Annotated in this window: 48 protein-coding genes (1 of these 48 cut by a window edge); 23 read left to right on the top strand and 25 right to left on the bottom strand. The window is 46.3% G+C overall.

All coding sequences use genetic code 11. The features are described from left to right. Positions 1-170: 170 nt before the first annotated feature. From KOD92_RS24190 to KOD92_RS24180, 3 genes are all read left to right on the top strand, one after another. On the top strand, positions 171-740 hold the full coding sequence (locus tag KOD92_RS24190) for an RNA polymerase sigma factor (RefSeq protein WP_215236195.1): 570 nt from the start codon (positions 171-173) through the stop codon (positions 738-740). Then, complete coding sequence (locus KOD92_RS24185) at positions 712-2,229, top strand: outer membrane beta-barrel protein (RefSeq protein ID WP_215236194.1); 1,518 nt, start codon at positions 712-714, stop codon at positions 2,227-2,229. Before KOD92_RS24190 ends, KOD92_RS24185 begins: the two co-directional genes overlap by 29 nt. A 118-nt stretch (positions 2,230-2,347) precedes the next feature. Continuing rightward, positions 2,348-3,580, top strand: coding sequence for a serpin family protein (locus tag KOD92_RS24180; protein ID WP_215236193.1), 1,233 nt, complete (start codon positions 2,348-2,350; stop codon positions 3,578-3,580). 79 nt (positions 3,581-3,659) lie between these two features. On the opposite strand, the gene KOD92_RS24175 is transcribed toward KOD92_RS24180, so the two are convergent. Beyond that, a complete protein-coding gene (locus KOD92_RS24175) occupies positions 3,660-4,808 on the bottom strand; it encodes a glycosyltransferase family protein (protein ID WP_215236192.1) in 1,149 nt (382 codons plus the stop codon). Between the two features lies 1 nt (position 4,809). Further along, entirely contained in the window at positions 4,810-5,667 is an 858-nt protein-coding gene (locus KOD92_RS24170) for a UDP-2,3-diacylglucosamine diphosphatase (protein ID WP_215236191.1), read from the bottom strand. A 173-nt stretch (positions 5,668-5,840) separates the two neighbouring features. On the opposite strand from KOD92_RS24170, the gene KOD92_RS24165 reads away from it, so the two are divergent. The 4 genes from KOD92_RS24165 to KOD92_RS24150 all read left to right on the top strand — a co-directional run bounded on the left by KOD92_RS24165 (position 5,841) and on the right by KOD92_RS24150 (position 10,694). Beyond that, positions 5,841-7,283 carry an energy transducer TonB gene (locus KOD92_RS24165; protein WP_215236190.1) on the top strand — a complete coding sequence of 481 codons (1,443 nt, stop codon included), beginning with the start codon at positions 5,841-5,843 and terminating at the stop codon, positions 7,281-7,283. A 129-nt stretch (positions 7,284-7,412) separates the two neighbouring features. Further along, on the top strand, positions 7,413-8,276 hold the full coding sequence (locus KOD92_RS24160) for an SPFH domain-containing protein (protein WP_215236189.1): 864 nt from the start codon (positions 7,413-7,415) through the stop codon (positions 8,274-8,276). A gap of 1 nt (position 8,277) precedes the next feature. After that, complete coding sequence (locus KOD92_RS24155) at positions 8,278-8,460, top strand: Arc family DNA-binding protein (RefSeq protein WP_215236188.1); 183 nt, start codon at positions 8,278-8,280, stop codon at positions 8,458-8,460. Positions 8,461-8,513: 53 nt separating this feature from the next. Beyond that, positions 8,514-10,694: a S9 family peptidase gene (locus KOD92_RS24150; RefSeq protein ID WP_215236187.1), complete on the top strand. Its 2,181-nt coding sequence runs from the start codon at positions 8,514-8,516 to the stop codon at positions 10,692-10,694. 67 nt (positions 10,695-10,761) lie between these two features. Here KOD92_RS24150 and KOD92_RS24145 read toward each other — a convergent pair whose 3' ends face one another. The 4 genes from KOD92_RS24145 to KOD92_RS24130 all read right to left on the bottom strand — a co-directional run bounded on the left by KOD92_RS24145 (position 10,762) and on the right by KOD92_RS24130 (position 14,924). After that, positions 10,762-12,294 (bottom strand): M28 family peptidase, encoded by a 1,533-nt coding sequence (locus KOD92_RS24145; RefSeq protein WP_215236186.1) that lies wholly within the window; start codon positions 12,292-12,294, stop codon positions 10,762-10,764. A 28-nt stretch (positions 12,295-12,322) separates the two neighbouring features. Next, a complete protein-coding gene (locus KOD92_RS27760; RefSeq protein ID WP_406566176.1) occupies positions 12,323-12,709 on the bottom strand; it encodes a type II toxin-antitoxin system VapC family toxin in 387 nt (128 codons plus the stop codon). A gap of 340 nt (positions 12,710-13,049) precedes the next feature. Further along, positions 13,050-14,030 (bottom strand): porphobilinogen synthase, encoded by a 981-nt coding sequence (hemB, locus tag KOD92_RS24135; RefSeq protein WP_215236184.1) that lies wholly within the window; start codon positions 14,028-14,030, stop codon positions 13,050-13,052. 207 nt (positions 14,031-14,237) lie between these two features. Continuing rightward, complete coding sequence (locus KOD92_RS24130; protein WP_215236183.1) at positions 14,238-14,924, bottom strand: response regulator transcription factor; 687 nt, start codon at positions 14,922-14,924, stop codon at positions 14,238-14,240. 61 nt (positions 14,925-14,985) lie between these two features. Between KOD92_RS24130 and KOD92_RS24125 the strand changes: the two genes are divergently transcribed. The 3 genes from KOD92_RS24125 to KOD92_RS24115 all read left to right on the top strand — a co-directional run bounded on the left by KOD92_RS24125 (position 14,986) and on the right by KOD92_RS24115 (position 17,870). Continuing rightward, a complete protein-coding gene (locus KOD92_RS24125) occupies positions 14,986-16,026 on the top strand; it encodes an alpha/beta hydrolase (protein WP_215236182.1) in 1,041 nt (346 codons plus the stop codon). Between the two features lie 80 nt (positions 16,027-16,106). Then, the gene (locus KOD92_RS24120) at positions 16,107-16,928 is read left to right on the top strand and encodes an enoyl-ACP reductase FabI (protein ID WP_215236181.1); all 822 of its coding nucleotides are present in this window, start codon (positions 16,107-16,109) and stop codon (positions 16,926-16,928) included. Positions 16,929-17,081: 153 nt separating this feature from the next. Next, positions 17,082-17,870 (top strand): hypothetical protein, encoded by a 789-nt coding sequence (locus KOD92_RS24115; protein ID WP_215236180.1) that lies wholly within the window; start codon positions 17,082-17,084, stop codon positions 17,868-17,870. On the opposite strand, the gene KOD92_RS24110 is transcribed toward KOD92_RS24115, so the two are convergent. From KOD92_RS24110 to KOD92_RS24095, 4 genes are all read right to left on the bottom strand, one after another. Further along, positions 17,834-18,523 carry a Uma2 family endonuclease gene (locus tag KOD92_RS24110; RefSeq protein ID WP_215236179.1) on the bottom strand — a complete coding sequence of 230 codons (690 nt, stop codon included), beginning with the start codon at positions 18,521-18,523 and terminating at the stop codon, positions 17,834-17,836. The genes KOD92_RS24115 and KOD92_RS24110 overlap by 37 nt on opposite strands. Positions 18,524-18,569: 46 nt before the next feature. Beyond that, positions 18,570-20,111, bottom strand: a complete 1,542-nt coding sequence (locus KOD92_RS24105; protein WP_215236178.1) for a YifB family Mg chelatase-like AAA ATPase — start codon at positions 20,109-20,111, stop codon at positions 18,570-18,572. 174 nt (positions 20,112-20,285) lie between these two features. Further along, complete coding sequence (locus KOD92_RS24100; protein WP_215236177.1) at positions 20,286-21,134, bottom strand: TIGR01459 family HAD-type hydrolase; 849 nt, start codon at positions 21,132-21,134, stop codon at positions 20,286-20,288. Positions 21,135-21,168: 34 nt separating this feature from the next. Continuing rightward, the gene (locus KOD92_RS24095; protein WP_215236176.1) at positions 21,169-22,209 is read right to left on the bottom strand and encodes an aminoglycoside phosphotransferase/kinase family protein; all 1,041 of its coding nucleotides are present in this window, start codon (positions 22,207-22,209) and stop codon (positions 21,169-21,171) included. A 158-nt stretch (positions 22,210-22,367) separates the two neighbouring features. Here KOD92_RS24095 and KOD92_RS24090 point away from each other — a divergent pair, with 158 nt between their 5' ends. Further along, positions 22,368-23,348: a 1-acyl-sn-glycerol-3-phosphate acyltransferase gene (locus KOD92_RS24090; protein WP_215236175.1), complete on the top strand. Its 981-nt coding sequence runs from the start codon at positions 22,368-22,370 to the stop codon at positions 23,346-23,348. 4 nt (positions 23,349-23,352) lie between these two features. On the opposite strand, the gene KOD92_RS24085 is transcribed toward KOD92_RS24090, so the two are convergent. Beyond that, entirely contained in the window at positions 23,353-24,408 is a 1,056-nt protein-coding gene (locus KOD92_RS24085; RefSeq protein ID WP_215236174.1) for a VOC family protein, read from the bottom strand. Positions 24,409-24,684: 276 nt separating this feature from the next. Here KOD92_RS24085 and aroB point away from each other — a divergent pair, with 276 nt between their 5' ends. Beyond that, positions 24,685-25,719 carry a 3-dehydroquinate synthase gene (aroB, locus tag KOD92_RS24080; protein WP_215236173.1) on the top strand — a complete coding sequence of 345 codons (1,035 nt, stop codon included), beginning with the start codon at positions 24,685-24,687 and terminating at the stop codon, positions 25,717-25,719. 89 nt (positions 25,720-25,808) lie between these two features. Continuing rightward, the gene (locus KOD92_RS24075; RefSeq protein ID WP_215236226.1) at positions 25,809-26,384 is read left to right on the top strand and encodes a DUF4136 domain-containing protein; all 576 of its coding nucleotides are present in this window, start codon (positions 25,809-25,811) and stop codon (positions 26,382-26,384) included. A gap of 227 nt (positions 26,385-26,611) precedes the next feature. Here the strand turns inward: KOD92_RS24075 and mraY are convergent, their stop codons facing one another. The 5 genes from mraY to rsmH all read right to left on the bottom strand — a co-directional run bounded on the left by mraY (position 26,612) and on the right by rsmH (position 32,953). After that, a complete protein-coding gene (mraY, locus tag KOD92_RS24070; protein ID WP_215236172.1) occupies positions 26,612-27,826 on the bottom strand; it encodes a phospho-N-acetylmuramoyl-pentapeptide-transferase in 1,215 nt (404 codons plus the stop codon). Between the two features lie 71 nt (positions 27,827-27,897). Continuing rightward, positions 27,898-29,379 carry a UDP-N-acetylmuramoyl-L-alanyl-D-glutamate--2,6-diaminopimelate ligase gene (locus tag KOD92_RS24065; RefSeq protein WP_215236171.1) on the bottom strand — a complete coding sequence of 494 codons (1,482 nt, stop codon included), beginning with the start codon at positions 29,377-29,379 and terminating at the stop codon, positions 27,898-27,900. Positions 29,380-29,387: 8 nt separating this feature from the next. After that, entirely contained in the window at positions 29,388-31,532 is a 2,145-nt protein-coding gene (locus KOD92_RS24060; protein WP_215236170.1) for a penicillin-binding protein, read from the bottom strand. Between the two features lie 51 nt (positions 31,533-31,583). After that, the gene (locus KOD92_RS24055) at positions 31,584-31,997 is read right to left on the bottom strand and encodes an FtsL-like putative cell division protein (protein ID WP_215236169.1); all 414 of its coding nucleotides are present in this window, start codon (positions 31,995-31,997) and stop codon (positions 31,584-31,586) included. Positions 31,998-32,032: 35 nt separating this feature from the next. Continuing rightward, complete coding sequence (gene rsmH, locus KOD92_RS24050; RefSeq protein WP_215236168.1) at positions 32,033-32,953, bottom strand: 16S rRNA (cytosine(1402)-N(4))-methyltransferase RsmH; 921 nt, start codon at positions 32,951-32,953, stop codon at positions 32,033-32,035. Positions 32,954-33,093: 140 nt separating this feature from the next. Between rsmH and KOD92_RS24045 the strand changes: the two genes are divergently transcribed. The 4 genes from KOD92_RS24045 to KOD92_RS24030 all read left to right on the top strand — a co-directional run bounded on the left by KOD92_RS24045 (position 33,094) and on the right by KOD92_RS24030 (position 38,024). Continuing rightward, a complete protein-coding gene (locus tag KOD92_RS24045) occupies positions 33,094-34,338 on the top strand; it encodes a peroxiredoxin family protein (RefSeq protein WP_215236167.1) in 1,245 nt (414 codons plus the stop codon). Positions 34,339-34,477: 139 nt separating this feature from the next. After that, positions 34,478-34,945, top strand: coding sequence for a MarR family winged helix-turn-helix transcriptional regulator (locus KOD92_RS24040; RefSeq protein ID WP_215236166.1), 468 nt, complete (start codon positions 34,478-34,480; stop codon positions 34,943-34,945). Positions 34,946-34,983: 38 nt separating this feature from the next. Then, positions 34,984-37,389: a 3-hydroxyacyl-CoA dehydrogenase/enoyl-CoA hydratase family protein gene (locus KOD92_RS24035; RefSeq protein ID WP_215236165.1), complete on the top strand. Its 2,406-nt coding sequence runs from the start codon at positions 34,984-34,986 to the stop codon at positions 37,387-37,389. 167 nt (positions 37,390-37,556) lie between these two features. Continuing rightward, positions 37,557-38,024 carry an RrF2 family transcriptional regulator gene (locus tag KOD92_RS24030; RefSeq protein ID WP_215236164.1) on the top strand — a complete coding sequence of 156 codons (468 nt, stop codon included), beginning with the start codon at positions 37,557-37,559 and terminating at the stop codon, positions 38,022-38,024. Here the strand turns inward: KOD92_RS24030 and KOD92_RS24025 are convergent. The 7 genes from KOD92_RS24025 to KOD92_RS23995 all read right to left on the bottom strand — a co-directional run bounded on the left by KOD92_RS24025 (position 37,989) and on the right by KOD92_RS23995 (position 45,562). Beyond that, a complete protein-coding gene (locus KOD92_RS24025; protein ID WP_215236163.1) occupies positions 37,989-39,602 on the bottom strand; it encodes a hypothetical protein in 1,614 nt (537 codons plus the stop codon). The two genes, KOD92_RS24030 and KOD92_RS24025, sit on opposite strands and share 36 nt — an antisense overlap. A gap of 3 nt (positions 39,603-39,605) precedes the next feature. Further along, positions 39,606-40,553, bottom strand: coding sequence for a glycosyltransferase (locus KOD92_RS24020; protein WP_215236162.1), 948 nt, complete (start codon positions 40,551-40,553; stop codon positions 39,606-39,608). Positions 40,554-40,604: 51 nt separating this feature from the next. Next, positions 40,605-41,681, bottom strand: a complete 1,077-nt coding sequence (locus KOD92_RS24015) for an NAD-dependent epimerase/dehydratase family protein (protein WP_215236161.1) — start codon at positions 41,679-41,681, stop codon at positions 40,605-40,607. A 226-nt stretch (positions 41,682-41,907) separates the two neighbouring features. Beyond that, positions 41,908-42,159 (bottom strand): hypothetical protein, encoded by a 252-nt coding sequence (locus KOD92_RS24010; RefSeq protein ID WP_215236160.1) that lies wholly within the window; start codon positions 42,157-42,159, stop codon positions 41,908-41,910. Between the two features lie 80 nt (positions 42,160-42,239). Then, the gene (locus KOD92_RS24005) at positions 42,240-43,973 is read right to left on the bottom strand and encodes a M3 family oligoendopeptidase (protein WP_215236159.1); all 1,734 of its coding nucleotides are present in this window, start codon (positions 43,971-43,973) and stop codon (positions 42,240-42,242) included. A 42-nt stretch (positions 43,974-44,015) separates the two neighbouring features. Continuing rightward, positions 44,016-44,243 (bottom strand): DUF433 domain-containing protein, encoded by a 228-nt coding sequence (locus tag KOD92_RS24000; protein WP_215236158.1) that lies wholly within the window; start codon positions 44,241-44,243, stop codon positions 44,016-44,018. Positions 44,244-44,290: 47 nt separating this feature from the next. Next, positions 44,291-45,562 (bottom strand): cation:dicarboxylate symporter family transporter, encoded by a 1,272-nt coding sequence (locus KOD92_RS23995; protein WP_215236157.1) that lies wholly within the window; start codon positions 45,560-45,562, stop codon positions 44,291-44,293. 191 nt (positions 45,563-45,753) lie between these two features. Here KOD92_RS23995 and KOD92_RS23990 point away from each other — a divergent pair, with 191 nt between their 5' ends. From KOD92_RS23990 to KOD92_RS23970, 5 genes are all read left to right on the top strand, one after another. Further along, entirely contained in the window at positions 45,754-46,584 is an 831-nt protein-coding gene (locus KOD92_RS23990) for a heme/hemin ABC transporter substrate-binding protein (protein ID WP_215236156.1), read from the top strand. A gap of 5 nt (positions 46,585-46,589) precedes the next feature. After that, positions 46,590-47,696, top strand: coding sequence for a FecCD family ABC transporter permease (locus KOD92_RS23985; protein WP_215236155.1), 1,107 nt, complete (start codon positions 46,590-46,592; stop codon positions 47,694-47,696). Beyond that, the gene (locus tag KOD92_RS23980; RefSeq protein ID WP_215236154.1) at positions 47,693-48,496 is read left to right on the top strand and encodes a heme ABC transporter ATP-binding protein; all 804 of its coding nucleotides are present in this window, start codon (positions 47,693-47,695) and stop codon (positions 48,494-48,496) included. The genes KOD92_RS23985 and KOD92_RS23980 overlap by 4 nt, the downstream gene beginning before the upstream one ends. A 24-nt stretch (positions 48,497-48,520) precedes the next feature. Next, positions 48,521-49,570 carry a hemin-degrading factor gene (locus KOD92_RS23975; protein WP_215236153.1) on the top strand — a complete coding sequence of 350 codons (1,050 nt, stop codon included), beginning with the start codon at positions 48,521-48,523 and terminating at the stop codon, positions 49,568-49,570. A 272-nt stretch (positions 49,571-49,842) separates the two neighbouring features. Next, positions 49,843-52,392 carry an adenosylcobalamin-dependent ribonucleoside-diphosphate reductase gene (locus KOD92_RS23970; protein ID WP_215236152.1) on the top strand — a complete coding sequence of 850 codons (2,550 nt, stop codon included), beginning with the start codon at positions 49,843-49,845 and terminating at the stop codon, positions 52,390-52,392. Positions 52,393-52,471: 79 nt separating this feature from the next. Here KOD92_RS23970 and purB read toward each other — a convergent pair whose 3' ends face one another. Further along, complete coding sequence (gene purB, locus KOD92_RS23965; protein ID WP_215236151.1) at positions 52,472-53,830, bottom strand: adenylosuccinate lyase; 1,359 nt, start codon at positions 53,828-53,830, stop codon at positions 52,472-52,474. A 156-nt stretch (positions 53,831-53,986) separates the two neighbouring features. Between purB and KOD92_RS23960 the strand changes: the two genes are divergently transcribed. After that, positions 53,987-54,727, top strand: a complete 741-nt coding sequence (locus KOD92_RS23960) for an MIP/aquaporin family protein (protein ID WP_215236150.1) — start codon at positions 53,987-53,989, stop codon at positions 54,725-54,727. 3 nt (positions 54,728-54,730) lie between these two features. Here KOD92_RS23960 and KOD92_RS23955 read toward each other — a convergent pair whose 3' ends face one another. Beyond that, positions 54,731-57,671, bottom strand: partial view of an alpha-2-macroglobulin family protein gene (locus KOD92_RS23955; protein ID WP_215236149.1) — the 3' portion only. 2,519 nt of this gene lie beyond the right edge of the window; only the last 2,941 of its 5,460 coding nucleotides appear in the window; its start codon lies beyond the right edge, outside the window — the gene reads right to left on this strand; the stop codon is at positions 54,731-54,733.

Raw genomic sequence — 57,671 nt, 5'->3', positions numbered from 1 at the left:
AAAAGCTTCCAGAACTTTTCCAACCATCTCATACTTCCCAGTGTCGTAGAATTCACGGATTGCGGTTTTCAGTATTTCAAACGCGACCAAAGCAAAACAGTATTCAACTATCTTTGGGTAGGCGTGCTGATTTTATTATATAAACCGAACGAAGCACCCCTAAACTTCGGATGACCTTTAACGAACAGGAATTGGTGAAAGGCTGCAAGCAGCGCAACCGGATCGCCCAAAAACAGCTATATGATGTTTTTGGGGGGAAGCTGTTCGCTATTTGTCTCCGGTACACCAAAAACCGTGCTGATGCAGAAGATGTTTTGCAGGATGCTTTTATTAAAATATACGAGAATATAGATTCTTACAGAGGCGATAGTCCTTTGGAGTACTGGTTGCGTTCTGTGGTAGTAAATACAGCGCTCAATCATTTGCGGCAGCAGAAATACGTGAAAGAGCTGGATGATATTGATTACCACCTGAATGGTATCGCAGACAGGGAGTTTACGCTGGCGAATTTCCAGTTGCAGCAACTGCTGGAACTGGTAAGAGAATTACCTCAGGGCTGTCAGACCATCTTTAATCTGTACGCTATTGAGGGTTATCAACACAACGAAATCGCTCAAAAACTGGGCATTTCAGAAGGAACTTCCAAATCGCAATATGCGAGGGCAAGAGCACTCCTTCAACTAAAATTGAACAAGGAAACAAGATTTGACGATGGATCCGTCCGGAATAAACAACTTTGAAGAACAGTGGCGAAAGGCATTGAGCGAAGCTTCCGAAACTCCCCCGAAGTCTATTTGGGAGAATATCGAAGCACGTCTTGATGAGAACAGTGAGAAAGGAGCAGTTCTTCCACTTTGGTGGCAGTCTAAAAAACTTTGGCTTGCAGCAGCTTCTGTTGCGGCATTGTTGGTCGTAGGCGCTGGATTCTGGTTTTCTGACTCTTCCAAAAATGGTCAGAACCGCATCGAAGTAGCTGGTAAAGCCGCTCAGTCGCCCGCGACTGAAAAAACTAACATGCCCGAAGCTGGTCATGCAGCTGCTCAGGAAAATACAGAAGCAGTTGCATCAAATGCGCCTGATAACATCGAATCAACTGATAGTAAGTCTGTTAAAGAAAATAATCAGACTCTGGCCTCTGCAACTACTCCCCGGAGGAATGTTGAAAATAGCTCCGGAAGATCGTCCGCGAGTCGCGTTAATAGCCAGAACTCAATAGGAGCTGCGGGAAAGTCTGATATTGCGTCTGTTGAAAATAGTGTATTGGAGCGAAATCAGGATTTTGCGCAAAGTAATAATCTAGCCAGTACAAGCATTTCTTCAAACGAAATACAAAACGATATTCTCGCAAAAACTGAAAGTTCAGAAAAGGCGATTGCCGTGGATATGCTGGCTACCCCAGCTTACAATGAACTGGATATTCACGTGCAAAAGCGGTACGTTTTCTTCAAGCCGGATGCAATTGCAAAAGAGGATATTAAGCCTAAAAAACATACAGAATACTGGGCGGGAATCGGGTTGATGCCGGCTTCATTCAACCCCGACGTTCAACTCAAAAACGCACCTCAGGATTTTTCATACCAGGCTCTTTCCCGCACTAAGGCAGTTACGGCTTCCAGTGAAGCGGGTATTTCTTACGCTTTGCAGACCCACGGCGGAGTGCGGATTTCTAAACATTGGTCAGTGGAACTGGGGTTGAGCTATTTACAGGGAAATTCATCCTATGAAGGCGGTGGATACCTTATTAATTCGAAAAGCCAATCCACCAATGTACTTGAAAATGCCTTAGCAGATGCTTCGAAGGGATCGTCTTATTCTGGTGGCACCGATAAGTTCAACAACGGTGCGCTGTATGTAGACATTACCAATAAAGTGGCCAACAACTATCAATACCTGCAAATGCCGGTTCAGGCGGGCTTTACATTGAATCCTGACAAAAAATTGAGCTATTCTTTGCTGGGTGGAATGATGGCCAATTTCTTCCTCAGTAACCAAATTGAAGCCGCTTCGGGAGATATTATCACAACCAGAGCAAGCGATGAAATTTACCGCAGCATGAACTGGGCGGCAACTACCGGCTTGCGGTTTAATTACAGATTATCAAGCAGATGGAAGGCAAATCTGACAGGTTCGTACCAGAAAGCAATTTCTTCCGGATTCAGATCAAACCAAACGCTGGATGCGCACCCGTATCTGTACGGAGTGGCGTGGGGAGTAAGATATTCCTTCTAAAATAGTTTGTAACCGTTCCAACCTTCGAAAGGATTTTTGAATCTAAAAAGTGTTGAAGCATTGAAAGGACACTGAAATTACTACCAGTATTCTGCAACTACCTTAACATTTATTAGCCATGAAAATTTTTAAACAGGTGCTTCTCGCTCCGCTTGTAACTGCTTTGTTCACGCTGGGCTGCACAAACGACGAAAACTTACCCCCTTCCAACGAGGTCAATCCGGTAGAGATCCCGGCAGCTATTGCCGACGGATCCAGCAGGTTTGCTTTCAATTTTTTACACAACCTGCAAAAAAACCAGCCGGCCGAAGACAACTTCTTTGTATCACCACTCAGCCTGCACATGGCGCTGGGAATGCTCCTCAATGGCGCTGAAAATGAATCGGCTGCCGAGATTCACAAAGTTTTGGAAATGCAGGGCGTTTCGCTTGAAGATCTGAACAAAGCTTACAACACGCTGATCAAGGATTTGCCGGTGGCTGATTCAAGAGTTTCGCTCGGACTTGCCAATTCTATCTGGTACAAAAACGGGCTGAATGTCGAGACCAGTTTCCAGAATGTGCTGAAAGAATCTTTCCAGGCTGAGATCACAGGATTACCATTTGATGATTCTTCCAAGGAGAGGATTAACAAGTGGGCCAGCGACAAAACGAACGGGAAGATCAAGACTGTGATCCAGACCATAGAGCGCGATCACCTGATGTTCCTGCTGAATGCACTTTACTTCAAGGCAGACTGGAAAGCGCGTTTTGACCCAAAAGAAACCATTGATATGCCATTCAAGCTGGAAAACGGATCCAGCAAAACGGTGAAAATGATGCGCATTAAATCTGCATTCAAAGTAGCAGGCGGCACAACTTTCGGCGCAGTGAGACTTCCTTACGGAAACGGGCAGTTCACAATGACACTCCTGCTTCCGACCGCAGGCAATACGATCGACGCCGTGTTATCTGAACTCGATGCTGAAAAATGGAAAACGATTATCAGCGGTAATGCCGAAAATAATGTAAAGGTAGGCTTGCCCAGATTTACGCTCGATTACTCAAAAAAATTGAATGAAACTTTGTACCAAATGGGTATTATAAAGGCATTTTCAAATGGGGCCCAGTTTGGTAAAATATCGAGATCTACCCCTATGAAAGTCGACTTTGTGAAACAGGATGCTTACCTGGCTATTGATGAAAAAGGTACGGAAGCCGCCGCCGTCACGTCCATCGGAATGGTACCGACATCCACAGTTCCGCAGGAGCCGACATTCATCTGCGACCGGCCTTTTGGATTGATTATCAGTGAAAATACATCCAATACCATTCTGTTCATGGGAAGAATTAAAAACCCGGACAGCAAATAAGTCACTTAACCCGTCAAGACTGAGGTTTCAAAATATCAAAGATAAAAAATGCCGGCTCTGCTGGTATTTTCGGGGTGCGTTATCGTCCGAGGGCTTTGCTGTCGGACGATTTTGTTTTTGGATAACCCACTTTACCTACCAGCTTGCCCGCAAACGATTCAATTTCCTCCAGAAACAATGCATTACCCCGGTGATACCAGGAGCGGAATCGGGCAGATTGATTCAGGTGTTTTGGTAAATATTCCAGAAGAACTGAGAGATCAAAGGTTCTTGAAGTAACACCTGCACCCGAAATCACGCCGTCGATCGCATTGCACTCCTGCTCAAAATGGTTGGGTACCGGCACCATCATCACCGGCTTACCGAGGTACATCGCCTCGCAAACCGATTCAAACCCGGCTGTCGTGACCAATCCCCGGCAGCCCGCCAGCATATTCAGGTACTTTTCGCTATTGATCCGGTGGAAAGTCAGCGTTTCATCGTAGGCAAATTCCTCAGCAGCATCCAGGTTGTCCCAAAAACAATGCAGCTTCACTTCGGGGTGCTGCAAATGCCACGCTATGATCTGCTCACTCAGACTGTGGTGGGTCATATATACGAGCAGATAATCTCCATTCCGAGGAACGAGCCGGGCTATTTCCTCACGTAATAGCGGCGGTACGACGGTCAGTTTCAGGTCAGTTCGTGAAGGAATTTCGCGGAATGATAATGCCAGGCGTTTGCTGGCAAGCCACGACGTTGATCTGGAATTAAGGTTGATAAGAAACCGGTTCAGCCTGCTTTTTTCAGGAAAAACAAATCTGGGATGAAGCAAAAGATACTGGTGCGCAATGCAAACCATCGGAATGCCAGAGCGGTAGATCAGGTTGTACAAACCTCCAAAAGTATCATAAAAGCTGACAATAAGATCGGGCTTGATCTGTGTTACAGCCTCGTTGATCTGGCGGAGGCTTTTCAGGTATTTGGGTAAATTGGTAAGGTGTGTGTAAATCGTGCGTTGCAGATTCATGCCGCCGCCCTGCGCATTGTAAATGATATTCGGAGCATCGAAATGCAGGACATTTGTACAGATCGCTTCATTAAAAAAGGCCGGTATCTGCCGCCCGGGAGAAGTACCGACCATCGCACCGACAATTTCGTGGCCCGCCTGCCGCAAGAGCTGCCCCAAAGAAATCGCCTGGGTCAAATGCCCGCGGCCTTCTCCCTGGACCATGAAAAGGATCTTCATATTATAGATAGCGTTGATTTCTTCCTGTCAAAAACCCGGTAAATGCTACCTGTTTTTCGACTACAGAAAAATTGTCTGCAACCTTCGCCGCTTTAACCGGCTTCTGAGCAATCGCCTGCTGATCATAATACAACAGACTCCAGTTACCATCGAAATCTTCTACCAAAGCGCTCAGCGTTTCCACCCAATCGCCTGAATTCATGTACATAATGCCGTCGATCTCGCGGATTGCCGGGTGGTGGATATGCCCGCAAATCACGCCGTCGCAGCTTCTGGAACGAGCCAGTTCTGTTAATTTTTCTTCAAAATCGGTCATATAATTCACGGCCAACTTTACAGATTGCTTTATTTTTTGAGACAAAGAATAGTAAGAAAGCCCACGCCACTCCCGGTATCTGTTGTAAAATTTATTTACCCAAAGCAAAAAAGTATAGCCCATATCGCCCAGATATGCCAGCCATTTCAAATGTGTAGTAATAGAGTCGAAAACGTCCCCGTGCGTGACGTAAAAGCGTTGGGTACCCGAATTGAGAATATAATCCTTACGAATCTGGAAGTGCTTTCCCAGCCTGAGCGGAATGATCTGATCGAGGAAATCGTCGTGGTTTCCCCTAATATAAATCACCTTCGTTTTGTGTTCTTCGATCATTTTGAGCACCCGTTTGAAAAACATCGTGTGCTTCTTTTTCCAGACCCCATATTTTTTGAGCTGCCAGGCGTCGATGATGTCGCCATTCAGGATAAGCTTTTTGCAGGTATAGCTTTTCAAAAAGCTGGTTACCTCTTCCGCTTTGGATCCGCCCGCGCCCAAATGCAGGTCCGAAATGATGATAGTCCGAAAGTGAGTTGTATCTCCCATGATACAAATTTTCACATTTTATATTACCTGGATATTACTGTCAGGTTATCAGTAAGTTAACTTTGAATAAAAAATTACTTCTACAAAAACACTTAAAACTTTTCTTATCGTCACCATGGGTTAATTAATAAAAAAGAGCGCATATTTATATTCCAGGAATCACTTATCAGGCTATGAAATCAATATTTACCCTTCTTTTCCTCTGCTCGCTTCAAGCTTTCGGGCAAAAGATCCACCTGCCGCACGAAGTAGAAAAAGGCGCTGAACCTGCCGGCGGAGTAGCGTATTTCAATCAATTTATCGACGCGAATCTTCAACTTCCCTTTCAAAGTGCTGCGAAAGGTTTGAATAAGCGCATATTTATAAAAGGCATAGTAGAGCCCGACGGCACGATGACAAATCTGGAATTAGTCCGCGGCATCGATTCGCTTTGTGATCAGGAAGCACTTCGGGTTGCGAAATTGTTTCGCGCGTGGAAACCCGCGTTGGTCAAAGGCGAGCCGGTAAGACAATCGGTTTCCTACCCAATTCAGTTCAAGTCCCCTCCGAGAAGTAACTATGATAGTACCAGCGGCGCCGTTGTGGAGTATTATGATCACAAATATGTGCCGTTAAAGGATCCCGCAAAAGCTGAATACCGCACCACGCTGCCTATTGACCGAAACGGCTATGTGGCAGGTGATGTGAAATACGAGGAAAAAAAAGGTAATAACTGGAAACCGGTGGGTACGGTTGCATTTGCGAAAAATAACGTCTGGTTCAAATCCGACTACCTGGGCGTGGATTCGGTACAGGCTTATTCACTGTCGGCTCGGGACAAGAATATGACGAGCCACGCATCAGAAGCTACTTTTCAACAAAACGGTCGCCTGCTGGAATACACCGAATATGGGGCAAATAATAAAACCGCCATGCAAAAACTCTATGACCTGAACGGAATGGTACGTGAAATGAAGCTCTATTCCGACAGCCTGAAAACCGAGATCCGGTGGTACGACAATGGGCAGATCAGATCAGTTGTTGAAACTATTGCAGGCAAACAGAACGAATCCGAACAGATCTTTTACGTAAATGCATGGAATACAGACGGTAAGCAGGTCGTAAAGGATGGCGACGGATATTGGAAAGCGACCAGCAAATCTCATGATGGAAACTGGTTGACAGAAGAAGGAAAGGTGATCTCAGGCGTTAAAAATGGGAAATGGACGGGCAAATTGGCCGACAGCACTTTGCATTATACAGAAGAATATGAAGTAGGAGTACTGCAAAACGGCACTTCATTTTACAATGGAGAAAAGAAAGAGTACACACAGGCGCAGGTCAATCCGCAGTTCAAAGGCGGGCTCAATGAAATGTATCGTTTTCTTGCCAGCAACATCAGATATCCCGTCGAAGCTTCCCGCCGGGGAGCGAGTGGAAGAGTGCAGCTTTCGTTTGTAGTGTGCGAGGATGGAAGTCTTTGTGAATATAAGGTAGAGAAAAGTGCCGGATCCGGGCTGGATGAAGAAGCGCTTCGGGTGGTTAAAAAAATGAATGGAAGCTGGGAGCCGGGTGTGCTGCGCGGCAAGCCCGTGCGTGTGCGGTATAATATGCCGATCAACTTCCAGACCATGTAAAGACAAAAACCACTTATCCTATCCCAAAGCCTTTCAAGGGCTTTGGGATTTTTTTATACCAAAAAGACAAGAAGAATAAAAATTTTTTGATGATATTGTGATATCATTTTAATATCAACCTCAATCCTTATGAATGAAAAACCACTAGCTTCCAATTCAGGCGCAGGAATGCTTGGTCTGGGTCTATTGCTGATATTTATCGGCGTTGGCCTGTCCAGCTCTTTCGACAATCCGATACCGGGCGCCATATTCTTCATTCCCGGCTTTTTCCTGCTGGTAGGCTTCACTGTTGTTAATCCGAACGAAGCGGTTGTAGCCACTTTTTTCGGAGATTATCAGGGAACTGTCAAGCAAAACGGCCTCCGTTGGATTAATCCATTATTTAAAAAGAAAAAGATCAGTCTGCGCGCACGTAACCTTAACGGTCAGAAATTGAAGGTAAATGACAAGCTCGGAAACCCTATTGAAATTGCAGCCGTTGTAGTTTGGCGGATCAGCGACACGGTAAAAGCTTGCTTCGAGGTCGATGATTATGTGAAATATGTGGAAATCCAATCGGAGGCGGCAGTGCGGCACCTGGCTGGTATTTATGCTTATGATAGTATGGAAGACGACGATATCGCCGTGCACGAAGTGACGCTCCGTGATGGAAGCGGGAAGATCAACGAAATGCTGGAAGGCGAACTGACGGAGCGTTTGAGCCGCGCCGGAGTTGAAGTATTGGAAGCACGGATCAGCCACCTGGCTTATGCGCCAGAAATTGCCGGCGCAATGTTGCAAAGACAGCAGGCTTCTGCGGTGGTAGCCGCCCGTCGCCAGATCGTGAACGGAGCAGTGGGAATGGTGGATATGGCACTGGCAATGCTTTCAGAAAAAAACATCGTGGAGCTGGATGAAGAGCGTAAAGCGGCGATGGTAAGCAATTTATTGGTAGTATTATGTGGTGAAAAAGCAGCCACTCCCATTTTGAACGCTGGTACCCTGTATCCCTGATATGTCAGAAAAAAAGGCATTTGTACTACGAATAAATCCTGATATGCTCAAAGAACTTGAAGTTTGGGCACAGCAGGATTTTCGTAGTTTAAACGGACAGATCGAATACCTGCTCAGCGAAGCGCTGAAAAAACAAAGGCGGGTGAAGAAACTCAGCGACAACGGTACGGAAGGAAAAGATTAAAGAAAATGTTAACATTGCATTACAATAGTTGTCGTACCAATTTTAAGTAAAATATGAAGAACGCTATCCGGATTTTGGCGCTGACCATTATCTCCCTACAAGTCTTTGCACAAATCCCCGATACTTTTCAGTGGCTTCCGGATGGAAGCGGTTACCGCGATGTGAGCGATGATGAAATCGTGGAGGTTGCCTTGCCTGCCAATACGCCAAAAGTCCTCGTATCACGTGCACAGCTAACTCCGCAGGGAAGTAATGCATTGGCAATCAAGAGCTACACGGTCAGCAAAGCCGGCGACAAGTTTTTGATTTATACCAACTCCAAAAGGGTGTGGAGATACGAAACCCGCGGAGATTACTGGGTTTTTGACACAAATACCAAGACTTTGAAACAGCTTGGAAAAGGTTTGCCGGCCTCTTCGCTGATGTTCGCTAAATTTTCTCCTGACGGAAAGCAGGTAGGTTATGTCAGCAAGCATAATGTGTACGCCGAAGACCTGCAAAGCGGCGAAGTAAAGCAGCTGACCAAAGACGGTACGGATCGCGTGATCAATGGTACTTTTGACTGGGTTTACGAAGAAGAATTCGATTGCCGCGATGGATTCCGGTGGAGTGACGATAGCAAATCGATCGCTTACTGGCAGCTCGACGCGCGCAAGATCCGCAACTTTTTAATGATCAATACGACGGATTCTATCTATTCATTTAATGTTCCTGTCGAATACCCAAAAGTAGGCGAAACGCCCTCTCCTTATAAAATCGGCGTAGTCGCGATTGCCAGTGCAGAAACGAAATGGATGAATATCCCCGGCGACCCGCAAAATACCTATGTGCCAAGAATGGAATGGTCGGGCATGCCTAACGAGTTGGTGATTCAACAGCTGAACCGCAAACAGAACGAGAGCACATTGATGTATATCAATACAACTGACGGCAGCGCAAAACCATTTTATACTGAAAAAGACGAAGCCTGGATCGATATCAAAAGCCGGTGGGAAAATGATCCGATGGGCTGGGACTGGCTGAATGGAGGTAAAGAATTTTTGTGGGTAAGTGAAAAAGACGGCTGGCGACACACTTACCGCGTGAGCCGCGATGGTAAGAAAGAAACGCTGATCACCACCGGAAACTTCGATATGATCAATCCTGTGCGTATCGATGAGAAAAGCAATGCCTATTATTTCATGGCTTCTCCCGACAATGCGACGCAGAGTTATTTGTATAAAACCACACTCGATGGAAAAGGCAAACCAGTGCGGGTGACGCCGGCTGATCAGGTAGGATCGCATAATTACGAAATTTCCCCTGCGGCCAAATTCGCAATGCACCGTTTTTCAAATGCCAAAACTGCACCAATTACAGAGTGGATATCGCTTCCAAAACATACTGCGATTGATCCTAACAATTCCATAGCGCAGTCTGCGAGCAAGATCAATGCTGCAAAACTGGATATTGAATTCTTCAAGGTAACTACGGAAGAAGGTGTTGAAATTGATGCGTGGCTTGTGAAGCCGACCAATTTTGACGCTTCGAAAAAGTATCCGATCGTCTTCACAGTTTACGGTGAACCTGCGGGAAGTACCGTGAAAGATTCGTACGGAACGGGTAGAAACCGCCTTTATAATGGCAGTATGGCCGACGACGGGTACATTTATGCGTCTATGGACAACCGGGGTACCCCTTCGCCAAAAGGCGCAAAATGGAGAAAGGCGATTTACAAGAATATAGGCAGGATCAACATTAAGGATATGGACGGTGCCGCGACTGCTATGTTCAAAAAATATCCTTTTATCGATACTTCGCGAGTTGCTGTTCACGGATGGAGCGGCGGCGGTTCTTCCACTTTAAACCTGCTTTTCCAATATCCGGATCATTTCAAAACTGGTATTTCGGTCGCTGCGGTGGGTAACCAGCTTACTTACGACAATATTTACCAGGAACGTTACATGGGCCTTCCACAGGAAAACCGGGATGATTTTATAAAAGGATCGCCGATCACACACGCGAAAAATCTTCGTGGTAACCTTCTGTACATTCACGGAACCGGCGACGATAATGTGCATTATCAGAATGCAGAAATGCTTGTTAATGAGTTGATTAAAGCAAATAAGGTTTTCCAATTCATGCCTTACCCGAACCGCTCGCACAGCATTAGCGAAGGCGCTGGAACTTCGGCACATTTGAGAACTTTGTTTACTGATTACCTGAGGAAGAACTGTCCTCCGGGAGCGAAGTAATACTTTGTTACACTGAGCGCAGCCGAAGTGCATGCACTTCGGCTGCGCTCAGTGTAACAAAAAGCCTTTATTTACCGTAAAGCTTTTTGGCAGCCGGCTCATATTTATCACCCGCAGTCCATTGTGGAGCCACTTTCCTATCCGCGATCAGCCGCGCGGTATAAGTATAAGCCTGACTGAATTTCAGAAGATAATTGAAATTGATCGTTTCCGGATTATCCGAAACCTGGTGGTAGTTTTTCATAATATCGCCATTGAATTCCCTGAAACCGGGTGTGAATGTCGGCGCAGGAATACCTTCTTTGGCAAAGCTTACATTGTCTGATCTGTCAAAAAGCCCCTGTTCCGGCGAAGGGTCCGCGAAAACACCGAGTCCGAAAGCCTTACTGGCCGTTTCAATTTCAGCGCGTGCGCCTGTCCGGTCGAGGCCCATTACCGCAACGATGGTGGTATCATTATAACCAGCCCCATCGGAATTGAGATTGAAAATGCATTTGTTCAAAGGCAGCAGCGGGTGCGCAGCGTAATACTTGCTACCCAGCAAACCTACTTCTTCTCCCGTCAATGCGACGATCAGTACCGAACGTTTCGGAGGATTTTTGGACAAAGCCTCGGCAGCAGTAAGCAGCGCCACTGTACCAAATGCATTATCTCTCGCCCCGTTAAAAATGCTGTCCTCGGCGGTATAAGGCTGCCCGCCCTGCTTGCCCACGCCTACGTGATCGTAATGCGCGGTCAGCAATATGTATTCATCTTTCAGTTTTGGGTCGGAGCCTTGTATCAATCCAGCCACATTATAGCTATTGATCGATTTTGCTTTTCTGCCGCTCGTTTTAAACTCAACTTCCTTTACAGCACGTAAAGCGCGTGCATAATTTGCCTCTTTTCCATTTACCCAGGCGTGCGGAATGCTGGGTGACGCTGCATTGCCGCTTTCTGCGAGTGATATTTTTTCTCCGCCAAAAGATCGCAACACGATATTCCAGGGTACAGGCGCATTGAATAACTCAATTACTCCGATCGCCCCTTTTGCGGCAGCCAGTTTGCGCTTTTCAATTGAGGTCGCAATAATTTCAGAGGGTGTCTGCGGATCTGGTGTGCCACTTTCGATGAGCACGATCTTACCTTTTACATCGAGCCCCTTGTAATCGTCCCAGCTTTTTGCAGCATCTTCCAAACCAAAACTCGCATATACAATGGGGGCTTTCAGGTTCGTCTCGCCTCCATTCATAAGCAGCCACGCCTCACCTGCTTTCATGATTTCAGCGTCGGCAATAATTTCCCCCGCAGCAGACGCTCCCATTTTCTCAAAAGGGACCCGTTGGAAATAAGAAGTTGTATTTAAACCTGCAGAATCGGTAACCGGGCTCAATCCCAGCTTTCTGAACTGCTCAGCCACATACCGCGCAGCCACGAAGTTCCCCATCTCCCCAGTCCGCCGCCCCATCAATTCATCCGCCGCCAAAAACCGCATATGCGCTTCTGTTTCTGTTTTTTTTGTCTGAAACTCGGGCAGTTGCTGGGGTTTCTTTTGGGCGTAAACATACGCTCCCGACAACAGTAGAAGCAATTGTATCTGCAAGTAAATGGTTTTCTTCATCTTAAATATTGAGTATTGGATTGATAAACTACAAGATAATAATTTCAAGATCAGTTAACTTCTGTATCCTCTTGAAATCCGACTTGTTATAAGTGTAAAGTGATTCGCAGTTGAGGTTTTCGGCAACTGCGGTATGGATACAATCATTAATATGTTTGAAACCGATTGTCTCAGAAAGTTGGATAGCCCGATTCAAATCATTTTTACTTATCGTGCAAATATTCAACGAAGTAAGGAATTCAAGTTCAATCTTAATCTGTTTTGGCTCCAAATCGAATCTTGCGAGAACATAACCTAATTCCGGGAGTACCAATGTGGAGATTACAAAACATGCATCTTTAATAGCATCAAGAATCAGGCGATTTGCTCGCTGGTTCTTGGCATAATCCTGAATTACAACGTAATTAAAGATCACATCCGAATCAAAATAGCGCACGAGCTATTGATCCTGATCATTTATTATTTTATTAAAATCTCTGGTATCTTCGATTGTTACAGCGGGATGATCTTTGCGATGCTGCAGCAATCTCGCGATCTCAGATTGGTCAGGTGTACATTGTGCCGCCGTAACATCTTCGACTGTTATCTTAACTTCCCGGTTACCAAAAACGGATCGAATCGATTTGATAAATGAAGTTCCTAGTTCTGAGGTTCTGACCTGAAAAGTGTGTTGCATAGTCTTCTTTTGTTTAAACAAATATAATGTTTTAACAATTAACTTTGATTTCCACTTATCAGGCCAGTCTCCTACCCCACTACCTATTTAAAATCACCGCAGCTTCCTTAGCGAAATACGTCAGAATGCATTTTGCACCTGCGCGGCGGATGCTCATGAGGACTTCCATCATCGCGCGGTCGCCGTCCAGCCAGCCGTTTTGGGCGGCGGCTTTGATCATCGCGTATTCGCCGGAAACGTTGTAGGCAGCAATAGGAATATCGAAGTTTTCATCCAGCAAACGGATAATATCCAAATAGGATAATGCAGGCTTAACCATCAGCATATCAGCACCTTCATCAAAGTCCAGCTGCGCTTCCAGTAGTGCCTCCCGCTTATTCGCCGGGTTCATCTGGTAGGTTTTTTTATCGCCAAACTTAGGAGCAGATTCCAGCGCATCGCGGAAAGGTCCGTAAAATGCGCTCGCATATTTGGCAGAATAGGACATGATACTCACGTCCGTAAAACCATGCGAATCGAGGTGGCGGCGAATGTAACCCACTCTTCCGTCCATCATATCGCTCGGACCAAGGATATCAGCGCCAGCCTTCGCCTGAGCAAGCGACATATTCGCCAGAATTTCCAGCGTAGCGTCGTTAACGATCTTCCCGTTTTCCACCAATCCATCGTGACCGTCGGAGCTGTAAGGATCCATCGCGACGTCCGTCATGATTACCAATTCCGGAAAACGTTCTTTGATTGCGGTGATCGCTCTCAGGTAAAAAGTATCTTCCTTATAACTTTCAGAAGCAGTTCTGTCTTTTTTACTCTCAGGATAATTTGGGAAAAGATCGATCGCGCGAATGCCGAGATCAGTTACTTGTTTCAGTTCTTCAAGCAGATTGTCGAGCGAAAACCGGTGAATACCAGGCATTGATTTCACCTCAATCTTCTGGTGAGTACCTTCCTGGACAAACATCGGGTAAATAAAATCGGAAACCTGAAGATTTGTTTCCTGAACCAGTTCCCTGATTCCTGCAGACTTTCTATTGCGTCTAGGGCGACGAGATATATCGATCATGATGGGCTTTCGGCGTCAGCACTCGGCTGCCGGCTTTTATTAGCTACTTGAATATTTACGCAAATAAAAAACCATCCCGCCACAATTTCAGTTTCCCAAACCCAAAAACTTCCTCCCCCATTTTCCATCCTCCCTTCCCTTCCTCCCTACGCGGGCCGCCCCCTTTCCTCCCTCCTCCCTTTCCTCCATCCTCCCTTCCTCCCCCCTTCACCCCACCATCAACTTAAACCCCTCCCCATGCAGGTTCATGATCTGAATAGTCGGGTCTTCGCGGAGGTATTTGCGGAGTTTGGTGATGTAAACGTCCATACTTCTTGCATTAAAGTACGAATCGTCGCCCCAGATGGTTTTCAATGCGAAGCTGCGGCTGATCGGCTGATTAAGGTTTTGGCAAAATAATTTGAGCAGCTCGGATTCTTTGCTGGTCAGTCTGGCAGACTTCTCATTCGCAGTCAGCTGCTGGTGGCTGTAATCGAAAGTATATTGACCAACAATAAAGATTTTGGTAGCTTCCTGTGAATCAGGCTGTTTCTTATACCGCCGCAAAATCGCTTCAATGCGAAGCAGCAATTCTTCCCTGTCAAAAGGCTTGGTCACATAATCGTCCGCCCCGGCCCGAAAACCCTGCATTGTGTCTTCCTTCATCGATTTTGCAGTCAGAAAAATGATCGGAACATCGCGCCCGCTCATTCTCACTTCTTTTGCAAGAGAAAAACCGTCTTTTTTCGGCATCATCACATCGAATATGCACAGGTCATATTCTTTGTCGACAAAACTCTGCCAACCTTTCTGTCCATCAGTAGCAAGATCGGTAGGGAAGCCTTTATCGGTAAGATATTCCTGAAGCAGCGATCCCAGGTTTGCATCGTCCTCAACTAGTAGCAGGTTGGGCATAGAAAGGATATTAGATTATGTTTGCAAGATAGTATTGATAAACCTTCTTAGCTCATAAAAAATGTTAAAACTTCTGGTGTCGTTAATCGTGATTTTTGTCATTTTGGGAATCGCGTATTATGCCGGGCCAAAGGTGCCGGACGCGCGCCTGACTCCCGTTTTACCTACCATAACAAGTGACCTCGCAAAGCTTGAACAGGAAATAATACAGTCTGAAAAAGGGACTGCGCTGCTTAAAAATGACAATGAAGCGCGCATTATCTGGGCAGATAGTACGAAGAAAGAAAAGACGCCATACAGCATTGTTTACATACACGGTTTCGGGGCGAGCTGGGCGGAAGGCGACCCGATACATAAAGATCTTGCAAAAAAATACGGAGCGAACCTGTACCTCTCCCGCATGCACGACGCGGGTATCAGTGATCCCAATGCATTCGACGACCTTACCCCAAATAACTTTCTGGCCGGAGCAAAAAGGGCGCTGGCAATAGGTAAAGCGCTGGGTGACAGTGTGATTGTTATAGGCACTTCGGCGGGCGGACTGTTATCGGTTTATCTGGCTTCAACTCACCCTGAGATTAAAGGACTGGTTCTGTATTCTCCTTGCATGGAAGTAGCCAATCCGAGCCTGAAACTGATCACCGGGCCGTGGGGAAAGCAGATTTTGAACCAGGTAATGGGTGAACATAATACTTCCAAAGACACGATTCCTGAACACGCGCAGTTCTGGCTGCAAGGTTATAATTCCAATGGGCTCGTCACTTTGCAGCAAATGATGGACGTGATCTCGCGCCGCGAAGTGTACGAGCGGATCAAAATGCCCGTTTTTGTAGGATATTATTTTAAAAATGACAAAGAACAGGATCAGGTCGTGTCGGTGGCGGCTATTCAGAAAATGTTTCCGCAGCTGGGCACACCCGATAATCTGAAAGTAGAAAAGGCATTTCCGGAAAGCGGCGATCACGTGATCGCTTCCAGACTGCGATCGAAAGATGTGAAAGGCGTATATGAAGCTACCGACCAGTTTTTTATGGAAAAGCTGCTGATGAAACCGGTAGCAGGAACTACAACTCAGCAAAGTGCTGTGAGTTGGGCAGACTAAATTCTGGCAAACCCGTCAAAAATTATTTACTTTACCACCTCAAACGGACTTATCCTAATTAATCAATAGAAAAGGAAAACATGGCTTACGGTTTATTAAAAGGAAAAAGAGGAATTATTTCAGGGGCATTGGACGAGAATTCTATCGCATGGAAAGTAGCCCTGAAAGCAAAAGAAGAAGGCGCCACATTCACGTTGACAAACGCTCCGATCGCTATGCGTATGGGCGCGATCAATGATCTGGCCAAACAATGCGATGCTGAAATCATTCCTGCCGACGCCACTTCTGTTGAGGATATTGAAAATCTGTTCTCGAAATCGACCGAAATCCTGGGCGGTAAAATTGACTTTGTCCTGCATTCGATCGGTATGTCGCTCAATGTGAGAAAAGGCAAAGAATATGGTGATCTGAACTACGAATGGTTTCAGAAAGGCCTAGATATCTCCGCGCTTTCTTTGCATAAATTTTTGCAGGTTGCTGAAAAGCAGGATGCTCTTAGCGAATGGGGATCGGTTGTGGCATTATCCTACATTGCAGCTCAGCGTACGTACTCTTTTTATAATGATATGGCTGAGGCAAAAGCATTGTTGGAAAGCATTGCGCGCAGCTACGGTTACCGTTACGGTAAGTCTAAAAATGTCCGCGTAAATACCATTTCGCAATCGCCTACCAAGACAAAAGCTGGTTCAGGAATTGCTGGTTTTGACGCATTTTACGAATTTGCCGATAAAATGAGCCCTCTTGGAAATGCTTCTGCCGACGATTGTGCAAATTATGCAATTACATTGTTCTCGGATCTGACACGCTACGTTACCATGCAAAACCTATATCACGACGGCGGTTACTCGTCGACTGGTATCTCGGAAGAACTGGTTACCATGATCCAGGATCAGCATAAATAAGGAATTCAAGCATAAGCTTACAGAAATTAAACCCTTCAAGGCACACGTTTTGAAGGGTTTTCTGTTTTAGCGTAAAATATTTAACCGTTGCTCCCGTTTGCCGTTGTGTGCTATTTATGAACAGATTAGTTTTAGCCAAAATAAAAAAGCCCCATGAAACCTCAGCAGAATCAGTTCTTCAAGTCTCTCTCATTTCTTTCGTTACTCACTTTTCTGGTTTCCTGCGGCTCTGAAAAAGAAACTGACAAGGCGATACCGGACGCACCGATCTATACGCTGGTTTTTCTGGATAAAACGCAAAGCGTGCATATTGATAAAAACTATGTAAACGACAAATATCGCCAGGCGCTGACCGATATTGTGGAAACCAATATGCGGAATAAAGGCGATAAGCTGGAAGTGTATTTTATCCACGAAAATACTTCAAAAGCAAGAGCATTGTCACTAACCGTAAGAACCGAAAAAGACAACCTGGAAGGTGTGAATGCGACTGACCGAGAGGGAATTGAAACAGCTTTTCAACTCTCGCTGCAAAAAGAAAAGGGTATCTACCTGAGACAGTTACTCGCCAAATTGAATCAGCAGAATACGGGCGCTTCGAATCAATCCACGGATATTTGGGCGAGCCTGCCGGTGATCGCAAAAGCTGGCGAAAGCGGCTCGGAGGTAAAGGTTTATTATTTCAGTGATATGGTAGAAAGTGTCAAAGGCGCTGATCGCAGAGACTTTCATATCAAACCACCAAAGAACGATTCAGAAGCCGAAGCTGATGCAAAAGCTGATACCAAGAAATTGGATCAATACGCAATCGGCTCGCCGCAGGTGACGATCGTCTCGCCTTTCGAACCCACTGCATCCACCAAAGAAAACAACCCCCACGTCACGCATTACTGGCAAACGCTGTTTCAGGAATTGGGTGGGGTAAGTGTAGAGGAACTTTGAGTGTATCCTAAATCTTGCAGGGTTTTTAAATTTTCATTCGCGTCGAAAATAGAACGAATTGGAATATGCAATCCTTCAATTGCAAAGCTCGTAATGGTTCCATTGCCGGATTTGAGAATCAATTCATATTCATCTCCCTTTAAATGATATTGGTCAATCTTTTCACAGTCTGGGTCGATGATCCAGTATTCCTCTATCTGATGCGCTTGATAGTCTCTAAACTTTACTCCTCTGTCGCGTTGCTCTGAAGAAATTGAGATTATCTCAGCTATAAAATTGGGCGCGGGGAAAAGTGTCTGATCGGCTGTAAATTGGCTAGATTTTTCATTGTTGAAAAAGCAAAAATCCGGCTGGTAGGCATTGCGGGTTAGACATATCATCAATTTCCCAAATCCAAACTCGCCATTTTGCTGTTTCGTAACGCACAAACCTAAAAGACGAAGCACCAAGCCGTTCACGCGATTGTGTTTCAAACATTCTGGTGCGTGCTTGATAATTTCGCCATTAATAAATTCAGCTCTATCATCGTCAGTAATTTCATCTAAAAATTTCAGACGCAATTCTCTTTCTTTTTCCAAAGCTCGCTCAGCTGCATCCACAATCAAGTAGGCATCAGGGCTTTCCAAGATTCTCGAGATAATGCTGCTATTCATAGTGTTACAATTACAATTGTAGGATTATTAAAAAAAGCTATATCACTCACCCCGCCCAATTTTCCCGATCCAGACTCCGGTACTGGATCGCTTCGGCGAGGTGTTCTACTTTGATATCGTCACTGTCGGCGAGATCGGCGATGGTGCGGGACACTTTTAATATGCGGTCGTAAGCCCGGGCAGAAAGACCCAGTCGTTCCATTGCTTTGCGTAAAAGTGCTTTTCCGGCGTCTTCAATTACGCAGATTTCTTTCACCATTTCCGGCGTCATCATCGCATTGGAATAGATCTCTTTTTTATCTTTAAAACGTTCGGTTTGCTTCTGCCTGGCACTAATTACGCGCTCGCGGATCTCGGCACTGCTTTCCGATTTTCGCGTAGAAGCGATTTGATCAAAGGACACGGGCGTCACTTCCACGTGCAGGTCGATCCGGTCCAGAAGCGGGCCGCTAATCTTGTTCAGGTACTTTTGCACCATGCCCGGGCCGCAAACGCATTGCTTTTCGGGATGATTGTAATAGCCGCACGGACAAGGGTTCATACTGGCGATGAGCATGAAGTTTGCCGGAAATTCAACCGCCATTTTTGCACGCGAAATTGTAACCTTACGCTCTTCCAGCGGCTGTCGCATTACTTCCAGCACCGACCTTTTGAACTCCGGCAGCTCATCCAGAAAAAGCACCCCATTATGCGCCAGCGAAATCTCGCCCGGCTGCGGGTAACTTCCGCCGCCCACTAGCGCCACGTCGCTGATGGAATGGTGCGGTGCACGGAAAGGTCGCCGCGAAACGAGCGTCGCGCGCTTGCCGAGCTTGCCGGCTACTGAATGTATTTTGGTGGTTTCCAGTGCTTCCGGCAGACTTAGCGGAGGCAGAATACCTGGAATCCGCTTCGCCAGCATTGTTTTCCCTGAACCCGGCGGACCGATCATAATTGCATTATGCCCGCCCGCAGCTGCTATTTCGAGTGCGCGCTTGATATTCTCCTGACCCTGAACATGTTCGAAATCAGCATCATATTCATTTTGTGTAGCAAAGAACAAATCCCGCGTATCAACTTTTACCGGATCTATATTGAGTTTTCCCTCGAAAAAAGCGATCGCATCCGGCAGCGTTTCCACCGGAATAACGTCGATATTATTGACGATCGCAGCTTCGTGCGCATTTTCGGCCGGTAATATCAACCCCTTAAAACCCTGCTTCCGCGCTTCGATCGCAATAGGCAGCACGCCTTTGATCGGGCGCAAAATTCCGTCGAGGGAAAGTTCTCCAAGGATAATGTAGTCTTCGAGGCTGCGCTCACAAGTAAGCTGCTCCGATGTATAGAGCGTGCAAAGCGCAATAGGCAGGTCGTAAGCGGAACCTTCCTTGCGGATATCAGCAGGCGCAAGGTTGACCACAAGCTTTTGCCGCGGCATTTTATAGCCGAAATATTTAAGGGAAGCTTCTACCCGCTGCTGGCTTTCTTTCACCGCGCTATCCGCCAGGCCCACCATAAAAAACCCTAGTCCCTGACCTACATTCACTTCAATCGTGATAATGGTCGCATCGACGCCAAATACGGCGCTTCCGTAAGTTTTCGCTAACATGTGTGTGTAATTAGGATAAAAGTGAAATTCGTCTCCCGGCAAAAATAGCAGGAAATCGACGAGACTCTCAATGGAAAACCCGCTCGTCTGGGGTAACAGACAAGGCTGAAAGCTGCAAAGACAGTTTGCAGTATGGAATCAGTTTCCGTATGAAAGTTCTGAGTTATCCTGCGGCTACTCGACTACCGCTGATACACAAATGTAGGTTGGGATAATGCCGGTAGACCTGATACGTACCTCGGCATCCTCCGCCTGGGTATTCCCCGTGAGTACAAGTGCAGTGTCCAGACCAAATTTATTGCCTCCCAGAATGTCAGTCTGCAGCGTATCTCCTACCATCAGAATATTCCTTTTGCTGACGTTCGGGTAATTTTTGATATGCTGATACGCAAAAATAAACATCTGAGGATCAGGCTTTCCGAATCGGATAAACTGCCTGCCTATGGTATCCTCAATCATTTTGGCCAATGCTCCGACGGCAATGGAAAGCCTGTTTTTGGATGCCGGATAAGTTTTGTCTGTATTGGCAACTATAACCGGAATATTGCGTTTGCGCAGCAAATTCAGCGTTTTAGTAAGATCTGTATTCCAGTCAAAACCCTCATCATCCATAAAAACGAGTGCATTGATATTATGTGCTTCGTCCAGATTAACTTCCCGGATAGAAATCGTTTTCAGACCCAGCGTTTCAATATAATGTGCCGAATTGTCGGTACCGACGTAGGCTACCAGGCCCTCGCGAAATTTGTAATCCAGATACTCCCGCGCCAGCATACCCGATGAAATGATCCGGTCGGCAGTAACATCGGCAATGCCCATTTTCACGTAGGATTCGGCGAGCTGCTCAGGGCTGCGCGACGCGTCGTTGGTAACTACATAGAAATCTTTTCCGTGCTCTTTAAGATAGTCGAATGTTTTTTCTATCCCGGGAATCAGTCCGTTGTATGTTTTTAAAACCCCGAAAGCATCGAAGAAAATGACGTCGTATTTAGAAATAACAGACTTGAAATTATCGAGAACCATAGTAAGAAGTGAAATAAGCAATGAGTCAAAGACCTTAAATATTCAGTTTCCGAAGGATTATATCCGCATCGAACCCTTCAATGGACGGAAAATAAAGTTCGTAAGCTTCCTTTTGCAGCTTGGCGCAATAGGATCTGTGAAAGAAGTATTTACCATATTTTATCACATAATTAAGGATAAAAAACCGGTAAGCCTCCTTCATAAACAGTACTTCCCGCTCTGTAAGCGGGTATATTTTGTGATATTCCTGAAGAAAAATCATAAAGCGGTCTTCCGTAAGCGGGCCGATCAGATAACTGAAAACCGTCCTGTCGCCGACATTGGAACAAACCCGGCTAAAAAAATAAAAGTCCATTACGCGTGATGAAACCCTGAACCAGTCGTAGTCCCATCTTGAGTAGAATTTCAGATCGTCGGTCACTGAGAAATTACCAATATTCCAGTCGACGAAAACGGGCATTAAATCAAATCCGCTCACGTTCAGCCGCTGGATATTTTTCATAAAAATATCACACTGTTTTTTCAGGATATTGATAAAACCGCGGTGCTCGTATTGGCCGGTATCCGTTTCCAGAATATCGAGCAAATGCTGAATATCTGTCCGCAAGTTCTTGGAAGACTTTGGTATTGAGCGGCTTGCGCGAAAGCAAGCCTGGTGAAATCTTGCAGTTTCTGCACCCAGCTTACCTATTTGCTCCTCATTTAATCTGCGTGGAAGACGGTTTGCTGCGCGGATCGGGTTGTAAAAAACAACCCAGGTATCGACGAAATCCTCCTGGTACCGGTAAGTATAAACCTGGTTATTTTTGACCAGCGACCGGGCCAGCAAATTCTCAAAAGGGTAGAGCAAATTATTGGACAGCGCCTGAATAATCCGGTGATCCTCCTTGAAATGCTCGTATTTACCAAAATAGGAAAGCTTGGCAATCACCTTGTCATCGTTATCAAGCGTCACCCTGAAAACATGGTTCGTAGATACCATTGCACTGATATCTTCAACAAACTTCACCCCAATTGAATTGTCAAATCCGGCCCACGCCTTTCTGATAATTCCCGGATAATCTTTTAAACGCATTGCTTTATTCTCCCTACGCTTTTTAGCGTGTTGATGCTTTTTTTAGTTATTTCAAAATCAGTTTCAAAGGTAGCAACTTCACTGCGCGGATTGCGGCTGCGAGACAGGATAAATAAAAAAATAATCCCATATTTTTACAGAAACTTACCTTTTCAATTTTGTTTTTCTACTTCTCCCGTTTTCTGGTTCGCCTGGCACTGCCTATTTATCTCAAAAAGCTCTGTGTCTCTAATTTCGACAGGGTTCCCAAAGGAAGTCCGATCATGATCGCTTCCAATCACCCTGATTCGTTTTTTGACGCTGTCGTAATCGGTTCTGTGCTGAGGCATCCTATTCATACGCTGACACGCGGCGATGTTTTTAAAAAACCTGCGGCTGCTTTCTGGTTGCGTCAGATCAAACTGATTCCAGTATTTAGAGGATCGGAAGGCCGTCAATATCTTAAAAATCATGATGTTACTGCGCAGGAAAGTCACGATGCATTGAAGAAAAATGATGCAGTAGTCGTATTTTCAGAGGGTATTTGTGTAAATGAATGGCGTTTGCGTCCGCTCGGAAAAGGTACTGCGAGAATGGCCTACAAAATCTGGTTCGGCGACGATGCATTGCCTGAAATGAAAGTGATTCCAACCGGTGTTAACTACGAGAACTTCCGTGGTCCGGGAAAACGCGTTGCATTGAAATTCGGCAACCCGATCAGTCAGGCAGATATTGTTATGAGCCCCAATGAATATGAAAAGTGGCTGCGCGAATTCAATGAAATCCTGGAAAAACGGATGAACGAAGTGATTTTGACGATTCCTGCAGAATTGCCGGTTCAGGAGCGTAAAAACATATTGAATGCCTATTTCAACGAATGCAAGACGCCCGATCGAAGTAATATCTTATTGAAAGGAATAGGCTGGATCGGACGAATCGTTCATGCACCGCTCTATTCATTTTTTAAGAAAAAAACAGCCCAGCTTACCGGTAAGTCGGTTTTTTATGATTCCGTTTTGTTTGGAATGCTGATGTACCTCTATCCGGCAATCGTCACAATAATGGCAATAATCGTGGGAGCATTCGCGGGTTGGCAGGCAGGGCTGGCATTATTCGTTGCATTGCCGCTGCTGGCCTGGGTGGGAAGTAAATACAGGTAGTAGATCAATCTTTCACCCGACCAAAACCCATCGTTTTCAGCATCCAGTCTGGCAGCGGTTTTTGAGATTTTCTTTTCTGTAAATCCATAAACCAGCCGATCTTTTTAAGTAGCGGCACTTTATGGGTTTCTACCAGTTCGATCAATGTTCCGTCGGGATCTTCAAGATAAGCAAACCGGCCGGCCGCTGCTTCCATGCCAAAAGATTGTTCGCTATCGACTGTAAAGGGATAACCCTGCGACTGCAGCTTGGTTTTCAATGCATTCATATCCAGCGTATCGAAACATAAGTGAATATATCCGCAGTCGCCCCAGAAGCGGTTCTCAAAAATGTTTTTAGGTGTGCGGTCGAGCGCCTGGATCAATTCAATCTGCACATCTCCCAAAAGCCTGCTGAATGCACCTTCGGGCGTAAAGTTTTTGCGCAGTAACATTCTCCTGAATCGCTGCCCCGGAAATGCGGAAGGAATATCGGCAAACACGCCCGTTTCGTCATAAACGACTTCCAGCGGTTGCAAAAGGCTCTCGTAAAAAACGACTGACTGATCAATATCCGAAACACCTACCACCACGCCAGCCACGCCACCGACAGGTTTTCCGGTGTTCTGAAACCACGTTTTATCCGTCGTGATCTGAAAAATGTTTCCATAAGGATCTGTTCCCCAGAAACCTTCACCTTCCGGCAAAGCTACAACCGGCCCAACTGCCTGACCAGAATTACCTTTTATCCAGGCATGCGCCTTATGCACATCGGGCGTTTTGAACCGTATTGCATTGATTCCCAGATCTCCTATCTCAACTTTAAAGTTAGCTGGCTGCGATTTTCTGCTCGTGAAAGACCAGATTTCCAATCCGCCCCCACCGGCCATATTCAGTGCCAGTACTGCGTGGCGCTTGTGCACTTCGCCTCCTGTGTAAGGAGTCATCAAGGGAGCTTCGGCTTTTTCGTCAAAAACAGGTACGTCGAAACCCAGCACCTTTCGGTACCATTTCCAGGCATCCGGCACATTTTGAACACCTACTCCTACTTGTTGAATTCCTGAAATCAGCGCAGCACTCATTCGTTGAGAAAAATTAGATCGGTCGCAAAAATTTATTGAATGGCAATTTTACGAAATAAAACGCAAACCGATCGCCGTGTGGCACAGTTGGGAAAAAATTGTGGACTGTGTAAAAATTTTCTTCAAGCACAATTCCTTCCTCATTGTCTGTTAAACATTATAATTCATATATTTAAATGAGATTTCCAGCATATTATTTTTAAAAACAGGAAATCGACGCATCCATTTGGGTGCGCTCACCGTATGTGTGGTGAGCTTGTCTCAATTCAATCTCGAATGAATCAGTCAGTTACCATTGCACCGATAAGCGAAAGCTTGCCGGATTTTTTAGGCTCTGCCAATTACTCAAAAGTGGTTGTAATAGCTGATAATAATACCAAAAAACACTGTTACCCGAGTCTAAAAGCATTTTTACCCAAACATAGCGTAGTAACCGTTCCGAGCGGCGAGGCGAATAAAACCCTGGCGACCTGTGAAAAGATCTGGCAGGGAATGACAAATGAAGAGCTTGACCGGCACGCGCTGGTGATCAATATCGGTGGCGGCGTGATCGGAGATATGGGCGGTTTTTGTGCGGCGGTTTACAAGCGTGGAATAGATTTTATACAGGTGCCGACGACCCTGCTTTCGCAAGTCGATGCCAGTGTCGGAGGAAAGTTAGGGGTTGACTTTCAGGGCTTTAAAAACCACTTAGGTGTTTTCAATATTCCTAAAAGCGTCCTGATCGATCCTAAGTTTTTGAATACATTACCTGAAAGAGAAATACGTTCGGGATTCGCTGAGATTATCAAGCATTGTTTGATCGCCGATGCGGCCAAGTGGGACGAGATCAGGCAGAAGGATTTTGAGAGACAAAACTGGCAGGACCTGATCGCGCATTCAGTAAAGATCAAGCAGCAGGTAGTGGAAGAAGATCCTACGGAGAAAGGATTACGTAAGATTTTGAATTTCGGACACACACTCGGGCACGCAGTTGAAACTTGTTTTCTCAACAAAACGGCCAATCAGAGATTATATCACGGAGAAGCGATCGCAATCGGGATGATCATGGAAAGCTATCTTTCTTTTGAGCGAAAAATGATCACGCAGGACACGCTTTCCGATATTGAAGAATTCATTTTTGCTACCTACGGAAAGGTAAAAATCAGTGCGCAGGATATTGAAGAAATCATCGGTTTGACGAAACAGGACAAGAAAAACAGAGGAAAAGAAGTACGGTTTTCATTGCTGAAAGGAGCGGGGCAATGTGCGTTTGATCTAGTAGTAACTGCTTCTGAAATGCGTAAATCAATAGCTTATTATTTGGGATAGTATCTACCAGCTTCGAGTATAAGTTTATTGGTTAGAATGATGTGTATCAATCTATTACAGACATATTTTTTCACAACCTGACAAATTAAATACTTATGCTGAGGTCTATCTTTACTTATGTTGCATTACTTCTAGTAATAATAATCGCCGGATGTTCCAGCGGCCGGAAAGTGTTCGTCGAGCACGATTACAGCTACGAAACCAACTTCAAGGACTACTCTTCCTATACGTTTCTGGAATGCGAGCGGGATACCAATAATCTTTGTACAGAAATTTACGAGGCGATACGCCGCCAGATGCAGGTAAGAGGCTACAAGCTTACCGCCGAAAAACCAACGCTGCTTGTTAATTACGGTATTTTCTACGACAACCTTCGTTACCAGGGCTATATGCAGCCGGTCATCAAAAACTGGGTAGATACGGAAAATGACGGTTTCCGCTACGAGCCAATTAAATATGCATTGGACAAAGGCACGCTGATCGTTTCACTCATCGACGCAGAAAGCGACCAGGTGGTGTGGAGAGGTTATGCTTCCGGGATATTCAAGGGCGTAGAAAACTCCAATAACCACTACCGCAGCGTAGTAAGGCGCATTTTCGACCAATACCCCCTATTCGCAAAAGGCTACGACCCAAGAAGATACAGCGAAGCCGTAGGCCGCTAATTTATTCAATCAATTACCGTCGGCTTAAGCCGACGGCTAGTGACTAAAAAGGGCTAAGCCGGCGGCGAGTGACTAAAAGGGCTTAAGCCGCGGCTAGTGACTCGAAGGGCTAAGCCGACGGCTAGTGACTAGGCCAGGGACGCGGTATTAGTAATAATTCCCCCAACCCCCTAAAGGGGGCTAATTAAAAGTAAGCCCCCTTCAGGGGGTTGGGGGCTGGGCGCAGGTTACCGCAACTTCAAAGTTGCCAGCGTCAGGATCGCCAGGATAATCCCAACAATCCAGAACCTGGTTACTATCTTCGATTCGTGGATTCCTTTCTTTTGATAATGGTGGTGAAGCGGTGACATTAGAAATATGCGTCGCCCTTCGCCATATTTGCTTCGGGTATATTTGAAATAGCTGACTTGCATGATAACCGAGAGGTTTTCTGCAATAAAAATCCCGCACATGATCGGGATCAGCCACTCCTTGCGGATCGCAAGTGCTACTACCGCAATTACTCCACCCAACATCAAACTCCCCGTATCGCCCATAAAAACCTGGGCAGGGTACGCATTATACCAGAGAAACCCGACACAAGCTCCAATAAACGCAGCACAGAAAATCACCAGCTCACCCGAGTTGGGAATGTACATGATATTCAGGTATTGCGAGAATTTGGTATTTCCTGAAAGGTAAGCTAACACACCGAGCGTCAACGCGATAATGCCGGAAACACCAGCAGCCAGGCCGTCAATTCCGTCGGTTATATTGGCTCCGTTGGAGACCGCGGTAATAATAAAAATAGCAATGATCGTGTAGATCACCCAGGTATATTCCTCGGGCAGCCAGCCGAAAAGCAATGTTTTGTAATCAAATTCATTGTTCTTAAAAAAAGGAATGGTCGTGATAGTTGGATGTACGATATCCCGGTACCGCTGCACTTCACCCAGATTTGAGCTCAGCAAAGGCTGGTCATAAACCCGGATCCGCACACTATCATTAAAAGATAAAGTCACGCCGACGATCAGTCCCAGCCCAACCTGACCGACGATCTTGAATCGTCCGTGTAACCCGTCCTTATTATTCCTGAATTTTTTAAGATAATCATCAACAAAACCGATCAAACCTGTCCATAATGCTGTGATAATGAGCAGCACAATGTATACATTGGTCAATTTGGCAAAGAGTAATACCGGAATCAGCAGGGAAGCCAGGATAATGAATCCGCCCATAGTCGGCGTACCTGCTTTCTCCATCTGACCGGCTAGTCCCAAGTCACGGATCGACTCGCCCATTTGCTTCTTACGCAGGAAATTGATGATCGACTTACCATAAGTCGCCGCAATGAACAGCGACAAAACGGTCGCTCCCAACGCCCTGAATGAAATGTATTGGAATACACCGGCACCAGGGATATTGAAGTGCTTGTCTAAATAATCAAACAGGTAATAGAGCATGAAGAAACTTATTGGGGTGACGGCTGCAAATTTGGTTCTTTTCCAAGACTACGCAAAAAGCCACTCGTTTTTTAATTGGAATGTCTTTTTTCAAACACTTCGAGCAAAACTTCCTTGTCATCGAAATGATGCTTCACTCCCTGGATATCCTGGTAATTCTCGTGACCTTTTCCTGCTATCAGGATAATATCTCCCGGGTTTGCTGCAAGTCCGGCTTTAAAAATCGCCTCACGCCTGTCGGCTATCGTGGTAGTTTTTTTAAAATCAATAGGCGGCACTCCTTTTTGCATTTGCGCCAGAATATCCATCGGGTCTTCAAAACGCGGGTTATCAGAAGTAAGAATAACCTTATTACTAAACTTGCACGCGATCGCAGCCATTTTCGGGCGTTTTTCAGAGTCCCTATTTCCCCCGCAACCTACAATCGTGATCACCTGCTCATTTCCGCTGCGCAAATGCGCGATCGTTTCCAGCACATTTTCCAATGCGTCGGGCGTATGTGCGTAATCCACAATTCCTACGATCTCATCGGCAGAATGAAATTGCTCAAAGCGCCCGGGAGGACTTTTTAGGTTTGAGAGTTCCACTAATATGATTTCCGGCTTTTCACCCAGCAAAACAGCCGCGCCGTAAACCGACAGCAGATTATAAGCATTGAACCGCCCGATCACCCTGAACCACACTTCCTGGTTGTTTACATCCATGTGCATACCTGCAAGCGTATCCGAAATGATCTTGCCTTTAAATGCGGCGAGGGTCTGAAGTGAATAGGTTTCCACCTTCGCCCGGGTATTCTGTACCATTACCGAGCCTCTGCGGTCGTCAATATTGACCAGCGCGAATGCAGACTTGGGCAGCTGGTCAAAAAAGCCCTTTTTGGCGGCAATATAGTTGTCAAATGTCTTGTGGAAATCGAGGTGATCGTGGGTAATATTGGTAAAAATGCCACCGGCAAAATGCAACCCTGTAATCCTGTGCTGGGCTACGGCGTGCGAGCTCACTTCCATAAAAACGTGGCTGCAATTTTTCGCTGCCATTTGCGCCAGCAACTGGTTTAATGCAACAGAATCGGGCGTAGTATGCGTGGAAGCGATTACCTCGTCCTCGATCTGATTCTGAACCGTAGATAAAAGCCCGCAACGGTAGCCGAGCCTTCTGAACAGCTGAAACAAAAACGTCGCTACCGAAGTCTTTCCATTCGTTCCCGTAACCCCTACCAGTTTCACTTTTCGCGAAGGATGCCCGTAAAATGCAGAAGCGATCAATCCCATCGCAGCAGCCGAATCTTCTACCTGAATATAAGTGACCTGCTCGCTGATTTGCTCAGGCAACTCTTCGCACAATATCGCAGCCGCGCCAAGCTCCGTGGCGGTCGCTATGTATTGGTGCCCGTCGGTTTGTGTACCCCTCAGCGCAACAAAAAGACTCCCGGACTGGATTTTGCGGGAGTCGAGCACAATGCCTGTGATGCTGATTTCATCGGAACCCGTGATGCGGGCGCCTTTCACATCGGAAAGAAGTATGTTGAGTATTTTTTCCTGGTTACTTTCCATTAATGGAATTACTGTAAAGTTAATAGTATCGTTTTGCCCCCACTCTGGTTGGCGCCTGGCGGCAGTGATTGCTCAACCACTTTTCCGGATCCTTTAAAGGTTACTCTAAAACCTTTGTTTTCAAGCAGATACAGCGCATCGCGCATTGCCATGCCCTGCAAATCCGGAACGTCCTTCGAGCCCAGATCTGTCTTTTTCCAGTTCGTTTTGCCCTTTTTGTAAAGGGAGGCAGCCGCATATTCGGCATCTTCGGGCGCTGGGGTTAGTTTGAGTTCCTTGCTGATCACTTTCAGGTCGGAAGTACGCCCCGCCCACATTACTGCTTTGGATTCTGCTGGTAATGAATCTATTACCGGCTTCTGAATACCTACTTCCGACGCGTAGATCCTGTCCGCAACCTCTTTAAAAACAGGAGCCGCAACACTTCCCGCATACCTGGTATAATCCGCTCCGGAGCTTTTCGGGTTATCGATCACAACGATGCAGCTGTATTTAGGTTTGTCCGCGGGGAAATAACCTGCAAAAGAAGTATAGTTTTTACCTTCTGTATAAATCCCGTTGATCAGCTTGCGCGCAGTTCCCGTCTTTCCTGCGATCTTGTACAGATCACTTTTAATATGTTTTGCTAATCCATTGTTCACAACTCCTTCCAGCATTTTCTTCACTTTCCGGATCGTTTCAGGCGAGCAAATTGGCTTTTCCTCCACATAAGGCTCCATTTTATCTTCCAGCTCCTCGGCATTCCGGATTTCCTTCACGATCATAGGCCGCACCCAGTAACCGTCGTTTGCGACTGCATTATAAAGCGCGAGCGTTTGCAGCGGCGTCATTTGCATTTCATATCCGTGCGCCATATAGTACATCGAATAGCTGCTCCATTGCTTGGAAGTCCGGTCTCGGATCAGCGGCGGCTTTTCGCCTTTCATCTGAATATCCGTCGGCGTGGTGAGGTGAAATTGTTTCAGGTATTTCAGGTACTGATCGGGTTTATCGGCAAAGTAGCGCAACATCAGCTGCACAATTCCGATGTTTGAAGATTTTTCCAAAACCTGTGCGGCTGTGATTGTACCAAAACCGCCTCTGTGTGCATCCCTGATGATATTGCTTCTGAAACGCATTGCCCCGTTTCCGGTATTGACCATGATCTTATCAGGGTCCATTTTCGTTTCTTCCAAAATCGCCATCATCGTGGCTAATTTGAAAGTCGACCCCGGATCATTACTGCCTGCCAGCGCGTAATTAAACACTTCCTCATACTTGTGGTCGCCGCGTTTGGTCAGGTTGGCCATCGCTCGGATCTCGCCGGTTTTTACTTCCATGATCACCACCGAGCCAAAGTCCGCATCCATTTCATTCAGTTTCCTCCGCAATGCGATCTCAGCCATATCCTGGACTTTCATATCCAATGTGGTGTAAACATCGCGACCGGCCTCCGGTTGCACATTGAGCGCGTCACCAACTGGAATTTTCATCCCGCCTTCGACCAGTTCCACCCAGCCAATACCTGATTTTCCTTCCAGTATCTTGTCAAAACTCGCTTCCAGACCAATATATCCTCTGCCGCTTTTCGCATCAATACCGCCGATCGTCCTGTCGGCCATCGGGCTGTAAGGTTTGTACCTTTTGTAAATAGTCTCAAACTTGCCGCCGCCGCCTTTTTTATGTTTGGCAAAAAACGGCCATTTCTTTACCTTCTCGCGGTCCAGGTAACTGATCTCCCGGCTTTTCAGGCGCAGGTAACGTTTGGTTTTACTAACCCGGTACCGCATGATCTTGCTCCGGTAACCAGCGGCCGTATGCTCCCCGAAACTCTTCGCAAGCAGCGACGAAAGTTCATCAATATGCTCATCAAAGTAGGTAGAATCCGCTACTTTGGTGTCCAGTCCAATATAATAATAGGGTAAGGAAGTAGCCAGCAGGCTTTTATCATTGGAGTAGATATTACCGCGCATTGCCGGGATCGTGTCCAGTTTCAGGTCATTTTTTGCAGAATATTCAGCCCACGTTTTTCCTTTAAACTCATCATAATATTGTACCCGGATCAGTTTCACAAATACCAATATTGCCAACAGGAACAAGAGCCAGCCAACAGTCCTCGCCCGGTTGATCAGCGCTTTCTTATTGTTTTGACCACTTTCCACTTCGTTCTTCATACAGGGAAGAAAAAATTACTTTAAATGATATATTGAGTCGATTGATGGATCTCAGTATTCTTCGGCTTTGACAAAAATCTTCTTTGGCGGCGTCAGGTTTTCTTCCAGACCGGCTGCCTTCACTTTTTCAATAATAACCGATTGTTTCTTGCTCTTTTGATACTCAGAGTGGATGGAATGGTATTCGGCACGCAGATCGTCCACTTCCTTTTTTAGCTTAATACTGTTCCGCACATATTGTTCAGATTGAAAACCGATCCTTTCATAGGCGACCAGCAATATCACCACCCAGCCAAAATAGTAGAAGTATTTAACAGGAAGCCGCTCTTCACGTCCCGGCGCTTTTTCACCAAATACCTTATCGAGCGGTAAAAATTTATTCAGCCAGTTAAAAAGATGATATTCCCGTTTACGTTTGGGCGGTTTCGGGGCTATTGGCTTTGGTCTTTTCTTGTTTTCCGCCATGCTTCTTTCTTGTTATAATGCGTTGAGTCAACTACTTACGCTTCCTTTTCCGCGATCCTCAGTTTCGCACTTCGCGCCCGTGGGTTGCGTTCTACTTCCTCAGGCGTCGCCTCAACCGGCTTTCTGGTAACGCTGTTTAGGGGTTTTAATACATTTCCGTAGAAGTCTTTTTCAAGTTCTCCGTCAAATTTTCCCTTTTGTATAAAATTCTTGACGAGCCGGTCTTCCAGCGAGTGGTACGACATTACCACTAATCTTCCGCCGGGCGCCAGCACTTCCGGAACCTGCGCAAGAAACTCTTCCAGCACCAGTAATTCATCGTTTACCTCGATCCGCAAGGCCTGGAAAACCTGCGCAAAATATTTGTTTTCGCGATGTTTAGGCGCAAAACGCAGCAATAGGGTCTTTAAATCATTGACGGTTTCGATAGGCGTATTATGACGGGCTGAAAAAATGGCTTCGGCGGCAGTTTTTGCATTTGTTACTTCGCCATACATCCCCAGGATCCGTTGCAGCTCCCGCGCCGATCTCGAATTCAGCACTTCCTTTGCCGTTTTATCGATACCCGGATTCATCCGCATATCCAGGTCCGCCTCAAATCTTGTTGAAAAACCTCTTTCGGGAGTATTGATCTGATGAGACGAAACGCCCAGATCCGCCAGGATACCATTTACTTTCTCCGCTTTGTGTAATTTCAGATAACGCTTTAAATGCCTGAAATTCGCTGCGATGAATGTAAACCGCTGATCGTCTTTTAATATATCTGAATTCCGGGCCGCATCAGGGTCCTGATCGAAAACCAGGAGCCGGCCGGTGGTTAGCTGTTCAAGAATTGCTTTCGAATGCCCGCCCCCTCCGAAAGTAACATCGACGTAAATACCTGTGGGATCGATTTGTAATCCTTCAAGACATTCCTGCAGCATTACAGGTTCGTGATAGGTACTTTGTTGATCCATTGTGAAAAGAGACTATTTTTAGGAACTAATTTTTACCGGGAGGCAGTTACAAACTTAGCAATTTTAGCCCGTAGGAATTGCGCCGGGCCAGGGATTTAATTTTCTTGCTACACTTATATTTCCAATATAACAAACTGTTTATGAGAGCGATCATTTCGGGAGTTTCCCTGCTGTTTTTAGTGTTCCAGATCGGCTGTAAATCTACCTCGGAAGCCAATCTGAAAAATGGCATCTGGCGGGCGACGCTCAGCCGTGACAATCAGGAACTTCCGTTTCTGCTCGATATCTCCAAAAATCCCGATGGAAAAACGTATAACGTTTACGCATTGAACGGAGCTGAAAAACTGAGCATGGATACCGCTTATTTTGAGAACGATTCGCTGGTGATCACGATGCAGCTTTTTGATGCTAAAATTGTAGCAAAAGCAGAAGATGAACATTTGAAAGGCGTTTATTACAGACTGGCAAATGGCATCGTTTCAGGTTCACTGCCTTTTGAAGCAAAATTTGGTGAAAAATATACCTTTTTCAAACCCGGTGAAGCAAAGAGCTCCAAAAATGTGACGGGTAAATGGGCTACTGTTTTTATCAACGAAGAAACCGGCGACAGTACGCAGGCATTGGGAGTCCTGAACCAAACCGGCACCGACGTAACTGGTTCATTTTTAACTACAACCGGAGATTATCGCTACCTCACAGGAAGTGTAAATGGGGATAGTCTGTTCCTTTCCACTTTCGACGGCTCGAATGCAAAGCTTTTCAAAGCAGCTATTCAGGATCGGAAAATGGTGGGCTCCCTGAAATCTGGTCTGAAAGCCTCGCGCACGTGGACTGCTACATTGGACCCAAATGCTAAATTACCCGACGCGAACAGCCTTACCTTTATAAAACCCGGCGCAGAGCGTGTCGATTTCAAATTTGCTGATGTTTCCGGCAAGGAATGGTCGCTGAAAGATCCGCAATTTGCAGGCAAGCCGGTGATCATTCAGATCATGGGTTCGTGGTGCCCCAACTGTATGGATGAAACCAACTTTCTGGCACCCTGGTATGACAAAAATAAAGACCGCGGCGTAGAGATTATCGGGTTATCTTTTGAACGTTCTGACAAGCCTGAGGTATCTAATCCAAAGATTACCAAGATGATAGAACGTTTCAAGATCAATTATCCTGTTGTGCTGGCCGGTACTAACACCGACGAAGCGACTGCGAAAGCGCTTCCAATGCTCAATAAGGTAATGTCCTACCCCACTACCATTTTTATTGATAAAAAAGGAAAAGTACGCGAGATACACACCGGCTTTTCCGGCCCGGGAACAGGTAAGTACTATGATGAATTCGTAAATGAGTTTAATACCCTGATGGACAAGCTCATCGCCGAGAAATAACTGCAAATTCAGACGCCTCGCAGCTGTAAACTGCGGGGCGTTTTTTTATACCCAAAAAATAGTATGCTTGCATAATACTACTTCGATTTTTACATTTGTGATCGAGGCTTTCCTGATATTGTAAAGCAGATCAAGAGCAATGCGCAAAGAGAAAACGGTTGATTTTCAGATAAAAAGGGCCTGGCATTCCATTTCAAGAATGTACAATGCGTATGCTGCACGCCACGATACGACGATGGCGGTGGGCTACGTGCTTTTGAATATTGATATTGAAAATGGTACTCCGGCAACCAAGATCGCACCTTTGCTCGGCATGGAGCCGCGAAGTCTGGTCCGAATGCTTAAAGCGCTGGAAGAGAAAGGGTTAATCAAGCGCGAAGTGAGTGAAAATGACAAGCGTTTTGTCCGCATTGTATTGACCGAGCTCGGCAAGGAAAAGCGCGAGCTTGCGCGGGAAGGCGTGATTTCTCTGAATACCATGATCCGCGACAAGATACCTCTCGAAAAGCTGGTCACATTTTTTGATGTGATCAAGGATATTAACCGGCTGGTGGAGGAAGAAAACCAGAAGTTAAAGGCTGGCGACGGCGAAATAGAAGAGTTTTAAGCCGCGACAACTATTCTAAAAACCAAAATCTTTACCCAATGAATCGTTCAATCCGTAAAGTTGCTGTTTTAGGTTCCGGTATCATGGGATCCAGGATTGCCTGCCATTTTGCAAATATAGGAGTGGAAGTACTTTTGCTCGATATTGTTCCAAAGGAGCTTTCAGGCGCAGAAAAAGCGAAAGGCGTAACTGCGGAACATCCTGCTTTCAGAAATAAAATAGTCAACGATTCGCTGCAACAGACGATCAAGGCGACGCCCGCTTCCCTGTACAGCCCGGCCTTTGCCTCCCGCATTAAAACAGGGAATTTCGACGATAATCTGGTCGATATTAAAAATTATGACTGGGTGATCGAAGTGATCGTGGAGCGGCTGGATATCAAGAAAAGCTTGTTTGAAAAAGTCGACGCGCTGCGTAAACCCGGAACGCTCATTACTTCCAATACTTCCGGCATTCCGATCCACTTAATGGCCGAGGGCCGGAGCGAGGATTTCAAAAAGCATTTCTGCGGTACTCACTTTTTCAACCCGCCAAGGTATTTGCGCCTTCTGGAAGTAATTCCTACATCCGACACTGACCAGCAGGTAATTGATTTCCTGATGCATTACGGCGATCTGTTTTTGGGTAAAACGACCGTATTATGTAAAGATACCCCCGGGTTTATCGCCAACCGGCTCGGAATATATGCTCTGATCCAGACGATTCGCGTGGCCGAAGAAATGGGACTGAGCGTGGACGAAGTCGATAAATTGACAGGTCCGGTTGCGGGTCGCCCGAAGTCGGGTACATACCGGCTTTCAGATGTGGTAGGGCTGGATACGACGGTCCACGTAGCCAACAATCTCTATGCTTCCGGCGAAGGTACCGACGAATCGCGCGACGCATTCAAGTTGCCTGCTGTCATGCAGAAACTATTTGATAATAAGTGGCTTGGCGATAAAACCGGTCAGGGTTTTTATAAAAAAATCAAAGACGAAAAAGGGAAATCTGTCATTCTTGCGCTTGATTTCGAAACGTTGGAATACCAGCTTTCGGGCAAGGTAAAATTTGCTACGCTGGAAGGTACGAAGGCCATCGGAGATGTTTGGAAACGCTTTCCGGTATTGCTGGCTGGCGAGGATAAAGCAGGTGAGTTTTACAGAAAAACATTTGCCGACATATTCCGCTACGCCACTTTCCGCATTCCCGAGATTTCAGACGAAGTGTTCCGGATCGATCAGGCTATTTCGGCAGGTTTCGGTTGGCAATATGGGTTATTCGAAACCTGGGACGCGATCGGGGTTAAGAATATGCTCGGTATCATGGAAAGCCTCAATCTGAAACCGGCAAACTGGGTTTACGAAATGCTGGAAGCCGGAAATGAGACTTTTTATAAAGTCGAAAAAGGCAAGCGGCACTACTACGATATTCCTTCTAAATCATACAAAAAAATCCCTGGTCAGGACAGTATTATATTGCTTAGCAACCTGTCGGACAACATAGTATGGAAAAACGCAGGCGCTAACCTGTATGATATCGGCGACGGTATATTGAACCTCGAATTCAAATCCAAAATGAATACGATGGGCGCGGAGGTGATCGAGGGTATTCAGAAGGGGATCAGTATTGCGGAGAAAGATTTCCGCGGACTGGTGATCGGAAATGAGTCCAGTGAGGCATATTCTGCCGGCGCGAACCTCGCGATGCTGTTTATGTTTGCGATCGAGCAGGAGTTCGACGAGATCAATATGGTAATCGCGCAATTCCAGCAAACGATGATGCGCGCGCGCTATTCTTCTATTCCGGTCGTTACTGCGCCGCATTCGCTTGCATTGGGCGGCGGCTGCGAGCTGAATCTGCACGCAGATAAAGTGGTAGCACATGCCGAAACCTACATTGGTTTGGTGGAATTGGGTGTGGGACTGATTCCTGCGGGCGGCGGTACCAAGGAAATGGCGCTGCGGTGTTCTGATCTGTACCAGGCCGGAGACACGGAATTGAATATCCTGCAAGCCGCATTCATGAACATTGCCCAGGCGAAAGTTTCCACATCGGCCCAGGAAGCGAGGGAAATGAATTACTTACAAGAAAAAGACCAGATCGTGCTCAATCGCTCACGCCTGATCGCCGAGGCCAAACAGGCTGCTATTGAGCTGGCGGAAAACGGTTACACGCAGCCCAAGCAGCGCAGTGATATTAAGGTGCAGGGAAAAACAGGAATGGCGCTTTTTATGGCGGGAATCGCACAAATGCGGTTGGCGAACTACATCAGCGACCATGATGCGAAAATTGCAAATAAGCTCGCTTACGTGATCAACGGAGGAGATTTGAGCTACCCGCAAATGGTCACTGAGCAATATCTGATCGACCTGGAACGGGAGGCTTTCCTGTCTCTTTGCGGAGAAAAAAAGACGCTGGAAAGAATGCAGGGACTATTGAACGGAGGCAAGCCGCCGAGAAATTAACAGATCGCAGACCATATCCAGGAATTATTACCGGGCGAATTAGTGTTTTGAAATATTAGGATTTCTGATCAAATGTTTGATATTTAGAATTTATCAAGTAAAAAATTCTCTGAATCCATCTGATCTTTGAGCCGGAACCACCCCAACAAAGAGCACATTAACCAACAATGATTTCTAAAAAAGCCAAATACGCCCTGAAAGCTCTGAAAGTATTAGCAGAGCAATATGGAAAAGGCCCTGTTCTGATATCTTATATCGCTGAAAAAGAGAAGATTCCGAAAAAATTTTTGGAGGCTATTCTCCTTGATTTACGGAACAATGGTGTGCTGCAAAGCCAGAAAGGAAAAGGCGGCGGCTACTTGTTGCGGATACCTCCCGGAGAAGTTAATTTTTCCAAAGTTTTAAGGATCATTGATGGTCCGATTGCGCCTGCATTGTGCGTATCGATGTTTTTTTACGGTCGTTGCGACGATTGTAAGGATGAGGAAACTTGCAGTCTGAGAACCGTGCTTGAAAGGTGGCGGGATGCTAACCTGGCAGTTTTGGACAAAACCACATTGAATGATCTGCTCCGCGCCGAGAATGCGGGTTCTGATCTGCTATCTCAAAGCAGCGCGATCACTCCGGACGTATAGATCTGTTCCGTCGAAATCGCCGATATATTTGTAATTATTTAATATATAAGTATTTAACGCAGGGTAACTTCCAATACCCTGCGTTTTTTTGTCTTGTACCCAGAAACTGTTTTTTCCTACTGCGTCAAGAATAAATGCAGGTTTGTTCCGCGCCAGATCAGACATGAATCTCTTGCGATAGATTTCGCGAACCGGAAGGTCGAAAATAGAACGCTCGGTATGGTTTTCGGCGGTACCTTCTGCCAGCTGCGCCTCCACGTAATAGGTGCATTGCCAGCCCCAGACTACCATATAATCTTTGTCTTTCCGGTATTTCATCAATTCCTGCACCACCGGACTCTGCGCCAGCGTCCGCGCATTGACTGAATCAAAGTTGTTCAACCTCCGTTCCTTGACATAACTAACTCCATCAACTCCCGCAAACCAGATCAGTAATGCAGCAGGTACCAAAATAGCCCATTTTTCGATCTTTTTTATCCCAAAAGCAGCGAGTAGAGTCCAGGGGATGATGCAAAAATTGAGGTAATGGATAAAATCGTTTCCGGATTTGGTGACGGCGTAAATGCTGGCTAGTACTGAAAAAAGTATTGTAAAGCGAGATATCAAATCGGACGATTTCTTGTCCGCAGGCCGGAAAATCTGGATTAACCCTAGTAAGATTGGAAGAACCAAAATATAGGTAAAAGCCTGAAAGTCAGCAGACAGTTTAAAGATTGCGAGAAACTGAGCTGGTATTCCCAGAAAACCTTCACCACCCGCGTAAACTGCGTTGCCGAGCAGATAGAAGTCTATCATATCCCGAAAAACACCAAACGCGAGCATCCAGATCAATGCGATGAAGGGAAATGTAAGCCCGCCTAGCGCAAGTGATATCGCCGGAATGTAATCCTTCCTGGTTTTAGACTGATAACAGTAAAAAAAGCCACCGAGCACCAAAACGATCGCCTGCGGAACTGCCTGAAGTTTTGCAAAAGGAATGGCGCCCGCGACGAAACCCAGCCAATATGCATTCCATTTGAAATGTTCATTATTTACGGAAATCCTGGAAAGCAGCCAGACGCAAATCGCCAGCAGTAATACCGGAACCTGTTCACTGGAATAATGCACAAAATCGACTTCCTGCGTAAATGAGAGCAGAATAACAGGGACCAACCAGATATGCCGTGCCGCTCTTTCGCCAAACCAGTTTTTTAACGCAAAAAACAAAAAAAGTAAAGCGCCGGCCGAACTGATCAGGCCCATAATGCGGCCGGAAGTGTAGTTGATCTCGAAACCCAAAAGCCGGGGAATAACCAGCCAGTAAATGTCCAGCGGGCCAATGGTCGTACCGTCGACAGAGCGCCAGTAGACCGGATCCTGAAATAATGTGATCGCGTGACTCAGCATCTGGCTTTCGTCGGGATTGAGTTCCCGGTTGAAAACGATGACCGGCAAACGCATTAAAACCAGTAATGCAATGCCCGCGACAAGGCTGATCTTGTAGGAAAGTGGTTTATAAAATGCCGAAATCACGACCGCGCCCGCCAGTATGTAGCCGATTAACCAGTATACCGTTGGGGAATAGTCGAACGTAATCATAGGCTAGCTGATCGTATCTACCTTTTCGACGAAATCCCGGTAATGTACCGCGGGGATGAAGTGCTGCTGGGAGCGGTATTGCAATACCATAAACACCAGAAAAAGGGAAATCAGAAACGCTTGCAGCATTAAGATCATCAAAGTACTGCCCAGAGTCGAAGCCCAGCCGGGTGTGGCGTTGCCGATCAGTTTCAGGAATATAATGACAAAAATGAATGCGATAGCGACGCCTGACATGAACATCGAAAAGATCAGGATCCGAACTGCGGTAGTGTCGATCATCACCGAAATTGCGCTCAAACCGTGCAAAACGAGGGAAACGAAGTTCATCTTGCTCTCGCCCGCCAATCTTTTGGCGCGGTTGGTCAATACAGAATCGTAGGGAATGCGGGATTTTATAATACCTCCCGGATAGTTGTTCCAAATCTCGGAAACGCGTACCAGATTTTGCAGTCTGCTTTTCGGGACCAGACTGAAATTCCCGAAAGTGATCATTTTTCCTGTTAACAAATTGAATATCAACTTGTAAATAACATAAAATGACCTGAATAGCAGCCCCTCGGTTCTCTTGTTTCTTTCCGCAAAAATGATTTTATCAGGCTCTTCGAGCGACTTTCTGACCAGACTATTGATGTCAGAAGGAGCATCTTCGCCATCTGCATCCATTACGATCACCTTGTCTGTCGGCAGATTTTCGGCTACGTAGGAAAGACCGATTGCGATCGCTTTTTGATGTCCCAGGTTTCTGTATAATCTTAAAACCTTGATTTCCTTGCCGTCAAAGTTGGCAAAAGGCACGGATCTTAACCTTGAAGAACAATCGTCGACAACCAGTAAGGTGGTATTAGCCAGAATTGAAGTGCTGACATCTGCATTTATTTTTTCTATCAGCAGGTTCAGCGCCTCCCAGTCGTTGAATTGGGGTATTATAATGACAAAGTTTTCTGACATCTGGGGAGGACATAGTAAATCTCCGAAGCGGGCTCCGGAGATTCTATAAAATTAAACAGTTTTTAGACCTAATCTGGAAGAAATGCCGTCGTGCATTTGTGTAAGTGTCTCAACCAAACCATATTCCGGGCTCCATTGCGGATAGTGGGATTTGAATTTGGAAAGATCGCTCACGTACCAGATATGGTCGCCGATGCGGTTGGTGTCAGAATATGAATAGGAAAGTTTGTTACCCGAAATCTGCTCGCACAATGCGATCGCTTCCAGCATCGAGCAATTGGCAAAACGGCCGCCTCCTGCATTGTACACCTCGCCCGGACGTGGGTTTTGGTAGAAATGCCAGAACATATTTACAAGGTCGTGGCTATGGATATTGTCACGTACCTGCTTGCCTTTGTAACCGAAAATCGTGTAGTGGTTGCCTGTAATCGCACATTTCATCAGGTAAGCCAAAAATCCGTGCAACTGGGCACCGGAGTGGTTTGGACCTGTTAAGCAGCCGCCGCGAAAAACAGCAGTTTTCATGCCGAAATATCTACCGTATTCCTGTACCATAATATCGGCCGCTACTTTGGAAGCGCCGAAGATGGAGTGTTTCGTATGGTCAATGCTGTGTTGTTCGTCGATACCATTTTCAAAATATGGATGGTTTTCGTCGATCTCCCAGCGCGTTTCCAATTCTACCAGCGGCAGATAATTAGGATTGTCGCCGTATACTTTGTTGGTTGAAGTAAATATAAAAACTGCCTCAGGAGCGTGCAGGCGGGTCATTTCTAGCATATTCAATGTACCTACCGCATTTACACCGAAATCCGTAAAAGGCTCGCGTGCTGCCCAGTCGTGGCTTGGCTGCGCGGCGGCGTGAACGATTAGCTTGATATCTGTACCGTACTCCTTGAATATGGGTTCGAGCTGACTAACTTCCCGAATATCTGCCGAATAATGCTTGTAGTTGCCGAAAGCATCCTGGATACGATTGCGGTTCCATTCAGTGTTTCCGTCAGCTCCGAAAAAGTATTGACGCAAATTGTTATCAACACCGATGACAAGATCAAATTTATCAGCTAAAAACGCAACCGATTCACTCCCTATCAATCCAGCCGAGCCGGTAACCAAAGCTATATTCATGTTTGTGTATTTTTTAATTACTTATTTTCTTGATAATATCAAATCTTCCTGCCTCGAATACGTAAAGTAAATTAAAAATGTTCAAAAAGCCGCTACTTCAGTTCTCGAGTGGGCGCTTGCAAACGGGCAATATGCAACTGGCGGTATTAAAAATATTCAATAGCGCTAAAAAAAAGATATCCCCGCGTGAACAGGGATATCTTGGTATAATTTAAAAGAAATGAGGCTATTGCTTCACCACAGAGTTGGTCATACCACCGTACAACTTCGCTCTGATATCGTTTACGCGGGTGTCAAGCTCAGGCTGTGCATCGTATTTGTATGACATCTGGCGCGGCAGTGAATCAGGACTTACGCCGTAAATCTCTTTGTCCCCCTTATTCACATCCGACTGCTCAATGTGGTTATACTTTTGGTATTCACAAGAGCTCAGCAAGGCAACACAAGCAACAAACGCAACAATTTTATATACTTTCATTTCTTTGATAGTTCAATAGTATTACCCGCAAAAATAACCGCCATTTTGATAACGACCAAATTGCGAAGGCATTTGGATTACTATTTTTTCAATGCTTCCAGCTCGTCGCTTACAAACCGGATCAGCTCGGTGATATTCTTTTCAGAAAAATCGAAAGGAACATTCGCAGCCTGGTAAATTTCGCCTATCGGGGCAGTATAGCCTAATTTCAGCGCGTCGAGATAACCTTTCAGGCCTGCGGCAGGATCCTGGCGGTAATTTTTCCAGACACCTATCGCGCCCAGCTGCGCAATTCCGTATTCAATATAGTAGAAAGGAACTTCGTAAATGTGCAGCTGACGTTGCCAGAGATACTTTTTGAAATTTTCCAATCCATTCCAATCCATCACCGAATCTGTAAATTCTTCATAGATCCTTACCCAGGCAGCTGTCCGCTCTTCGGCAGAATGCGTTGGATTTTCGTACATCCAATGCTGAAATTTATCGACTGTCGCAACCCAGGGAAGTGTTTCAATGATCGATTCCAGATGTTGGATCTTGGCCCTTTTCAGATCTTCTTCATTTTCAAAAAATTCATCCCAGAAATCCATCGTAATCAGCTCCATCGACATGGATGCCAGTTCCGCCACTTCCGAAGGCGTATGTTTGAACGAATTCAATGCCAGGTCGCGCGTTACAAATGAATGCACCGCGTGGCCACCTTCGTGCAGCAGCGTGACCATATCCCGCAGATTGGAGGTAGCATTCATAAAGATAAACGGCACCCCGATTTCGTCCAGCGGATAATTGTAGCCGCCCGGCGCTTTGCCTTTCCGTGATTCGAGGTCGAGGTGGTTCATCGCTTTCATCACTCGCAGACAGTCTCCCAGAAATGGGTTAAGGCGTGTGAAACAGCGAATTGTTTTATCCAAAAGCTCCTCTCCCGTCGCAAATGGTTTCAGTGGCGGTAAGCCTTTCGGGTCCACTTTGGTATCCCACGGGCGTAATGCGTCAACTTGCAGCGATTCTTTACGGCCAGTAGCCATATTGTTCAAAAGCGGTACGACTGCTTTTTTCACTGATTCGTGAAAATCGAAACAATCCTGCGGCGTGTAATCGAAACGGCCCATTGCCGCAAACATATAGTCGCGGTAATTATCGAAACCTGCATTCTGACCCACTTTATTCCGCAGTGTAACCAGAGAATTTAGCAGTTCGTCCAGCTTGTCGTGATCCTGGTAACGCCGCTCGCTGATCGCCCGCCACGCTTCCTCGCGGATTTTTCTGTCAGTGGATTGAAGCCGGTCGGCCGCTTTTTGCAGTGTCATTTCCTCTCCATCCAACGTCACCGTCATCGCTCCGGCTATTGCTCCGTAGCGACGTTCTTCGGTTTGCATTTCGGTGATGATCGGAATGTTTTCGTCGCGGAAAATCTCAATCGCTTTCTTCATTCCGCGCAAAGTGATCGTAAAACCTGGCTCTGTCAGCTCGCTCAGAAACGGGTTATCTACCACCTTTTTATCCAATGCATTGCCATATTCGGCCAGCTTCGGCTGTATTTCAGTTATGAAAAATTGCAGTGCATTGATCAGGCTGGTATTGGCAGTATCACAAGTTTGACGGATGTAGCGCCACGCGAAGTTTTCCGACAAATAGGACTCCACTTCGCTGCGGTCCGAAAACCATTGTTTCAGATCTGCGGCGGAATTAATCTCCCGGTTTTGCAGATTTTCAAAAAGCGGCTGCACATCGTCCCAGCTTTTCAAATCAAATTCTTCCCCAATAAAAACCCGGCTAGCCCGGCTCGGTATATGTATCGTTTCCTGTTCAATCATAATATTGTACTGCTTGTGGATATTTCAAATTTAGTGTTCAATTTAAGCCGCTTCCAGACTTTCCTCGTTTGCAACAAGCTCGGCGGCGTATTGCAATACTGCCTGAATCGATTCCTTGCGAATATCAGGATACATATTAGCCAAATCCTCCATTGACGCACCTTCTCCGAGCTTGCGCAGGATCAACTCGACGGACAAGCGGGTTCCTTTTAGTACAGGTTTGCCCAGCATGATCCGGTGATCAGAGGAAATATAGTCTCTGTAATTCATGAATGCTGATGATTTATTGATATCTCAAATTAACAAAAATCTCAATACTATAACTTCGTTTGCTCCGGCTGGGTTGCGTCTGACAGGTTATCTGTGATCACATTCTCGGTTTCCTTCACATTTGCGAATGCATATTCCATCTTGGTGCGGTCGAATTCCTTTTCGTTGTTGGCCAGCCAGATCGTAGCAACGCCGTTGCCAATGAAATTCGTGATCGCGCGGGCTTCGGACATGAAACGGTCGACGCCGAGGAGCAGTGCCAAACCTTCCACCGGGATTACTTTGATAGCAGTTAAAGTCGAGGCCAGCACTACAAATCCACTCCCGGTCACGCCCGCGGCACCTTTTGATGTGACCATCAGAATCCCGATCAAAGACAATATCTGCCCAAAAGTGAGGTGTACATCAAAAACCTGCGCTAGGAATATCGTCGCCATCGACAGGTAAATCGTGGTCCCGTCGAGGTTAAAGGAATATCCTGCCGGTACCACCAGCCCTACGACGGGTTTGGAGCAGCCCATTCTTTCCAGCTTGACCATTAACGAAGGCAATGCCGCTTCCGAAGACGAAGTGCCGAGTACGATCAGCAGCTCTTCACGAATATATTTAAGATAAGACCAGAGCTGAATCTTGTACATGCGCAAAATCAGCCCCAAAACACCAAAAATGAATATCGCCATTGTCGCATAAACCGTCCCCATCAACTTGGCAAGCGGTAAAAGCGTGTCAATACCGTATTTACCGATCGTGTAGGCCATTCCGCCAAATGCGCCGATCGGGGCAAAGATCATCACAAAGTGCAAGGCTCGAAATACGTATTTGGAAACAAAATTCAGCCAGTGAATAACCTTGTCCTTTCCTGAATATTTACTCAAAACCGTCCCCAGAACCAGCGAAAACAGCAAAACTTGTAAAGTAACGTTATCGAAAAAGAATTGCAGCCAGCTGAAATCGCCGACCTTGCCGGTGTAAGCGGAAATATCTCCCTGCCCCAGATTACTGGTCACAACGCCCTCGCCGGGCTTGATCACATTCGCAACGATTATCCCGACGATCAAAGCAAGGGTAGTGACTATCTCAAAGTAAATCAGTGCCTTAGCTCCTACTTTGCCTACTTTTTTCAAATCCCCCATTCCAATAATTCCCAGCGTGATCGTCAGGAAAATGATGGGGTTAATGAAAATTTTGACGATTTGAATAAACCCCTTGCCCAGAAACTCCATCTGTACCCCCTGAGCCGGAAAGTAGTGGCCCAGCAATGCGCCGCAGGTGATCGCGGCCAAAACCCAAAAGGTAAGATTGGTAAATAACTTTTTCAAAAGCAGCAAGATATAAGAGTAGGCAAGAAATCAATTTACAATAATAAAAATTCCACCACCGGATTTAGGCTGCACAAAAGCATATTTTTATCTTCTATTTATACTTGGTCTAAATTAATGCCCTATATTTGCCAGTGACCGTTTGTATTAACTCAATCCGGAAAATGTTCCGGCTTACAAAACCTATTCGAATGCCTTTGTCTGTCAGATCGTTAATCAGCATATTCCTTTTTGTTTTTAGTATTCAAATCCATGCAAATGCAGCGACGCGCATTGTGTCGACAAATGGTACGCTGAGCGAAATTCTGGTGGGTTTGGGTTTGGAAAAACAGATTGTGGGTGTAGATGTGACCAGTAATTTTCCTGCTTCTCTGGATAAAATCCCCAAGATCGGGCACAACCGCAGTATTGCCGCAGAAGGAATTCTCGCACTGAACCCGGACGTAATTATTTATACCAACCAAAGTATGATACCTCCCGTAGTCCTCAAACAGCTGACCGGCGCGGGCAAGAAAATGGTGGAATTCAGGCACGATTTATCCAGAGAAGGCGCAGTGAAGCTGATCCGGGAAGTAGGCGCCTATTTTAATGCAAAGCCGCAGGCAGAGAAAATGATCAAATCATTGGAAACTGATCTTGCCAAAATCACTACTCCGAAAGCTCCCAAAAAACTGCTTTTCATATATGCACGCGGAACCGGCACATTGATGGTCTCGGGATCAGGCACTTCGCTCGATAAAATGTTTCAGCTCACAGGCCACAAAAATGCGGTGCAGGGATTTACAGATTTCAAACCACTGACAGCCGAGTCGCTGGTCACTTCAAATCCGGACGTACTAGTGTTATTTTCAAGTGGTTTGGAAAGTCTGGAAGGAATGGACGGGCTGCTGAAAGTGCCAGGGATTGCAAATACCAACGCGGGTAAAAATCAAAAAATCATCACGATGGATGGTCAGTTACTGACCGGCTTCGGGCCACGGCTCGGAAAGGCGGCTTTGGAACTGTCACAAAAAGTCAACTGACCGGCATGCTAGCAGAAATCGAAAGAGAACGAGATATTGACAAACCAGCCGTTGAAGATCGGTTGCTCCTGCCGTCTTCTACGGGAAAAATGGCGTGGATACTCGGCTTCATATTGCTGGCTTGCGTTGTTTTCTCCGCCTGCACGGGCGCACTTTCTATTTCTGTAAAAGAATTGACGGAGATAGTAGCATTCAAGTTGGGTTTAATTAGCACAACCAGTGTTGAAGAGCAAAAATCGATCGTTTTCTGGGTGATCCGTTTGCCGAGAGTTTGTCTGGCGGTACTAATAGGCGCCGGCCTGGGTATTGCAGGCGCCTCGCTTCAGGGACTTTTCAGAAATCCTATTGCGGATTCGACATTGATCGGAGTCACTTCGGGAGCGTCGCTTTTCGCAATATTCGTATTAATGCTAAATGTCAAATATTTCGGAATGCTAACTGAGCTGGCCGGTGCTTACAGCATTTCGTTTGTCGCATTTCTGGGTGCGGCATTTACTACGTTTCTGGTTTACCAATTGTCAAAAGTTGCCGGCGAAGGTGGCATTACCACACTCTTACTTTGCGGTATCGCGATCAATGCATTCGTGGGCGCAGTAACTGGCTTAATGACCTATCTGGCTGATGATCAGCAACTCAGAAGCATTACATTTTGGAACCTGGGCAGCCTCGGCGGCGCTACCTGGACTTCCGTTCTGGCAGTCGCGCCATTTGTGGGGATCTCTGTGTTATTTATGCCTTATTTATCAAAAGCATTGAATTTGCTTGTATTGGGCGAAAGCCAGGCGGCTAGTCTGGGGGTAAATATGAAGGCGCTCAAACAGAAAGTGATCATTCTTGCGACGATGGGCGTCGGGGCCTCAGTTGCAGTAGCAGGCACAATCGGCTTCGTAGGTCTGGTTGTTCCGCACATTATACGCACTACATTCGGTCCGAGCCACAAAACGTTACTGGTCGGCTCGGCAATAGGCGGCGCCATCGTACTTACCCTGGCAGATACATTCTCGAGAACTATCGTAGCGCCTTCCGAGCTGCCCATCGGAATCCTTACCGCCCTTTTAGGCACTCCATTCTTCATCTACATTCTTTGGGAACAAAAACGAAAAAGACTATGATGGAGATTACTCAGGTAGGTTTCGAGGTACGGGGCCGCAGACTTTTGAATGGAGTAAGCTTTGAGGTGAAAGCCGGTGAATTCTGGGCGATTGTCGGTGCAAATGGCGCAGGGAAGTCTACGCTGGTCAAGATACTTTCCTCGGAACTCGCGCCCACTTCGGGTTCAGTTGTATTTGACGGGAAGGATCTCAAAAAATACAAGCTCAGGGACCTGGCCAGAAAACGGGCGGTACTCGCGCAACAGAATACGATCACACTGTCATTTACGGTGCAGGAAATTGTACTAATGGGAAGATACCCTTTTTACGATTCAGCGCCTACGCGCCGTGACCTTGCAATCGTTGATATGTGCCTTAAAAAAGTTGGTATCGGCCATTTGAAAACCCGGCTTTACCCTACCCTTTCGGGCGGCGAGCAGCAGCGCGTACAGGTTTCGAGGGCACTGGCGCAAATCTGGGAAGTAGATAATGGCTTACTTCTCCTCGATGAACCTACGACTGGAATGGACCTGCTGCACCAGTTTGAGACGTTTCAGCTAGCGAAAGAAATGACTTCAAAAGATTTCGCGGTGATCGCAGTGATCCACGATCTCAATCAGGCTTTGCAATATGCCGACAAGGTTTTAATGCTCAGAGACGGAGAAAGCTTTGCGATCGGCTTACCGTCAGCGGTTTTGACAGACGAACATATTAAGTCAGTTTTCGGGCTACCGGTCCGGATCCTGCATCCGGAACACGTACAGTTTCCGATCATCGTACCAAATGTTACCCCGGCATTGTCGGGCACTTCACAGTTATAAATATCACTTTTAAAAAACATTACCATGAAATCAACCCTTTCACCAGACAGAACAGAACTCAAAGAACGTTGGGAAGAATTTAAGGTTATTAACCCTAAAACCAGGATACGAGATGCGGCCAAACAACTAAATACAACTGAGGCTGAATTGGTTGCGATCGGTGTTGGTAAAACTGCGACCCTGCTCGACGGTGATTTTCGTGAGTTGATCAAAGAAGTAGGTTCGCTGGGCCACGTGATGGCGCTGACCCGCAATGACCACGTAGTGCACGAGCGGAAAGGTGTTTACGAAAATGTTTCTTTCAATAACCACGTCGGACTTGTTTTGGGCGAGGATATTGATTTGAGGCTGTTTTTGGGTGATTGGAAATTCGGTTTCGCGGTGTCGGAAAACGACCGACATAGTCTGCAATTCTTCAATAGCTTCGGAGAAGCAACGCATAAAATTTACCTGACCGAAAAAAGTAACAAAGCTGCATACGACGCATTAGTCGCCAAGTATACTGCTGCTGATCAGGATGTTAACTTACTTATCAACCCAAAACAAGAAAAAGCACCGGAGCCGGAAACTGCACGGGAAATTGATGTTGCTGCATTCCAGGCCGAGTGGCTGGCGCTGAAAGACACGCACGACTTTTTCACATTGCTGCGCAAATACAAACTCTCCCGGAAACAAGCTTTACGCTACGCTCCAGAGGGATATGCCTACCAGATCACGCCTTCGAGCATGAAGCCCATTTTCGACGCAGTTTCTGAGTCGGGGCTACCAATTATGGTTTTCGTTTCCAACCCAAACTGCATTCAGATCCATACCGGGCCGATCAATAAGATTTTTGTGATGGGCCCGTGGCTCAATATCATGGACCCGGAGTTCAACCTTCATTTGCGGGAAGACGCGATCGACGAAGCCTGGATCGTGCGCAAGCCGACCGAAGACGGTATCGTGACCGGCATTGAACTGATCGATAAAGAAGGTGTGATGTTCAATCAGTTTTTTGGAAAAAGAAAGCCAGGTATTCCCGAACTGAAAGAGTGGCCGGCATTGCTGGAAACTACGGTGACCAGACTGGGTTAAGATATAGTTACAAGAATTTTCTAAGTTAAATTTCGCCATAGTAATTAGGAAAACCGGTTTCATATTGAGCCGGTTTTTTTGTTTGTATAGAATAAAATAATTTACTCTCCAACATATTTTTTTGTAAACTTTCCCGGAAACACAAACTGCTAATTTTCTGTCTATTAGCATATTATAATTAGAATTCTGTAAAGATTTTCTAAATTTTAATGTTGAAGGTTTTTCGAATTTTGTACATTTAACATTCAATCCTGTTAATAAAACATACTCACATGGAAACAATTCAGTCTTCCCAATCTGAGCGAACTTACACGTCCGACGAAGCTTACCAGGCTTCCCTTCAATACTTTAAAGGTGACGATCTTGCTGCCAGAGTTTGGGTAAATAAGTATGCGCTGAAAGACTCTTACGGCGCGATTTACGAAGGTACCCCCGACGATATGCACAGACGGATCGCGAAGGAGATTGCGAGAGTTGAGCAGAAATATGCCAACCCGATGAGCGAGACTGAAATTTTTGACCTGATTAAAGATTTCAAATACATTATCCCGCAAGGCAGCCCGATGACCGGTATTGGCAATCCATACCAGATCGCCTCGCTTTCAAACTGCTTTGTGATCGGAAATAATGGCGCGTCGGATTCGTATGGCGGCATTATGAAGATTGACCAGGAGCAGGTGCAGCTGATGAAAAGAAGGGGCGGCGTCGGTCACGACCTGTCGCATATTCGCCCAAAAGGGTCTCCTGTCAAAAATTCGGCACTTACCTCGACGGGCATTGTACCGTTTATGGAGCGCTTTTCCAACTCTACCCGCGAAGTCGCGCAAGACGGTCGCCGCGGTGCATTGATGCTGTCCGTTGCGATCCGACATCCTGATTCTGAGGACTTTATCGATGCAAAAATGCAGCAGGGCAAAGTTACCGGGGCCAATGTATCTGTGCGTATCGACGACGATTTTATGAAAGCGGTCGAATCGCAGGGTACTTACAAGCAGCAATATCCAATCAAAAGTGCGAATCCAACACATATAAAGGACATCGACGCGACGGTGCTCTGGAAAAAAATAGTACATAATGCGTGGCAATCGGCCGAGCCGGGGATCTTGTTCTGGGATACGATCACGCGTGAATCGGTTCCTGACTGTTACGCTGACCTGGGTTACGAGACCGTTTCCACCAATCCTTGCGGCGAAATTCCTTTATGTCCTTATGATTCCTGCCGGTTACTGGCGATCAATTTATTCTCTTACGTAGAAAACCCATTTACTGCCACTGCGAGCTTCAACTGGACTTTATTTAAAAAACACATTGCTGCAGCCCAGCGTATGATGGACGATATCATCGACCTGGAACTCGAAAAGATCGATACCATTATTCAGAAAATCGACGCCGATCCTGAGAGCGCGGAAGTGAAGCTGGTAGAGAAAAATCTGTGGCTGAACATTCAGAAAAAAGCCGGCGAAGGCAGAAGGACAGGTATTGGCATTACCGCAGAAGGCGATATGCTGGCTGGGCTGGGACTGCGTTACGGCAGTGACGAAGGAAATGATTTTGCAGTTGAAATTCATAAAACGGTTGCATTGGAAGCCTACCGCGGCTCAGTTCACACAGCAAAGGAACGTGGCGCATTTGCGATTTTCGACTCAGAAAGAGAGAAGGATAATCCGTTTATACTCCGCCTGAAAGCCGCTGACGCACAGCTTTACTACGAAATGCTGGAATATGGCCGCCGCAATATCGCCCTATTGACAATCGCTCCCACCGGCACCACGAGCTTAATGTCACAGACTACTTCGGGTATCGAGCCTGTTTTTCTTCCGGTTTATAAAAGGAGAAGAAAGGTGAATCCGAACGACAAGGATGTGCGCGTTGACTTTGTGGATGAAGTAGGCGATTCGTGGGAGGAATATGTCGTTTTTCACCACCGTTTCAGACAGTGGATGGAAGTGAACGGACACGATCTGACGAAAAATTATTCGCAGAAAGAGCTTGATGATCTGGTCAAAAAATCACCCTATTACAAAGCGACCAGCAACGATGTGGATTACCTGAAAAAGGTAAAAATGCAGGGCGCGATCCAGAAATGGGTCGATCACTCGATCAGCGTGACGATCAATATGCCGAATGATGTGACCGAAGAACTGGTCGGCGAATGCTATATGGAAGCGTGGAAGGCTGGCTGTAAGGGAGTTACGGTTTACCGCGACGGATCAAGATCGGGTGTTCTTATTTCAAATGAAGAGAAAAAGGAAACCAAACCGGACGCGCCGACTCCTTTCCCAACTGAAAGACCGCAGACGCTGGAAGCCGATGTAGTTCGTTTCCAGAATAAAAAAGACAAATGGATCGCATTTATCGGAACGATCGACGGCAGACCCTATGAGATTTTCACCGGTTTCGCAGACGATGATGATGGAATCCTGATCCCGCGCTGGGTTAATGATGGTTTTATTATCAAAAACCGGGAAAGTGACGGGACTTCCAGATACGATTTTCAATATAAAAATACGCGCGGATACAAAACCACAATCGAGGGTCTTTCCTATAAATTCAACCCGGAATACTGGAACTACGCAAAGCTGATTTCCAGCACATTACGGCACGGAATGCCTATTGAAAAAGTGGTAGACCTGATCGGAAGTCTGCAACTGGATGAGGCGATCAATACCTGGAAAAACGGCGTGGCGCGTGCATTGAAACGCTATATTCCGGACGGAACCGACGCGGCAAAACAGAAATGTCAGAATTGTAATTCGACAAACCTGCAATATCAGGAAGGCTGCCTGACTTGTAAAGATTGCGGCTCGTCGAAATGTGGATAGGGTTTAGCTATTAGGTTTCAGCTATTAGCGGTTAGCTTCGGATTTATGTAAAAAGCTAACCGCTAATAGCTAACTGCTTTCAAAAAATATGATCTTCTACGATCCCCAGGTAGCTATAAGGAGTCAATCCGCGGAGTTCTTCGCGGATTTTTTCTGATACGTCGAGCGTTTCGATAAACCTCGAAATGGATTCGTGGGTGATCTTTTCGTTGGTACGTGTCAGTTCCTTTAATGCCTCGTAAGGCTTTGGATAACTCTCGCGGCGCAGGATCGTCTGAATCGCTTCTGAAACTACCGCCCAGTTATCTTCCAGGTCAGATTTCAGCATTTCGCCATTCAATTCTACTTTTCCCAGACCTTTAATCAATGAATTCAGGGCGATTGCGACGTGCGCCAGGGGAACACCGATATTTCTCAAAACCGTCGAATCTGTAAGATCGCGCTGCAAACGTGAGATCGGAAGCTTGGCTGCAAAATGTTCAAACAGTGCAGACGCAAGTCCCAGGTTACCTTCCGAGTTTTCAAAATCGATCGGGTTCACTTTGTGCGGCATTGCCGATGAACCTACTTCACCAGCCTTAATTTTTTGTTTGAAATAACCCATGGAAATGTAGGTCCACATATCCCGATTCAAATCTGTCAAAATGGTATTGAGCCTTTTCAAACAGTCAAAAGTAGCGGCGAGGTTATCGTAATGTTCGATCTGGGTCGTGTGCTTACTTCTTTTCAAGCCCAAACCTTCCACGAAATGATTCGCAAACGCCATCCAATCCTGTTTAGGATAAGCCACGTGGTGCGCGTTGAAATTTCCTGTTGCGCCGCCGAACTTAGCCGAAGCCGGAATTTTATCGAGCATTTCAAGCTGCCGCTCCAATCGCTCTACAAAAACCAGAAACTCTTTTCCAACGCGTGTAGGCGAAGCCGGCTGTCCGTGTGTGTATGCGAGCATCGGCACATTTTTCCATTCGATCGACATTCTTTTCAATACAAAAAGAACCTGACGGAAAAGCGGCTTAATCTGGCGTTCCAGCGCATCTTTCAGCGAAAGCGGAATCGCGGTATTGTTGATATCCTGGGAAGTAAGACCGAAGTGGATAAATTCCTGGTAGGTTTCAATGCCCAGCTTTTCGAATTGCTCCTTTATAAAGTACTCAACCGCCTTTACATCGTGGTTGGTAACTTTTTCAATGTCCTTAATATGCAATGCATCCGTCTCGCTGAAATCCTCATAGATCTTGCGCAGCGCGGGGTATTTCTTCTTATCAAATTCTGATAATTGAGGCAGCGGTATCTCGCAGAGGGCGATGAAGTATTCTATTTCAACAAAAACACGGTAATAAATAAGGGCGTATTCGGAGAAATAAGTTGACAACTCTGCTACCTGTTTGTAGTAACGGCCGTCAACCGGAGAAATCGCTGTGAGCTGATTTAAAGACATGATTTTCAATACAAAAATTGATTATCGCGCAAAGTTAGTGGAATTCACGGTCACAAAATGGTAAAACTGACACGAAATATTCTTTTTAGCATTAGGTCGGGAATAATTAAAACTATTCGCATATTCGCCCGCTAAACCTTTATCACCCAATAATCTATGCAGCCTTCGCCATTTCTTGGAGAGTTAATCGGAACTATGGTCCTCATTTTGCTCGGCAACGGAGTGGTCGCCAATGTGGTACTCAAAAAGACCAAAGGCGAAAGCGGCGGCTGGATCGTGATCACCGCCGGCTGGGGATTTGCGGTGATGATCGGGATTTTTACTGCCAATGCATTCGGCAGTGCAGCAGCGCATTTAAATCCGGCTGTGACAATCGGGCTGGCTGTGCTCAGAAACGATTATAGTATGGTGGCCAGCTACCTTCCGGCGCAACTAATTGGCGCGTTTTTAGGAGCAATATTGGTCTGGCTGCAATATTTACCGCATTGGAAAGCAACCGAAGACGGAGGCGCAAAACTTGCCTGTTTTGCAACCGACCCTGCGATCCGCTCAACCGGCGCTAATTTCCTGAGTGAATTCATCGCAACCGTGATATTGATCGTGGGCGTTGTCGCGATCGGCTACGCAGGCACTTCCGATCCCGACAAAGGCGGTATCCCGTCTGGAGTGGCGCCTTATCTGGTTGGAATGCTGGTTTGGAGCATCGGGCTTTCTCTGGGTGGCACCACAGGCTACGCGATCAATCCGGTGCGGGACCTGGGCCCGCGCATTGCACACGCCATTTTACCGATCCCGAACAAAGGCGGATCAGACTGGGGCTACGGCTGGATTCCAGTTGCTGCGCCCATTGCCGGAGCTATTATAGGAGGTTTGATATTACGCTCCTTTTCCTTCTGAAAATCACTCTACTTTTATCTTTCCGCCGCCGGAGTAACTTCTGTATTCTCCCCGGTACATGGCATCTGCCGCAGCCGGGCCTGCTGTAAAATTGCCTTTTGAAACGATTCTGACCTGATAATAGAAAGTTTTAGCCTGTTTTTCGGCGGTTGTGAAATAGTGGATCCTGTCGTCGCGAATATCATAATACTCCGGAACAGCCGCGTTTTTGATCCACGGCATATCGCGCGGCTCGGTGATGCGGGGGTTTTCAATCTCAAAGCCGGCGGGCAGCAGGTCGGTTACTACCACATTTTCAACCGGAAGTCCGTTGGTGCTTGTCAAAGTCAATTTTACAACTACCAGATCATTTCGCCGGAATACCTGCATCGGTGCTCCATCGCGTGTCAGAAACTGCCTGAGAATGCTAAGTCCCTGGTCCTCTTCGGCATAAGTGCCGGTAGCCGACATTCCTTCGGTTTGCGCAAACCAGTACAAATCGCCTTTCCCCTGCGTTTTTACAGCTACTTTTTTACCAGAAATCCCTTTTGAAAATATGACTTCTTTGCCGCTAAATGTGCCCAGTTCTTTACCACCGGCCGAAATCGAGGCAGTAACCGTCGAGCCGGACGTTTTTTTAGCCAATTTCCCAAGTGCCAAGACTGCAAATGCCGCTTCCTGGGTGTTCAGGTAAGCCGCCGATTGGATAGCCTGTGAAAGCTGTCTGCCAAGTGGAGTAATTTGTAAATTCCCCGGATCAGTTTCCAGCAACGTATTCAGTACGAGCGACATATTACGCAGCGGCGACGAATAGCTATCGTCCTGGTATTGCCCCCCGCGGTCCGCTTCATATTTTTTAGGCAAAAGTGAAGCAAAACTTCTGGAATCGCCTGCAAGCTGAAATGCAGCGGCGAGCAGATATTTCGAGTCACTGGTCAGCATTTGCGCATTTTGCTTGTAATAATTCATAGCCGCCCGGTTCGGATTTCCATTCAGCGCCAGCACGTAAAGCGAATAAATAGCCTCCCGCCGCGCGACGAGCTTTCTGGTTTGTGTGCGTTGCCCGGGCTGGTCTTCGTAACCGAGCCCATTTTCGGTACTGGCGATTACTACCTCTTTCGTCGCAGTTGTTCCGGATTTTAATTTCAAATATTCCAGTGCGCGGCTGACTGTCTTCACGTTAACTTCAAAACCCGCTCTCCTTGCTTCTTCCAGAAAATGAACCGCATAAGCCGTCGCCCACCAATCTTCCTGGGTAGCGCCCGGCCACATGCCCATTCCGCCATTATACAGCTGCTGGGATTCTATTTTCCTGATCGCCAGCTGGATATTCGTCATCGGGTTGAGGTCGCTTTCCGCATTTCGCACCGTGTACACCGGTATTGCCATTGCTTTGGTGAGTTCAGAGAAATATATCTGCGGAAATGCTTTGGAGATTGTTTGTTCCAGACAACCATAAGGATATCCCAGCAAAGTTAAAAGCGCCTTTCCACCTCCTTGCACAAGCGGCGAGCGGCTGAAAACGATCTGGCTGCGGCTGGTTGCAGGAATAAAAGAAGTGCTGAGGTCAATAACTCCCTGGTTGTTTGCTGCGATGGTACCCGAAGTACTGGTTTTTAAAAGTGGAGAAGCCGGCCTTACCGACACTTCGGTTTCGTTTATAAATGTTTCCTCAAAAGCGTTGACCTTCACAATCACTTTCGCCACCCCGATCGCCTGCGCAGCTTTCAGCGAAAACGTAACTCTGTTTTCCTTGCCGGCAGCAATAGGTATGGTTTGAGAAGCTTGTCCGCTAGCGGTTACCGGACCTTGCAATTGCAGCGTAACAGAAGCATTTGCCGCATTTTTGCTAGTATTACTGATATTGACCGGCAAAATCAGCTCGTCTCCCGGACTCAGAAAACGGGGTACCGCCGCGCTGATTACGACCGGGTCAGCTACTTTCATATTCTTACTCGCCGAGCCGAATGCATTATCCTTATAAGCCACGGCCATCACGCGCAGGTCGCCGCTGAACTGGGGGATATTAATATCAAAAGTCGCCTCGCCGCTACTGTTCGCAGTCAGGATTTTACTCCAGAATGAAACCAGCTCCGTCCGCCCGTTACTCAGCGGATTAATTCTTCTTTCCAGATCATAACCGTCGCCCCCGAAACTGGACTTTGCATTCAGGCTCAATTCCGGGAAAAGCTGCGCGTATAAATCGTGGCTGGTGACTTCCAGCGCACGTTTTTGATAAAAATGGCCGTAAATATCAGGTGTTTTAAAATTTTTGATCTGCAAAATTCCTTCATCGACAACCGATAATGTCACCTGCGCATTCGGTTTTGTTTTTATTCTGATCTTTTGTTTTGTTTTGGATCTGGACTGTTCTGCAACAGAAATCGTCACCGGCAATTTTCGCTCTGTATCTTCCACTATAATAGGCGCAAATCCGTGCGCTACCGTCAGCGGCATGTCAGAATTGTCCATTTTGCGGATCAGCGTCGCAGTTACAAATACGTTGGGTAAATGCTCTTCCTTGATTTTCAGCGTCAGCTCAGCCGCCTTTTTATCAGTGGTTAAAATCTGATGCTCCAATACATGGTTGCGCTCGATGGTTACCAGCAATCTTCCGTCAAAAGGAGTCTTAAACAGCACTTTTGCCTCGTCGCCGGTTTGGTACGTTTGCTTGTCCGTTTCCATCAAAACCCTGCCTTCATTGCTTACCTCGAAAGACGAATATTGCGTGTTACCGTAACCATAGGCGTAAAATTTGGCCACTGTATAATGCGCCGCACCGGGCCTTTTCACCCGCACTTCGTATTCCCCGGAAACTGTTGGAGCATAGCTGAATGTGCCTTTGCCCGCCGGTAAATTCAATGCTTTTGCGTAAACTACTTTCTCTTTTTTACGGGAAGTATATTGTAGCCGCTCGTATTTCTTCTCTACAACAGTCTGATATTCAATCCTAACCACCTCCACA

The sequence above is a fragment of the Dyadobacter linearis genome, from assembly GCF_907165045.1.
GTDB lineage: Bacteria > Bacteroidota > Bacteroidia > Cytophagales > Spirosomataceae > Dyadobacter > Dyadobacter linearis.
The sequence above is the reverse complement of the archived record's forward strand: the minus strand, read 5'-3'. Positions and strand labels throughout refer to the sequence as shown.

What these genes read in the sequence shown, in the direction of transcription:
- KOD92_RS23975 (WP_215236153.1), top strand. Translation starts at nt 48,521, where the DNA reads ATGAAATCAACCCTTTCACCAGACAGAACAGAACTCAAAGAACGTTGG.
- purB (WP_215236151.1), bottom strand. Translation starts at nt 53,830, where the DNA reads ATGTCTTTAAATCAGCTCACAGCGATTTCTCCGGTTGACGGCCGTTAC.
- KOD92_RS24165 (WP_215236190.1), top strand. Translation starts at nt 5,841, where the DNA reads ATGAAATCAATATTTACCCTTCTTTTCCTCTGCTCGCTTCAAGCTTTC.
- KOD92_RS23985 (WP_215236155.1), top strand. Translation starts at nt 46,590, where the DNA reads ATGCTAGCAGAAATCGAAAGAGAACGAGATATTGACAAACCAGCCGTT.
- KOD92_RS24150 (WP_215236187.1), top strand. Translation starts at nt 8,514, where the DNA reads ATGAAGAACGCTATCCGGATTTTGGCGCTGACCATTATCTCCCTACAA.
- KOD92_RS24110 (WP_215236179.1), bottom strand. Translation starts at nt 18,523, where the DNA reads ATGAATAGCAGCATTATCTCGAGAATCTTGGAAAGCCCTGATGCCTAC.
- KOD92_RS24000 (WP_215236158.1), bottom strand. Translation starts at nt 44,243, where the DNA reads ATGAATTACAGAGACTATATTTCCTCTGATCACCGGATCATGCTGGGC.
- KOD92_RS24095 (WP_215236176.1), bottom strand. Translation starts at nt 22,209, where the DNA reads ATGCGTTTAAAAGATTATCCGGGAATTATCAGAAAGGCGTGGGCCGGA.
- hemB (WP_215236184.1), bottom strand. Translation starts at nt 14,030, where the DNA reads ATGATCGATATATCTCGTCGCCCTAGACGCAATAGAAAGTCTGCAGGA.
- KOD92_RS23970 (WP_215236152.1), top strand. Translation starts at nt 49,843, where the DNA reads ATGGAAACAATTCAGTCTTCCCAATCTGAGCGAACTTACACGTCCGAC.
- KOD92_RS24055 (WP_215236169.1), bottom strand. Translation starts at nt 31,997, where the DNA reads ATGGCGGAAAACAAGAAAAGACCAAAGCCAATAGCCCCGAAACCGCCC.
- KOD92_RS24035 (WP_215236165.1), top strand. Translation starts at nt 34,984, where the DNA reads ATGAATCGTTCAATCCGTAAAGTTGCTGTTTTAGGTTCCGGTATCATG.
- KOD92_RS24175 (WP_215236192.1), bottom strand. Translation starts at nt 4,808, where the DNA reads ATGAAGATCCTTTTCATGGTCCAGGGAGAAGGCCGCGGGCATTTGACC.
- KOD92_RS24145 (WP_215236186.1), bottom strand. Translation starts at nt 12,294, where the DNA reads ATGAAGAAAACCATTTACTTGCAGATACAATTGCTTCTACTGTTGTCG.
- KOD92_RS24155 (WP_215236188.1), top strand. Translation starts at nt 8,278, where the DNA reads ATGTCAGAAAAAAAGGCATTTGTACTACGAATAAATCCTGATATGCTC.
- KOD92_RS24065 (WP_215236171.1), bottom strand. Translation starts at nt 29,379, where the DNA reads ATGGAAAGTAACCAGGAAAAAATACTCAACATACTTCTTTCCGATGTG.
- KOD92_RS23990 (WP_215236156.1), top strand. Translation starts at nt 45,754, where the DNA reads ATGCCTTTGTCTGTCAGATCGTTAATCAGCATATTCCTTTTTGTTTTT.
- KOD92_RS23980 (WP_215236154.1), top strand. Translation starts at nt 47,693, where the DNA reads ATGATGGAGATTACTCAGGTAGGTTTCGAGGTACGGGGCCGCAGACTT.
- KOD92_RS24120 (WP_215236181.1), top strand. Translation starts at nt 16,107, where the DNA reads ATGGCTTACGGTTTATTAAAAGGAAAAAGAGGAATTATTTCAGGGGCA.
- KOD92_RS23960 (WP_215236150.1), top strand. Translation starts at nt 53,987, where the DNA reads ATGCAGCCTTCGCCATTTCTTGGAGAGTTAATCGGAACTATGGTCCTC.
- KOD92_RS24040 (WP_215236166.1), top strand. Translation starts at nt 34,478, where the DNA reads ATGCGCAAAGAGAAAACGGTTGATTTTCAGATAAAAAGGGCCTGGCAT.
- KOD92_RS24030 (WP_215236164.1), top strand. Translation starts at nt 37,557, where the DNA reads ATGATTTCTAAAAAAGCCAAATACGCCCTGAAAGCTCTGAAAGTATTA.
- KOD92_RS24180 (WP_215236193.1), top strand. Translation starts at nt 2,348, where the DNA reads ATGAAAATTTTTAAACAGGTGCTTCTCGCTCCGCTTGTAACTGCTTTG.
- KOD92_RS24125 (WP_215236182.1), top strand. Translation starts at nt 14,986, where the DNA reads ATGTTAAAACTTCTGGTGTCGTTAATCGTGATTTTTGTCATTTTGGGA.
- KOD92_RS24130 (WP_215236183.1), bottom strand. Translation starts at nt 14,924, where the DNA reads ATGCCCAACCTGCTACTAGTTGAGGACGATGCAAACCTGGGATCGCTG.
- KOD92_RS24115 (WP_215236180.1), top strand. Translation starts at nt 17,082, where the DNA reads ATGAAACCTCAGCAGAATCAGTTCTTCAAGTCTCTCTCATTTCTTTCG.
- KOD92_RS24190 (WP_215236195.1), top strand. Translation starts at nt 171, where the DNA reads ATGACCTTTAACGAACAGGAATTGGTGAAAGGCTGCAAGCAGCGCAAC.
- KOD92_RS24005 (WP_215236159.1), bottom strand. Translation starts at nt 43,973, where the DNA reads ATGATTGAACAGGAAACGATACATATACCGAGCCGGGCTAGCCGGGTT.
- KOD92_RS24085 (WP_215236174.1), bottom strand. Translation starts at nt 24,408, where the DNA reads ATGAGTGCTGCGCTGATTTCAGGAATTCAACAAGTAGGAGTAGGTGTT.
- KOD92_RS24060 (WP_215236170.1), bottom strand. Translation starts at nt 31,532, where the DNA reads ATGAAGAACGAAGTGGAAAGTGGTCAAAACAATAAGAAAGCGCTGATC.
- KOD92_RS24015 (WP_215236161.1), bottom strand. Translation starts at nt 41,681, where the DNA reads ATGAATATAGCTTTGGTTACCGGCTCGGCTGGATTGATAGGGAGTGAA.
- KOD92_RS24025 (WP_215236163.1), bottom strand. Translation starts at nt 39,602, where the DNA reads ATGATTACGTTCGACTATTCCCCAACGGTATACTGGTTAATCGGCTAC.
- mraY (WP_215236172.1), bottom strand. Translation starts at nt 27,826, where the DNA reads ATGCTCTATTACCTGTTTGATTATTTAGACAAGCACTTCAATATCCCT.
- aroB (WP_215236173.1), top strand. Translation starts at nt 24,685, where the DNA reads ATGAATCAGTCAGTTACCATTGCACCGATAAGCGAAAGCTTGCCGGAT.
- rsmH (WP_215236168.1), bottom strand. Translation starts at nt 32,953, where the DNA reads ATGGATCAACAAAGTACCTATCACGAACCTGTAATGCTGCAGGAATGT.
- KOD92_RS24020 (WP_215236162.1), bottom strand. Translation starts at nt 40,553, where the DNA reads ATGTCAGAAAACTTTGTCATTATAATACCCCAATTCAACGACTGGGAG.
- KOD92_RS24160 (WP_215236189.1), top strand. Translation starts at nt 7,413, where the DNA reads ATGAATGAAAAACCACTAGCTTCCAATTCAGGCGCAGGAATGCTTGGT.
- KOD92_RS24105 (WP_215236178.1), bottom strand. Translation starts at nt 20,111, where the DNA reads ATGTTAGCGAAAACTTACGGAAGCGCCGTATTTGGCGTCGATGCGACC.
- KOD92_RS24185 (WP_215236194.1), top strand. Translation starts at nt 712, where the DNA reads ATGGATCCGTCCGGAATAAACAACTTTGAAGAACAGTGGCGAAAGGCA.
- KOD92_RS24100 (WP_215236177.1), bottom strand. Translation starts at nt 21,134, where the DNA reads ATGGTTCTCGATAATTTCAAGTCTGTTATTTCTAAATACGACGTCATT.
- KOD92_RS24045 (WP_215236167.1), top strand. Translation starts at nt 33,094, where the DNA reads ATGAGAGCGATCATTTCGGGAGTTTCCCTGCTGTTTTTAGTGTTCCAG.
- KOD92_RS24170 (WP_215236191.1), bottom strand. Translation starts at nt 5,667, where the DNA reads ATGGGAGATACAACTCACTTTCGGACTATCATCATTTCGGACCTGCAT.
- KOD92_RS24010 (WP_215236160.1), bottom strand. Translation starts at nt 42,159, where the DNA reads ATGAAAGTATATAAAATTGTTGCGTTTGTTGCTTGTGTTGCCTTGCTG.